Source organism: Draconibacterium sp. IB214405 (assembly GCF_033963885.1).
In the GTDB taxonomy this organism is placed as follows: domain Bacteria; phylum Bacteroidota; class Bacteroidia; order Bacteroidales; family Prolixibacteraceae; genus Draconibacterium.
This window is the reverse complement of the sequence record NZ_JAXBMA010000001.1, coordinates 1-57,671: the sequence shown is the minus strand read 5'-3', so window position 1 is coordinate 57,671 and position 57,671 is coordinate 1. Positions and strand designations below refer to the sequence as shown.

32 protein-coding genes and 1 riboswitch (1 of these 33 running past the window's edge) are annotated in these 57,671 nt (G+C 40.1%); of the genes, 18 read left to right on the top strand and 14 right to left on the bottom strand.

What is annotated here, in order from left to right:
- From metF to SLH46_RS00135, 6 genes are all read right to left on the bottom strand, one after another.
- A protein-coding gene (gene metF / locus SLH46_RS00160) for a methylenetetrahydrofolate reductase [NAD(P)H] (protein ID WP_320279104.1) crosses the window boundary here: on the bottom strand, window positions 1-105 show its beginning. Its footprint begins 849 nt before the window's first position; only the first 105 of its 954 coding nucleotides appear in the window; it begins with the start codon at window positions 103-105; its stop codon lies off the left edge, out of view.
- Between the two features lie 143 nt (window positions 106-248).
- On the bottom strand, window positions 249-3,917 hold the full coding sequence (gene metH / locus SLH46_RS00155; protein WP_320279103.1) for a methionine synthase: 3,669 nt from the start codon (window positions 3,915-3,917) through the stop codon (window positions 249-251).
- A 71-nt stretch (window positions 3,918-3,988) separates the two neighbouring features.
- On the bottom strand, window positions 3,989-4,369 hold the full coding sequence (locus tag SLH46_RS00150; RefSeq protein ID WP_320279102.1) for an endonuclease domain-containing protein: 381 nt from the start codon (window positions 4,367-4,369) through the stop codon (window positions 3,989-3,991).
- A gap of 92 nt (window positions 4,370-4,461) precedes the next feature.
- Complete coding sequence (locus tag SLH46_RS00145; protein ID WP_320279101.1) at window positions 4,462-5,214, bottom strand: UPF0280 family protein; 753 nt, start codon at window positions 5,212-5,214, stop codon at window positions 4,462-4,464.
- Window positions 5,215-5,249: 35 nt separating this feature from the next.
- On the bottom strand, window positions 5,250-5,660 hold the full coding sequence (locus SLH46_RS00140) for an NIL domain-containing protein (RefSeq protein WP_320279100.1): 411 nt from the start codon (window positions 5,658-5,660) through the stop codon (window positions 5,250-5,252).
- The gene (locus SLH46_RS00135; protein ID WP_320279099.1) at window positions 5,653-6,816 is read right to left on the bottom strand and encodes a homocysteine biosynthesis protein; all 1,164 of its coding nucleotides are present in this window, start codon (window positions 6,814-6,816) and stop codon (window positions 5,653-5,655) included. The genes SLH46_RS00140 and SLH46_RS00135 overlap by 8 nt, the downstream gene beginning before the upstream one ends.
- Window positions 6,817-7,020: 204 nt before the next feature.
- A riboswitch (SAM riboswitch) is annotated at window positions 7,021-7,131 on the bottom strand.
- A 125-nt stretch (window positions 7,132-7,256) separates the two neighbouring features.
- Between SLH46_RS00135 and SLH46_RS00130 the strand changes: the two genes are divergently transcribed.
- A complete protein-coding gene (locus SLH46_RS00130; RefSeq protein ID WP_320279098.1) occupies window positions 7,257-7,817 on the top strand; it encodes a Tll0287-like domain-containing protein in 561 nt (186 codons plus the stop codon).
- 96 nt (window positions 7,818-7,913) lie between these two features.
- On the opposite strand, the gene SLH46_RS00125 is transcribed toward SLH46_RS00130, so the two are convergent.
- From SLH46_RS00125 to SLH46_RS00095, 7 genes are all read right to left on the bottom strand, one after another.
- Window positions 7,914-10,154, bottom strand: a complete 2,241-nt coding sequence (locus SLH46_RS00125; RefSeq protein ID WP_320279097.1) for a glycoside hydrolase family 3 N-terminal domain-containing protein — start codon at window positions 10,152-10,154, stop codon at window positions 7,914-7,916.
- A gap of 16 nt (window positions 10,155-10,170) precedes the next feature.
- Window positions 10,171-11,496, bottom strand: coding sequence for a family 16 glycosylhydrolase (locus tag SLH46_RS00120; RefSeq protein ID WP_320279096.1), 1,326 nt, complete (start codon window positions 11,494-11,496; stop codon window positions 10,171-10,173).
- 4 nt (window positions 11,497-11,500) lie between these two features.
- The gene (locus SLH46_RS00115) at window positions 11,501-12,763 is read right to left on the bottom strand and encodes a T9SS type A sorting domain-containing protein (protein WP_320279095.1); all 1,263 of its coding nucleotides are present in this window, start codon (window positions 12,761-12,763) and stop codon (window positions 11,501-11,503) included.
- Window positions 12,764-12,991: 228 nt separating this feature from the next.
- Entirely contained in the window at window positions 12,992-13,810 is an 819-nt protein-coding gene (locus SLH46_RS00110; RefSeq protein ID WP_320279094.1) for a hypothetical protein, read from the bottom strand.
- A gap of 29 nt (window positions 13,811-13,839) precedes the next feature.
- Window positions 13,840-15,609, bottom strand: coding sequence for a RagB/SusD family nutrient uptake outer membrane protein (locus SLH46_RS00105; RefSeq protein ID WP_320279093.1), 1,770 nt, complete (start codon window positions 15,607-15,609; stop codon window positions 13,840-13,842).
- A 56-nt stretch (window positions 15,610-15,665) separates the two neighbouring features.
- Window positions 15,666-18,911 (bottom strand): SusC/RagA family TonB-linked outer membrane protein, encoded by a 3,246-nt coding sequence (locus SLH46_RS00100; RefSeq protein ID WP_320279092.1) that lies wholly within the window; start codon window positions 18,909-18,911, stop codon window positions 15,666-15,668.
- Between the two features lie 395 nt (window positions 18,912-19,306).
- The gene (locus SLH46_RS00095) at window positions 19,307-22,177 is read right to left on the bottom strand and encodes a ligand-binding sensor domain-containing protein (RefSeq protein ID WP_320279091.1); all 2,871 of its coding nucleotides are present in this window, start codon (window positions 22,175-22,177) and stop codon (window positions 19,307-19,309) included.
- 211 nt (window positions 22,178-22,388) lie between these two features.
- Here SLH46_RS00095 and SLH46_RS00090 point away from each other — a divergent pair, with 211 nt between their 5' ends.
- Window positions 22,389-23,828, top strand: coding sequence for a sensor histidine kinase (locus SLH46_RS00090; protein ID WP_320279090.1), 1,440 nt, complete (start codon window positions 22,389-22,391; stop codon window positions 23,826-23,828).
- Between the two features lie 4 nt (window positions 23,829-23,832).
- Window positions 23,833-24,105, top strand: a complete 273-nt coding sequence (locus tag SLH46_RS00085) for a DUF493 family protein (RefSeq protein WP_320279089.1) — start codon at window positions 23,833-23,835, stop codon at window positions 24,103-24,105.
- 542 nt (window positions 24,106-24,647) lie between these two features.
- Here the strand turns inward: SLH46_RS00085 and SLH46_RS00080 are convergent.
- Window positions 24,648-28,691: a hybrid sensor histidine kinase/response regulator transcription factor gene (locus tag SLH46_RS00080; RefSeq protein ID WP_320279088.1), complete on the bottom strand. Its 4,044-nt coding sequence runs from the start codon at window positions 28,689-28,691 to the stop codon at window positions 24,648-24,650.
- A 219-nt stretch (window positions 28,692-28,910) separates the two neighbouring features.
- Between SLH46_RS00080 and SLH46_RS00075 the strand changes: the two genes are divergently transcribed.
- From SLH46_RS00075 to SLH46_RS00005, 15 genes are all read left to right on the top strand, one after another.
- A complete protein-coding gene (locus tag SLH46_RS00075; protein WP_320279087.1) occupies window positions 28,911-29,453 on the top strand; it encodes a sugar-binding domain-containing protein in 543 nt (180 codons plus the stop codon).
- Between the two features lie 292 nt (window positions 29,454-29,745).
- A complete protein-coding gene (locus tag SLH46_RS00070; protein WP_320279086.1) occupies window positions 29,746-32,853 on the top strand; it encodes a SusC/RagA family TonB-linked outer membrane protein in 3,108 nt (1,035 codons plus the stop codon).
- Between the two features lie 12 nt (window positions 32,854-32,865).
- Window positions 32,866-34,605, top strand: coding sequence for a RagB/SusD family nutrient uptake outer membrane protein (locus SLH46_RS00065; protein ID WP_320279085.1), 1,740 nt, complete (start codon window positions 32,866-32,868; stop codon window positions 34,603-34,605).
- A 20-nt stretch (window positions 34,606-34,625) separates the two neighbouring features.
- Entirely contained in the window at window positions 34,626-36,092 is a 1,467-nt protein-coding gene (locus SLH46_RS00060) for a PKD domain-containing protein (protein WP_320279084.1), read from the top strand.
- Window positions 36,093-36,254: 162 nt separating this feature from the next.
- The gene (locus tag SLH46_RS00055; protein ID WP_320279083.1) at window positions 36,255-37,730 is read left to right on the top strand and encodes a glycoside hydrolase family 30 protein; all 1,476 of its coding nucleotides are present in this window, start codon (window positions 36,255-36,257) and stop codon (window positions 37,728-37,730) included.
- Between the two features lie 255 nt (window positions 37,731-37,985).
- A complete protein-coding gene (locus SLH46_RS00050; RefSeq protein ID WP_320279082.1) occupies window positions 37,986-40,757 on the top strand; it encodes a LamG-like jellyroll fold domain-containing protein in 2,772 nt (923 codons plus the stop codon).
- A 97-nt stretch (window positions 40,758-40,854) separates the two neighbouring features.
- Window positions 40,855-42,831, top strand: a complete 1,977-nt coding sequence (locus SLH46_RS00045) for a glycoside hydrolase family 97 protein (RefSeq protein WP_320279081.1) — start codon at window positions 40,855-40,857, stop codon at window positions 42,829-42,831.
- Window positions 42,832-42,986: 155 nt separating this feature from the next.
- Window positions 42,987-44,897 carry an NPCBM/NEW2 domain-containing protein gene (locus SLH46_RS00040; RefSeq protein WP_320279080.1) on the top strand — a complete coding sequence of 637 codons (1,911 nt, stop codon included), beginning with the start codon at window positions 42,987-42,989 and terminating at the stop codon, window positions 44,895-44,897.
- A 179-nt stretch (window positions 44,898-45,076) separates the two neighbouring features.
- Window positions 45,077-47,269, top strand: coding sequence for a family 43 glycosylhydrolase (locus tag SLH46_RS00035; protein ID WP_320279079.1), 2,193 nt, complete (start codon window positions 45,077-45,079; stop codon window positions 47,267-47,269).
- Window positions 47,270-47,276: 7 nt separating this feature from the next.
- Window positions 47,277-48,308 (top strand): nucleoside hydrolase, encoded by a 1,032-nt coding sequence (locus tag SLH46_RS00030; RefSeq protein WP_320279078.1) that lies wholly within the window; start codon window positions 47,277-47,279, stop codon window positions 48,306-48,308.
- Window positions 48,309-48,351: 43 nt separating this feature from the next.
- Window positions 48,352-50,784: a sugar-binding domain-containing protein gene (locus SLH46_RS00025; RefSeq protein WP_320279077.1), complete on the top strand. Its 2,433-nt coding sequence runs from the start codon at window positions 48,352-48,354 to the stop codon at window positions 50,782-50,784.
- Between the two features lie 1,034 nt (window positions 50,785-51,818).
- Window positions 51,819-54,251, top strand: coding sequence for a hypothetical protein (locus SLH46_RS00020; RefSeq protein WP_320279076.1), 2,433 nt, complete (start codon window positions 51,819-51,821; stop codon window positions 54,249-54,251).
- 55 nt (window positions 54,252-54,306) lie between these two features.
- Entirely contained in the window at window positions 54,307-55,386 is a 1,080-nt protein-coding gene (locus tag SLH46_RS00015; protein WP_320279075.1) for a lanthionine synthetase LanC family protein, read from the top strand.
- A 12-nt stretch (window positions 55,387-55,398) separates the two neighbouring features.
- Window positions 55,399-56,580 carry a glycosyltransferase family 4 protein gene (locus SLH46_RS00010; protein ID WP_320279074.1) on the top strand — a complete coding sequence of 394 codons (1,182 nt, stop codon included), beginning with the start codon at window positions 55,399-55,401 and terminating at the stop codon, window positions 56,578-56,580.
- Entirely contained in the window at window positions 56,580-57,644 is a 1,065-nt protein-coding gene (locus SLH46_RS00005) for a vitamin K epoxide reductase family protein (RefSeq protein WP_320279073.1), read from the top strand. The genes SLH46_RS00010 and SLH46_RS00005 overlap by 1 nt, the downstream gene beginning before the upstream one ends.
- The last annotated feature ends 27 nt before the right edge of the window (window positions 57,645-57,671 follow it).

Sequence of the window (57,671 nt, the reverse complement as noted above, 5' to 3'; positions counted from 1 at the left end):
TATCGTTTTATGCAGGCGCGAAACATCGTTGCCTTTTAATGGCGGCAGTAACTCGAAAGAAAATACTGTTTTCTTTGCCTGATTTATGGTGTCTATAACTTTCATGCTATTTTAGTCTGTTTTGCTGGTGCAAATTTAACAATTTCGGACCTCATCGTCTGAATAATCCGAAAATTGAAAAATAAATGACAGTTTATTAAAATGAATTCGACTTTTGTCATTTATTTTCAACTGATCAGTTACCCGTCCTATTTATAATTCAGATTTGTTGGCAAAAACTTCTCAACAAATTCTACCGATTCATTTTTACGTTTCGCATAATCTTCAATCTGGTCTTTGCCAATTTTTTCGAGACTGAAATAACGCGACTCAGGATGCACAAAGTACTGTCCCGAAACAGATGCATTTGGATACATAGCAAAGTGCTCGGTAAGCGAGATGCCGATTTTTTCAGCGTCGATCAGTTTGAACAAATTTTCTTTTTCAGAGTGCTCAGGACAAGCAGGGTAACCCAATGCCGGACGAATTCCCTGGTATTTAATTTTCAGGATATTGTCGAGCGACAGATTTTCTTCAGGTGCGTAACCCCAGTAATTTTTGCGAATTTCAAGGTGCAGCAACTCTGCAAATGCCTCGCTTAAACGGTCGGCCAAAGCTTCCACCATAATGGCTTTATAATCGTTGTGTTCTTCGCGGAACTGCTTGGTCCATTTCTCTATGCCGATTCCTGCAGTGGTGGCAAAACCGCCGCAATAATCAACTTTTCCCGATTCTTTTGGAGCAACAAAATCGGCCAGTCCAAAATTAGCGACACCTGGTTTTTTCTTCTCCTGCTGACGAAGGTGATAGAAACGTCCGATCTCTTTTTCGCATGATTTATCTTCGTAAAGAACTACGTCGTCGCCATCCGATTGCGCCGGCCAGATACCGAATGCAGCATTGGCCTGCAGCATTTTTTTCTCTATAATTTCATCCAGGAATTCATTCCCTTCTTTAAAAAGCTTCTTAGCTTCTTCGCCTTGTTTTTCATCAGCCAGAATTTGCGGATAATGGCCTTTTAGTCCCCAGGTGATGAAGAAGAATGTCCAGTCGATATAATTTCTCAGCTCTTCAAGTGGGAAGTCGATCAGGTGTTTTACGCCCGTAAAATTCGGTTTATAAATTGGCGTATTATTCCAATCGATCGGGAATTTATTCTCGCGTGCCTTTTCGAGACTTAAGTATTCTTTTTCCCTGCGTTTTCCCTGGAATTCGCGAATCTGTGCGTATTCAGCGTTAAGATTCTCAATGAACTTTTCATTCTTCGAAATCAGGTTCGAAACCACATTAACAGCTAACGAAGCATCTTTTACATGAACTACAGGAGCCGAATATTCAGGTGCAATTTTAACTGCCGTATGAATTTTAGAAGTGGTTGCACCGCCGATCATCACCGGGATATTCATTTTGCGGCGTTCCATCTCTTTGGCAATCTCCACCATAATTTCAAGCGAAGGAGTGATCAAGCCACTCAGCCCGATTACATCCACCTCGTTTTTAATGGCTTCATCTAATATTTTCTCAGTTGGAACCATAACACCCAAATCGATGATTTCGTAGTTGTTACATCCCAATACCACACCAACAATGTTTTTACCAATGTCGTGAACGTCGCCTTTTACGGTGGCCATCAGCACTTTTTTCTGCGATGTACTGTTTTTAAATTTCGCTTTATCCGCTTCAATAAACGGCAGCAAATAAGCCACAGCTTTTTTCATCACACGTGCCGATTTGATCACCTGTGGCAGGAACATTTTTCCTGAACCAAATAATTCGCCAACGATGTTCATTCCATCCATTAACGGACCTTCGATGATATTCAATGCCGGAGAATATTTTTCAACGGCTTCGGCCATGTCTTCGTCTACAAATTCCGGCAAACCTTTTACAAGCGAGTGTGCAATTCGTTCCTCAAGCGGTAGTTCGCGCCATTCATCTTTTTTCTCTTCTTTTTTCGAAGTCGACTTCAGGTTTTCAGCAAACTCAAGCAGTTTTTCAGTTGCATCCGGTCTGCGATTTAACACCAGATCTTCAATTTTTTCAAGGAAATCTTTTGGAATTTCATCGTAGATCTGCAACATTCCCGGATTTACAATTCCCATGTCAAGTCCGGCCTTGATGGCATGAAACAGGAACACCGAGTGCATGGCTTCGCGCACCACATTGTTTCCACGGAAAGCAAACGAAACGTTACTTACACCCGCGCTGACTTTTGCCAACGGCAGATTTTCTTTTATCCATTGTACCGATTCGATGAACGAAACGGCGTAATTGTTATGCTCTTCAATTCCGGTACCGATAGTCAGTACGTTTGGATCGAAAATAATATCCTGTGCCGGCAGCCCAACTTTCTCGGTAAGAATTTTATAGGCTCGGCTGCAAATTTCTTTACGCCGTTCGGTGTTGTCGGCCTGTCCTTTTTCATCAAAAGCCATAACGATAACGGCTGCACCGTAACGTTTAATTTTTTGTGCCTGCTCAATAAAAACTTCTTCGCCTTCTTTTAAGCTGATTGAGTTTACAATGGCTTTTCCCTGCAAACATTTTAACCCGGCCTCAATCACATTCCACTTCGATGAGTCGATCATGATTGGCAGTTTGGCAATGTCAGGTTCGGCCATAATCAGGTTCAGGAAAGTCACCATTTCCTTTTCGGCATCCAACATGGCATCGTCCATGTTTACGTCGATTACCTGCGCACCATTTTCAACCTGATGGCGTGCAATCGTAAGCGCTTCCTCATATTTTTCTTCGCTGATCAGTCGTGCAAATTTGCGTGATCCGGCCACGTTACAACGTTCTCCGATATTCAGGAAGTTGGTGTTTTCAGTGATTGTAACCGGCTCCAGTCCACTAAGTTTTGTGTAAGTGTCAGCTTCGGCGCGGTGGTGCGGATTTGCTTTGGCAGCCATATCGGCAAAAGCTTTAATATGTGCGGGTGTTGTTCCACAGCAACCACCGATAATATTTACGTAGTTGTTGTCGAGGTATTTTTTGATATGCCTGGCCATAATTTCCGGCGTTTCGTCGTACTCGCCAAACTGGTTTGGTAATCCCGCATTTGGGTGTGCACTAATGTGAAACGGTGCTTTGCCGGCCAGTTCTTTAATGTAGGGCTGAAGGTCGGTAGCTCCCAACGAACAGTTTAGTCCGATACTTAATAAGTCAACATGCGAAACCGAGTTCAGGAAAGCTTCCAGCGTTTGACCTGAAAGTGTTCGACCACTGGCATCGGTAATTGTTCCCGAAACCATCAGCGGGATATTTACACCTCTGGCATCAAGCACTTCTTCAATGGCAAAAATGGCTGCCTTGCTGTTCAAGGTATCAAAAATTGTTTCGATTAGTAACAGATCAACTCCACCATCGAGTAAAGCTTCTACCTGTTCGCGATAGGCAACTTTCACCTCGTCGAATGAAATAGCACGATAACCGGGATCATTCACATCAGGCGACAGTGATAATGTTTTATTGGTAGGACCCACTGATCCGGCAACGTAACGTGGTTTTTCAGGATTAGCTTCGGTGAATTTGTCCACCAGTTTTTTTGCCACTTCCGCCGAAGCCTTATTCATTTTATAGACATACTCTTCGGCATTATAATCGGCCTGGGAAATGCTGGTTGCATTAAATGTATTGGTACAAATAATATCAGCACCTGCTTCCAAATAAGCCTCATGGATTTCTGAAATTACATCGGGGCGGGTAAGCGACAACATGTCGTTGTTCCCCTTTTGATCACTGGGATGATCTTTTAACAGTTCGCCCCTGTAATCCTCCTCGCTCAGTTTATATTCCTGAATCAGAGAACCCATTGCTCCATCCAATACCAATACTCTCTTTTTGAGTTCTGCTCTTATGTCTCTTTTAATTGTCATTTTTTCTCTCTTTCAATTTCTACGTAACCTTTGTTTGTCTGTTCTCCCCTTGAGGGGATTAAGGGGTGATTTTATGCTTTTTCTAATTCGTCGATATGAAGTTCCAACGATATCTGCACATTGCGAATATTTTTTAAAATTTCCTCATTATGAAATCTTATAATCTTATATCCCATCTTCTTTAAACTGTCTTCCCTATTCCTATCCTTGTTTTTCTGAAAAAGATGAATTGTTCCGTCCAGTTCTATAATCATCTTCAATTCTTTACAGAAAAAATCTACAATATAATTTCCTATTGGTCTTTGTCTTAAAAAAGAATACCCTTTTAGTTGTTTTTGTTTTAAAACTTCGTCCCATAAAATGGCTTCTGCCAAAGTCGAGTTATTGCGAAGTTTTCTGGCATATTCTTTTAGATTTTTGTTGTAATTGTTATTTGAAAAACCTTCAGACATGGATTCAATGTTATATTCTCATCCCCCTAACCCCCTTCGAAGGGGGAATTGAATATGCTGATTATATTTATTTTATCATCGTTTGTTTCTTTCTACTTTAATATCCGTATTTCGTTGTCTCCTTTAATCCCAATCTTATCTTCACAAATAATGAGCAACGATTGTATTTCTTCAAAATTTTCTGCCTGTTTAATCACCTTCTCAACATGATTCGGTGTTTTAACCTTGTTGCCAAGTGCGGTTGCCAATGCATCTGCCATTAGAATATCCTCGCAAACCACCACCACTGCATCAGCTTTACCATAACTTAACGACGGTCCAACTGTTCCGGCCGAAGTACAAATTCCAAAGGTACGACTCCCTGCTGGAATTACCAGCCCAATGCGCTCAGAGAGAATCGATTCACCTGCAAAAACAGATAAAACCAGTTCATCTTGTAAAAGCACATAGATGTCGCCGCCGTTTTCAACTAACAGTTCCTTCACCGAAAAGTTTTTACAAATTTCTTCGCCAATTTCGCGGGCAAATAAACCGGCCACTGCCGACATCGGACCAATTCCGGCTTTCTCGGCAGCCAGCGCCATTTCTTTTGCTTCTTCCGGGGCAAAGTCGGATGGCTGAAATGGTTTCAGGCTTTTTTTGAAAAACGGTTCTTTTTCGATGTAATCATCGAAGGTTTGTCGCAATGTTTTCATCTTTGCCAAAGCCACTTCCTGCATCTCTTCTTTGTAGGAAGCAGGATCAATTCCGATCCAAAGGTCAGTTTCCAGATGTTTTACTTCGAATCCTGTAAAGCGTTCGGTATTAAACTGGCTGCGGTATGTACGTTCTTCAAAAAGTTTCATCGTTTTAAATCGTGATAAAGTGAAAACGTTTCTTTCTATCTAAAATCAATCTCAAACAAATTTAGCGGGCAAGCAGGAATACAAAGTTCGCAAACGACACATTTGCTCTTTTCGAATTCCAGTTTCCACGATTGTTTGTTCATATTTAAAGCTCCGGCAAAACACACGGCGGTGCAGTTTCCGCAATCGATACATTTCTCCTCCTTCCAGCGAATACGTTTGTCCAGTGATTCGCAGGTAATTTTGTGGCTTCTGATGTATTCAACACCGTTCTCAATATTTTCTTTTGTGCCTTGCAGTTCAAGCAAAAGACTCCCGCTTTTTCCGGGATAAACTTCCGCCTTAAGAATATTAATTCGGATATCGTACTCTTTTACCAGGTGATAGGTAAAAGCTTTGTCGCCGCTTTGCGGAGGAAAGTTCAGTATATATCTTCTTTTAATCATTGTCAACCTCCGTTTCTTTTAATCCGTTTAATGATGTATTCGTTGGGAACATCTGCACCGGTTTAGTTACTTCGAATTCCCCGTTCAGCAACCATTTCTTCAATTCGTCAGCAATTTTGCGTGCTTTTTTCAAGCTGGCAACAGGCGCTGTTCTAATCTTTTTGCCTTTCACTTTTATGGTTCCCGATTGCAATTCCTCGTAGGTAACTTGCCCAAGTTTTGGCGTTCCAACCGTTCCGTAATCAAGTACCGAAGTCTCAATCTGACTGTTATTAATAGATACGCGTTTGGCAATGTCAGCATTCAGAACCGGGATAGGAATTCCAATTCCCACAAACATACTCACACCATATTTCTCATACGACGCCGCTTGAATGTACTCGGGTGACATTTCTTTCAGGTTACCCATAACCGCAATTGTCGCGGCATTCGTAACCGGAACTCCCAGCTCGTTTTTAGGTTTTGTGGTGTGAAATTGCGTTCCCGGCCAAACAACAAAACCTTGCGTACCTCCTAAAAATATGCGGGTTCCGAGTCCGATTGTTTTAAACTCAGGATCATTCAACAGCGGGCTTAATTCACCCGAAGTGGAGTAGGTAGCATTGCGTAAATTGGGTAACAAAGTACCCATGTAGGTATGTTTTATCCATGATGTGGTATTAACAGCCACATTGTAATTCTGGTAAGCGTTTCGCGGATTAAAAAGCGTAAACTCGTTTACAGTATTGATGTTGATCTTGGTTTTTATATGCTTCCGTGGATAACAATCGGTTCCTTTTGCCCAGGCTTCCAGAATTACATCTTTTCCTTCCAGTAAATCCTGAATAACATGTGCTCCGCCATACTCCGGATTGTCGGGATCGCAGGCAGTTGCTCCGATGTATGAATCTACAGCAGCCAGTCCTTCGTAACACGGAACACCGTTCAAACGTATTTTCTCCATTCGGATTGGCGGATCGGCATGTCCAAAATTTATAATGGCACCCGATGAGCACATTGCCCCAAAGGTTGCTGTGGTTACAACGTCTACTTTCTCAACTATTTCTTCGGGCGTTAATTCTTTCGCCATCTCCGCAACTTCTTCGGCGGTTAAAACAACTGCTTTTCCAGCCTTCAGTTTTTGATTAATTTCTTCGTACGATTTTGTTTTCGACATATTTTTTAAGTCGGAAGTTGGAAGCTCGAAGTCGGAAGTATATACTTTCGAAATCGGCTACCACTTTCATTTTTAGTTTTTTGATATGGATTTTTCACAATGCTATTTAAGGCGGTTAGAACCGCTGGCGCATACACATATTTGCCCCGTGCAGATAGCTTGTAAAAAATAATTTGTAGTGCAGTTTCTTCATCGATCGTGTTTAAATTATAATTCCGTTTCCGGCCGGGTATTGGCACCTTTTTATCCGTCGGTTGACAGACAAGGTTGCCAGAGTTTCGCAGAGCCCGATCTCTCCACTCTTCTGTATAACCAAACACCCTTATTGAAAGAATATTTGATGCGACAAAGATAGTTGATTTTGTGATTTGACAAATAAACCTCAACTTGTAGTTAAATAATTAAAGATATTTTGAACCATTATTTTAAGTAATTAACTTATGACAAACAAAATCTTACCCATTCTGCTGCTATTTTTTTGCTTCGCATGTTCTCCGAAACTGGATAATGATACCTACAAAAAGTTCAAAAACAGTGGACAGGAAATAACTGCAAATGTGCAAGCTGTACTTCTTAGTAACGTGGGGAAAGCCATTCAAACCGGTGGACCAGAATATGCTGTTGAGTTTTGTAACCTTGAAGCAGCTTCAATTGTAGATAGTTTGAATGGAGTATTCGACTGCAACATTTCAAGAGTTTCTGCTAAAAACCGGAATCCGCAAAATGCGCTGAGTACAGAACAGGAAAAGGAGATGTGGAAACTTTTTACGGAACAACAACTGGCTGACACGCTTTTACAAAGTGGTAGTAACCTGGTATATTATAAACCGATAAAAATTGGGATGCCGGCTTGTTTGAAGTGTCATGGAAATCCGGAAACCGATATTAATCCGGCAACAGGAGCGAAGTTGCAAGAGTTATACCCGGCCGATCTGGCAACGGGTTATCAGTTAAATGATTTTAGAGGACTGTGGAAAGTTGAGTTTACAAAAGCGAAGTAACTGCCATAAAAGACAACAGGCATCTCACAATGGAAATGCCTGTTTCTGAAAGTTAGCGATCGATGTTTTCAGGTCTCTTAATCGCTCTAAGTTTATTTATTTTAAAACAAAAGTGTCTTGTAATCCTTCCTCTGAATTTGGACCAATCCAAATATAAAAATCACCGGGTTCAATCACATATTCTTTACCGTTAAAAAACTGAAGATCTTCAGCTTTTAACTCAAAGTTAACTGTTTTTTCGTTGCCCGGTTTCAAATTGATCTTTTTAAAACCTTTTAATTCTTTAATAGGTCGGGTAATACTTCCAACTTTGTCGCGAATGTAAAGCTGAACAATTTCTTCGGCCTCGTAGTTGCCAACGTTTTTAATATCGGCAGAAACGAATATTGTGCCGTCAGCCGAAATTTCATGAGCCGAAAGTTTCAGGTTGTTGTATTCAAATTCGGTGTAACTTAAACCAAAGCCAAAAGGCAGAAGTGGTGTAATACCGTAATCAATATGCATCGATTTAAACCCAAGCGACAATTGTTTTGAGTTACGCGGAATATCATCGATATAAGTAACATCGTTCTCGGTAGCTGGGCGGCCGGTGTTTTTACGATAGTAGTAAAACGGAATCTGCCCGGCACCTTTTACAAAAGTTACAGGTAATTTCCCAGAAGGTGAGTAGTCGCCAAAAACAAGATCGGTAATTGCCGGTCCTGCCATTGTTCCCGGATGCCATGCATAAAGTACCGCATCGGCCATATCCATTTCGGCTCCAATTCCCAATGGTCTTCCGGCCATAACTACCAAGATAAGAGGTTTGCCTGTCTTTTTCAGTTCCGTAATCAGTTCGGTTTGAACACCGGGAAGATCAATAATTCCACGGGCATTTGCTTCACCCGAAAGAATGGATTCTTCTCCGGCAAAGAATATAATGGCATCCGAACGCTTTGCAGCGGCAATGGCTTTTGCAAATCCTTTTGTTGATTTATCGCGACTGTATTCCAATCCTTCGGCATAGTTCATTCTGCTTCCAAGAATCTTTTCAAAAGCTTCTTTCGGAGTTGTTGAGTCTTCGCCTTGTCCATCGAAAATCCATGTTCCCAGTTGATCGCGACCTGCATCAGAAAGTGGTCCGATTACCGCAAGCGAACGAATACTTTTTGAAATGGGCAATGTATTTCCTTTGTTTTTCAGCAGTACCATACTTTTACGTGCCACTTCGCGCGACACTTCCAGATGTGTTGGTGCCAAAATTGTATCGGTTGAAACATGGTTGTCGTAGGGTTTTTCAAACAATCCCATATCCTGTTTAACACGCAGAATATTGCCAACATAATTGTCGATTTGCGTTTCAGTGATTACGCCTTCCTCAACCAGAGTTTTTAGATTTTCTGCGTAACAGGTTGTTGCCATTTCCATATCGACACCTGCTTTTGCTGCAATTTCAGCGGCTTGTTTTGTGTCGGCGGCAAATCCGTGGTTGATCATTTCCGGTATCGATCCCCAGTCGCTGACTACCATTCCTTTGTAGTCCCACTCATCGCGCAAAATTTGTTTAAGCGTGAATTCGTTGCCGGAAGTTGGCACTCCGTTTAAGTCGTTAAAAGCCGACATAAATGTTAGCACTCCTGCATCGGCAGCGGCTTTAAACGGGCGAAGGTGAACGTTTCGTAATAAGGGCTCAGGAATGTACGTGGTATTATAATCGCGACCGGCTTCTGACATACCGTAACCCACAAAATGTTTGGCACAGGCTGCCACTGCTGTCGGATCGCTTAAATCGCCCTGAAATCCTTTCACCATTGCCGCTGCGAACTCAGCAGCCAACAGTGGGTCTTCACCACAACTTTCGGCAATTCGTCCCCAGCGCGGATCCCAGGTTACATCCATCATCGGGGCAAATGTCCAGTTAATTCCCATCGATGAGGCTTCAACAGCCGCAATTCGCATTGCTTTTTCAGCCAAGTCCGGTTCCCACGACGAAGCCATTCCCAAAGGGATAGGGAAGATGGTACGAAATCCGTGAATAACATCGCGTCCGAAAAGCAAAGGAATACCATGTTTACTTTCTTCAAGTGCAACGCGTTGGAACTCTGCCACCCTTTTGGCATCAACCATATTCAGAAATGAGCCTACTTTGCCTTCTCTGATGGCCTGTTTTGTCGCTTCATCGTCGCCGAAAAAGCCGTCGTTAACCTGTTGCATCTGGCCGATCTTTTCCTCAAGCGTCATCCCGCTCAACATGCTATTGATCTTTTCTTCAACAGGGTCGGCATTATGCGTTGAATTTGCAGAACAACCGGCTAACAATCCAATTCCTGCAATTAATGATAAAATTCTAATCTTCATTTTACTATATTTTGATTTACATTTCCTGGTATACCCGAACATAATCTACTTCCATCGATTGAGGGAAGATAGCGTTGTCGATTCCCTGGGCACCACCCCAGTTGCCACCAACAGCTACGTTCAGAATAAAAAATTGTGGTTTGTTGAAAGGCCAGTTATCATTAGTTTTGTTTGCAGGGGCATAACGATGTGTTACGTTTTCGGGCGAATCGGTATAGAATACCAGTTCCTTCTCCGTCCAAAACAGACCGTAAACATGGAATTCTTCTTCTGCGGTTTCAAGCGTTTTATTGTTGCCACTTCCATTTCCTCCGTATCCGGCTGAAGTGTGGACTGTTGCATGAATGGTGTTGGGTTCGTAGCCTACATATTCCATAATATCAATTTCGCCGCAAGCCGGCCAACCCACGCTACCGATATCGGCGCCCAGCATCCAGATTGCCGGCCAGATTCCACGACCAGAAGGAAGTTTGGCGCGAATTTCCATTCGCCCGTAGGTAAACTCTTTTTTGCCGCTGGTAATTATTCGTGTGGAAGTATATGAACCGGCTACTGTATCGTCGTTTAATTTTTTAGCGGTTATGGTTAAAATGCCATCCTGAACACTGGCATTACTGCCATTGGTATAATTTTGTAGTTCGTTGTTTCCCCAACCACCCGAGCCGGTTTCAAAAGACCAGTTGTCGGTATTTACTTCGTTTCCATCAAAATTGTCTACCCAAACCAACTCCAATTTCGAGAAGTAGTCGGGGTCGTTGGCAGCAATTGAAATATTTTGTGTTGAGGAGAACGTCTCCCCGTCTTTTGTAACCACTAATTCCACCGAATAAGTTCCCGCATACGGGAAATAGGCCTGCGTTGTGCTCTCGTTTTCGATGATTTTGTTTCTGAAAGTCCACTGAAACGAATCATAATCGCCAATGGTTGTATTTTCAAGATGTACGATGTTGGGATTTTCTCCATCGATGTTAGCTGAAAAATCGACAGCAAAATCGGTGTGCGTAACCGTAACCGTTTTGGAAACCGATTTAATTTCGTCGTCCTTATTTGTCACCTGCAGCGTAACCTGGTAGTCGCCTGCTTTAGGATAGTAAGTGGTAAATTCTTCTGTTTTCGAAATGGTGGTTTCGGTACTTCCGTTACCAAAATTCCATTCCATTCGCCAGTATTCTCCTTCGGTTTCGTTGGTGTACCGAACGTTGTTTTCATCAATAAATGAATACGAAAAATCGGGTGAGAAGCTTGCACTTGCTCCATCTTCGCTGCAGCCGTTTAGTGGAGTAACAAGGATAAGAAACGCCAGGAGGAATAGCCAGTTTTGTTTGTTGAATGATTTAAGCATAGTTTTAGTTAATTAGTATTTTTTCAGAATAAGATTGTCGACCATTTTCGATTTTAACCAGGTACAAACCCTTCGTGTATCCCGAGGTATTTATTTCAGTTGTGTTACTGAAAGTGCCCTGCATAACTGGTTTTCCGGCGATGTCGAGTAGTTTAACGTTGTATTCGCCTGTAGTTTTGCAGCTGACAGTAAGGTTTTCTTTTGCCGGATTGGGATAGATTTGAAACTCACGGGATGCTGTTTGACTGATTCCCACGTTAATATCTAGTTTGTAAACCCGCAGCCAATCAATAAAAACGGAGCATGGAAATTCTGCTTCAGCATTTACAGGGCCACCGTAAGAATAGTCGCTTCCGGTAACGCCGGCACTTAAAATCGGGTACATTTTGTGCTCGAAAGGATGCCATTCGTAAAAATGGTTGGAGTATTCGGAAATACCAACCCGTTTCCCTTCGCGTGTTAAAACCGCCGACTGATCTTCGCCGTCAATCGAGAAAGCGCCACCGTCGTTCAGGTAGTGGATGTGGTAAACATTGTCGTCGATAAAAAACTCAATCCGGTCGGAATACCAGTCAATTCCATATTCATGAAATCCATAACTTCCGGCATTCGGATCGTTTTCATCCGGCGGATAATTTCCGTAGCTAGGCTCGGCAGGATTTGGTACTTGTTGCGTTTCGTAACTGTAATAAAAACCTTTGTGTCCGTGGTTCCAGTCGGCCCATTCGTTGTTCTGCCAAAACCAGGCATAGTGCACGCTGCCGAGATTATGAAAGGGAATAGATCCAACGTATTCCATAATATCGATTTCGCCACCTTGCGGCCACATCAGGCTGTTCCAGCCTGCAGGAATTTCATCGGGCATCATCCAAAATGCAAAACCTTGTCCCATTTGTTTTACGTTGCGCGGATGTATTCGGGCAACAATACGATGTCCCGGTCCCCACGATTTTTTTCCTGCTGTATTTAAACGGGCACTCGTATAATTCCTGTCGATGTAAAATTCTTTTCGTGTTGTAATTACCAGGCATCCATCTTCTGCGCCCGGCTCATCGTTACTAAAACTGATGTTTTCTTCGCGGTTGGTGGCACGATCCACCTGCCCGGTGCCAAAATCGCCGTTTACCCCGGTGCCGGTTTCAATATTCCAGTTCTCCAGGTTAAGTTGACCGGTGTTGAAATTGTCTTCCCATAACAATTCGCCAACCTGAGCAATAGCTTTCAGGGTGGAGAAAAGAATAAATACTATGAAAAGACTATATCTCATTTGTTCTGTGAAATTATAATTTATTGAATTTCAGAGCTGTTTTTATGGTTGGCGATTTTTAAAATCGAACCTGTTTTACAGCAATTAAAAGGTTATATACCGCCTTTTGGGTAGTACGAAATTTTATTGATGATAAAAAAGGGGAGAGAAACTCTCCCCAATCTATCTAAACTATCAAATAATTTACTGGCTCATCAGCCATTAAATATCTAAACTGTATGGTTTGCGTTATTCAGCAGGTACAAATACCCAGGTCCAGCCGGTCGCCCATGCTGCATCCGGAACAAAAAGTACCATTTTGTCGGCAGTCAATTCAACGATATTGAAAACGCCAGCATTACCACCTCCATCCATCGATCCTAATAAATTAGCAGGACCATCAATGGTTAACTTTGTGTAATCGCTGTTGAATTTGAATGAACTTCCTGTAATTGGATCACCCGCGGCATCAGCATAGTATGTGTAGTTTGCTCCGCCAGCTAAGTCGAATACCATTTTACCGGCAGCATCGGCAGGAGGGCAGCAATCGCCGGCTGCATTCCACCAAATTGCCCAGGCATTTGCTGGGTCAGACATAAACCACCAGGTGCCACCATCAGCTGCAGGACCTCCGTCAAAAACCCAGGTTTTACCTTCGAGATCGTCGCCTACCAGTAAATAATAGGCCTCAGGAAGCGCTTCATCCAACTGAGTAATTTCAACCGAAATCTCTTTTTCGATGTACTCCGTTGTTGCCGGTTCGTTGTCAGGCATGTACGGAGTGGTTACGTGATAGGTGAAAGTGTGTGTTCCGGTAAATGGGAACACAACCTCAACGCGGTCGGTGTATTTTTTATCGATGATGTAATCCCAGTATCCGGTAACACCTTCGGTATTCATTTGTAACGATAATTTGTTACCTCCATCGGTAGCTTGAACAACCTGCAGCTCAATATTTTCAGGATCAAAACTATTGGCCAGCATATCCCTGTCTTCGATGGGATCGCAGGAAGAAAACATCAAAACAATGGCCATCAGCGAAATGGCAGCTATATTCTTTAATTTCATCTCTTTCATTTTTTTAGTTTTCAATTTTATTACCATCCCGGGTTTTGTTCGTAAACACCGTTCGACAAGCGCAATTCAGATTCAGGAATTGGCACCAGACCTTTTGTTTCGGTGCGGTAAGAAACCTGGTAAGGAGCTTCAACTCCCGAGTTGTTTACAGTAATCTGATCGTTGTAGAAGTTGTTTCCTGTTTCAACATCTCCCCATCTTACCAAGTCGAACCAGCGTAGTCCTTCAAAAGCGAATTCGTGTAAACGTTCAGCTTTAATTGCCTCCAGCGAGTAGGTTTCGGCTTCCAGTCCGGCACGTGCACGAACCTGGTTCATTCCATCAGCGGTTCCGGTTAATTCAGAGTGCATCAATAATACATCGGCGAATCGCAGGTAGTAGAAATCCTGTGCTGCCCATAACTGCATCGGATCACCGTTTGACATGTCGTACAGGTAGTAGAACATACCTCTTACTCCGTCAGGACCGTCGTGCTGCAATGTGGTGTATTTTTTATTTACCAAACCGGTATTCTGGTCACCTTTACCAATGTTCCAGTCGGCCAATCCCATGTTCGAATCTTTTGAGTTCAGGTTCAAAACCGAACCTTCTTTTCGTGGATCGTCGTCAGACCACTGTGCATAGAAATCTGAGTGTACGGTTCCCCATCCCCATCCTTGTCCGAACGGAACCATCGAGTGGTCGCGGATTCCGAAGAAAAGAGGCACACGGTTGTTGAATTTCTGTCCTGTTCCGTTGTCGTAGTTCCAGTTACCCAGCCCATAACGCAGTGCGAACATCACTTCGTAGTTTCCTGTTCCCAAAGTTGCATTTGGACCATCTTGTCCAACCCATGCTAATGGAACTGCAGGATCGGCATTGTCAGGATTTTCAGCCCAAGGTAAAACCGGGTTGTTACCATCAGCGTTGTATGTTCTGGCACTCTCGTTAACATACGAGTAAGGCCACAAATTACGGAAATCACTTGCCAGTTGGTAACCACTGTTGTTTATCACATCTTCAAGCAGAGAAATTACTTCGGATTTTGATATGCTTCCACCATCTGTCAATGGCAATACATCTGTTGCTTGTCCTTCAATGTTTGTCATATAACCGGTGTAGTACAGGTACGCACGGGCAATGTAGCTTTTTGCCACCCAAACATTGGCATGTCCGTAATCAGATAAAGCATAAGCGTCGGCACTCATTTCAGGCAGTGTCTCAGCTGCGTTTTTAAAATCTGAAGCGATAAAAGCCCAGGTTTCAGCCAACGATGCACGAGGTGCACTACGATCTGATTCGGAAGTTGCGATTATTGGCATACCTCCAAAGAATCGGGCTGCTCTGTACATCAGGAAACCACGCATAAAATATGCTTCGCCCAAAGTATTGTTTTTGAAAACTTCTGCTTCTTCGGCAGTATCGAAATAGGCCGAAAAATCGCCATCGGTTGTTGCCTCAATAATTGCATTCGCTCTACTTACGCCGTTATAAGTTTCAACCCACAAATCGCGGTAAGTATCTTCTGAAGGATCCTGGAATTGATCCACGTTTTTTGCCGAAACATCATCAGGACCACCGCCACCAAGCATTACATCGCTTAATAAGTTTGCTGCCAGGTGCTCGTTGCTATGTACGCCGCTAACAAACAGTGCATTGTAAACACCATTCATAGCTTCATTGATATCGGTTGGAGTACGATAAAAACTGTCGAGGTTTTTATTATACAAGTTGTCGGTATCGAGGAGATCGGAACACGAAGTGACCATGATCATTACCCCAACTGCCATTATATATAATAACTTCTTCATAATTTGTTCTTTATTTTTATTCACTATCTCTGTTATTTTGGAATAGTTGATCACAATTAAAATGTTACGTTAACACCAAACATTACTGTGCGTGGTAACGGATATAATCCCAAATCAACGCCGGATGCCCATGAGTCAGGTGCATAACCTACTTCAGGATCCATTCCGTCGTATTTTGTGAATGTATGTAAGTTGTTTACAGATACGTATACTGCTGCTGCTCTCATCCATTCAACGTTAGCCAACATTTTGTCGAATCGGTATCCGATAGTCAGGTTGTTGATACGAATGTAATCAGCATCGTGCATGTAAATATCAGATATCAGCTGTGTGTTAGCAGTTGTTGCGTATGTTAATCGTGGAATTCGGTTTGAAGTTCCTTCTCCGTGCCAGCGATCAAAGATCTGAGTGGTGTAGTTTTGTGTCAACTGGTCGGCAAACGAACGATACGATTGCATTACCTGAAGACCAAATTTTCCTGATAAAGCAGTGTTTACGTAGAATCCTTTGTACTCGGCATTTAACTGAATACCCATCTCGAAATCAGGAGTTGGTTTACCCAGCATTACTTTATCGTTGTCGTTAATAATACCGTCTCCGTTTTGGTCAACAAAACGAACATCACCCGGTTTGCGAGGAGTATCAGGTTCGGCTTCAATTACAATCGGAGCACCATCGGCAGTAACGTAAGCATCAACATCGTTCTGGTTTTGGAACAAACCATCAGTTTTGAAACCGTAGAAGAATCCAATTGGTTGTCCTACTTCCACTCTTGAAATGTACGATGTTCCCTGAGAAAGAACATGTCCGGAACCGGTAATGATTCCTTCGGCGTTAGCCAGTTTTGTTACTTCGTTTTTATTGTAAGAACCGGTTAAGGTTGCGCCGTATTTAAAATCTGAAATGTTGTCGTTCCAAGAGAATACAAATTCGAAACCGGTATTTTGAATGTCACCACCGTTAATGTATGGTGCACCGGCTCCAAAGGTTCCTAAAATAGGAGCAACTACTAACCAGTCTTTTGTAGTCTTTTTATACCAGTCGAGAGTTACGCCAAATCTTGAATCGAGGAAACGTGTATCAACACCAAAGTTTAACTGCTCCGAAGTTTCCCAGGTTACATCAGGGTTTGGTACGTTGGCAGGAATTGCTGCCTGCTGTGGTACATCTTTGTTTGGTCCGAAATAATATCCCTGATCCTTGTAGGCGATGTTCGAACTGTAAATAAAGTTATCGATGTTTTGGTTACCGTTCTGTCCCCAGCTGGCACGTAATTTACCATAGTTGATAAAGTCAAGATCGCTCATAAAATCTTCTTCGCTGAAGTTCCAACCTGCAGAAACTGATGGGAAATAACCCCAACGATTTCCTTTGGCAAAGTTCGATGAACCGTCAGCACGCATGGTAAAGGTGGCCATGTATTTTTCTTTGTAGTTGTACGAAAGACGACCCATGTACGACATTAAACCACCACCCTGAGCGGCATAGTCGGCACCCCAGGTGCTAATGTCACTTACCACTTCCGGGTTGTTGGTGTTATTTAGGTAGGCGTGTTCAGCATCGCCAAAAAGCGTGTTGTTTTTGCTACCACCAACATTCATGTTCAGTGTATTTTTCAACATCTCGGTTCCAACTAAGGCTGAAAATTTATGTTCTGAAATGCTAAAATCGTAAGAAGCTGTATTTGTCCAGGTGTAATTTACTCCGCTGTACATATCCATTTGAGTACCGTCGGAAGTGTTTTGATACTGGGTTGCAAACTGGTAGGTTTGTCCATACGAACGGCTGTGACCAAACCATGCATCCATACCGAAAGAAGATCTGAGTACCAAACCTGTAATTGGTTCCAATTCGGCGTAAACGTTACCTACAACTGTATTTCCTTTGCTCCAGCTGTTATTGTGGCGGTAATACATTTGCGCAACGGGATTGTGGCCTCCCATCGAAACGCCTTCCAAAGTTGGCGAATAACCGTTGGTCCAGTGGTTGATATTTTCGTTATCCCAGTACAAAGGCATCAATGGATTTGTTACCAGCGCGTTGTGCAGGTCGTTCCAATAGATGTTTCCTGTTGCGACCGAACGGTTTTCAGTATTTGTATAAGTAAAGTTCTCTCCAACATTCAATAATTTCGAACCGTCGGCTTTTCTTTTCAAAACAAAGTTGGTGTTCAAACGGGCAGTCATACGCTTATAACCGGCGTCGGTTATTTCTCCACCAATCAAACCTGTCTGGTCGAAATACGAGAAACCTGCAGAATAAGTAATGTCGGTTGAAGCACCTGTAATGTTTATAGAGTGGCTTTGAACAGGCGCATTATCCTGCGTCATTTCGTCAATCCAGTTGGTACCTTCCCAGCCGCTTTGCAACTTGTCCCAAACATACTGACCGTATTCAGTTCCCAGACTTCCGGGGAAATTTGTGCTTAAGAATGTATTTCCGTTAACAATAAGGTTTTCCCAATCGAACAATGCAGAACCATCGTTCGAACGTGCTTCGTCCATAATGTACATGTATTCCTGAGCATTTAAAACGGGTAGTTTTTTGTAGATGTTCTGAACACCGTAATATCCGTCGTAAGTAATTTCAGGAGAAGATCCTTTTGTTCCTTTTTTTGTTGTTACCAGGATTACACCGTTGGCAGCACGCGATCCGTAAATAGCAGCTGATGCCGCATCTTTAAGCACGTCGATCGACTCAATGTCCGAAGGGCTTAAGTAGTCGATATTACCAACTGATACTCCGTCAACAATATAAAGTGGCGAAGCATCACCTATTGTACCGGCTCCCCTAATGGTTACTTTAGTACCTGCTCCTGGAGCACCGTTGTTCCGGGTAATGTTAACACCCGATGCCATACCTTGCAGTGCTTCCATTGCATTCGAGGTATTCAACTCTGCCAGTTGTTCTCCTTTAACATTAGCGTTTGCTCCGGTTACCAGTGCTTTCTTCTGAACACCATAACCTACAACCACTACTTCGTCAACATTAAACAATTCCGCCTCAAGCTGAACGTTAATTTCCGTTCTTCCGTCAACATTAACCGTTTGCGGTTTCATACCAATGTATGAAAAAATAAGTACAGCATCAGCCGGTGCTGAAAACTGATAATTACCATCAAAATCGGTTACTGTTCCATTTGTTGTTCCTTCAATTGTAATCGTTACCCCGGGTAGAGGCTGTTTATCATCTGCAGAAGTCACAACACCTTTTATCGCAATTTCCTGAGCATAGGCACCCACGGAAAAAAATGCGACTAAAAGCAACATGAGAATTTTTCTCATCATTAGTTTTTCTTTCATAGATCTGAATTTGATTATTATAAAATGTAAAGTCTTACGCACATTCAAGTTGTGCGAATTGGATTAATAGTTTCTTGAATAAAAGTTGTGGTCACTATTCGGGGGAATGAAGTGTCAAGTTTTAAGTTCATCTTATTTTACAGTTCAGTTATTTGCCAAATTATCATTGCCCTTTTAAGAGCATATTAAACTTGTCTGGAAAGCAAATATGTGGTAAAAGTGAACTTTGATAAAAAAAATGACCATCACAATAATACATCATTCGTATTTTATGATTACGTCAAAAATACATCACAAAAAATATAAATAGCTATTAAACAGTCGTTAGAAAAATGGAATATTGTGAATGTAGTACCTCAAAATAATTTTTGAAATACAACAATGCCGAGTCTTGGTTATAAATTAAGGAGGTAGGTTGATAGATTAACATCTCGTGAAATATCCAGCTTTTTTCTTAACCTGTAGCGACTGATTTCCACTCCCCGGGTTGAGATATTTAAAAGCGTTGCAATTTCTTTTGTCGACATATTCATCCGAATGTAAGCGCAAAGCCTTAAATCTTTTGGAGATAAATGGGGGTATTTATCTTTTAGTTGTTTGAAAAAATCGTTGTGGACTTCTTCAAAATAACTTTCGAATATTTTGTTCTGATGCTCGTTATCAATCTCTTTGTTGATACGTTTTTTCAGAATCGCCATTTTCGATTTTACAGCTCCATCCGTAGTATCATCCGAAACATGTTTCAGCTCCTGGTTTATTTTCATCAGGAACTTATTTTTGTTTACAATACTTAGTGTTTGGTTGGCCAACTCTTTATCGAGTGATATTTTTTGTTCTTCAAGCTTTTCATTTTTTAAACGAATAATTTCCTTTTCGGCCAATAATGCCTGTTGCGCGTATTCTTTTTCTCTTTCGCGTAATTCTTGCTCGTGTTTTTCGCGTTCTTTTCGTTTCGATCGCTCAAATCGTTTATTAATAATAAAGGCAATTATTACCACGAACACAAAAACAAAAAATATGTAGATGTAAACTGCCTGTTTCGATCGGTACCATGGGGGAGTAATTACGAAGGAAAAGCTGGCTTCTTCGCTTACAACGTCGAAACTGTTTCGGGCTTTTACCCTAAAAGTGTATTCGTTTTCGGGGAGGTTGGTTATGTCGCGGTAATTATCGCTCGACCACGGCGACCAGCTATCGGAATAATTATCGATAAAATAGCTGAACATTAACTGTTCCGGATTCTGATAAAAGGGAGCGGAAAAGTGAAAACGAAAAGCATTTTTTTGAAACGGGAATTCCAGTAGCTCATCATCATTTCGGGGAAAGATAACCGTGTCTGAATTTGGTACATCAACCTTTGAAATAAAACTTTTGAATGGTTGATTATAGGAAGCAACAACACGCGACGAATAATGCGCAAAGCCGTCTTCTGTCGCAAAAATCACATAGTCGAGGTCGTAAACGTATAAAAACTCCCATTCGCGCACCAGCTTGTTTATGAGTTGTTTAAATGGTGTTGTTATGCGGGTGTATGTTCCGTCGTCGTTTAAAAGCAACACTCCGGTATTGTTTTCGGCAATAAACCAGTAATTTCCATGCACATCCTTGTCGAGGTATTTCACGCGTCCGCAGTTCTGAAAAAGCAGGTTCATTTTTTCGTCTTCGATAAAACGATCTGATGATTCGTTGTAGCTGTAAATACCGTTAACCGAAGAAATGTACCACGATTCATCTGCTTTAATCAGTATATTATTCAAATCGTTTGGCAGACCATCTTTGGCGCCGTAAAGTTTAACTTCTGCAACCGAATCCTTCTGTCCGTTTAGTGTAACCCGAAAAACGCCCCGGGCTCCGTGACTGATCCAGATTTTTCCGTTTTTATCTTCTGTAAGGAAACGGCTCGACTCGTAAAAATTATTGATTTTCTGCTCAAATTTCCATCTGTTGTTTTCGAAGTGGTATAACGATAATCCGGAAAAATTACCACCAATTGCATATTCCGGATCTTCTTTTAACTGAATAAAAGTCCAGGCTCCGGGTTCTTCGCTGATCAGTTGTGGTGTTCTGTCGTTAATTAAGAAAGTTCCAACATTATGGCCGCAGAATAATTGTCCGTTTAGTACTTTCAAACTCCAAACCTGACCTTCTGTTCCTGGAATTATTTTGAAGGATTCAGTGTTGTTTTCTCCGTTTGGAGAGAAAGGTTTGGTAAATAATCCCTGGTTTGTACCCATGTAAAGCAGGTTGTCGTGGATGACGGAACAATATCCGGTGCCAATGTCTTCGGAACCGGAAGTATAACTTATCGGAGAGTTTAATTCGATGTAATCAATACCGTTATCGAGACCGAGCCATAAATTTCCTGAACGATCTTTACAGAGACTTAATATGGTATTGTTTTGCAAACCGTTTTTTCGGTTTAAATGCTGAATGATCTCACCGTCGGAATTGGCGATGATAAGTCCGTTCAGGATTGTACCAATCGCCAGGTTATTGCCATCGAGCTTAACAGCATAATACAAAACGTCTTTTTCTGTTTGGACGTTGGCCGGAACATTCCATTTTTTTAGGGAGCCGTTTCTGTATTCGAACCATCCGGATTGTGCGGTTCCGATCAGCAAATGATTATCGAAGAAACTGACCATCGATTGAATTTCGTGGTCTTTTAACTCATCGGCCCATGGAACTTTATTTACAAATCCATTTATATATTCGAACAGACCAACTCCTGGTTCGTGAAAGAACAGCCGTTTATTGATATAAAATGAATAATAAAATGCCCGTTCCGGTTTAATCACGTTTATCTTGCCGTTGTTGTAAATAAAAAGGTACTGATACGATTGAAACACCATCCCGTACTGGGTGCTGTAAATTTTCCAGATAACATCTGTTTCGGTAACTTCTTCGGGTAATTTATCAATCAGGCTTGTAAAAACAGGTCCATTGTCGGATGTTGGATTAAAAATACCGAAATCGTTATCCATCCCGATATAGATTACACCATCGTCATCAATACACACCGATCGTACATTTGATGTGGAAGAGACATTAAAAAGATCCCAGTTTTTTCCGTCGAAACGCAGCAATCCGTCGTTGTTTGCAAAATACATAAAACCGTCGGGATCCTGCGCTACTCCCCAATTTTGGGTTCCGGCTTTGTATTCCGATTTTGGGTAATTCAGAATGTTCGGAATCCCAATTCTTTTCACCTGTGAAAAACCAAACAGCGGAACGATAAAAAGTAATATGAATAAAGCTTGTTTCACGTTTTAGCCTGAACGTTTATTAAATTGTTTCAACCGGATTCTAAAATACAATATTAATATTAAGATGTAAAATCAGCGAAAAATGCCCGGTTTTAAGTAAAGGATTTCCAATATTAACGGTGATTTGCTGAATTTCAAAGTAATCTTTGGATGAAGATATATACATTTGTTTGAACCTAATTTAAAGAAGACGATTTTATAATAACAGCTTATGGTTTTTAGTTTAAATCAGGTTGGTGCAGATGGTTTTAGGTTATTAAATCTAAATTTTTCGGAGGCAAAACTGGAGGACAGGTTTCGTACCAGTTATTATAAGCGGTCGATTGGGACATCGCGTCTTGCATTGTTTACAACGGCCATATTGTTTGCTTTTTTTGCGTTGTTCGATAAATTCGCCGTTTCGGGTTACGTCTCCGAATTCATGGTGGTACGCTTTTATATCGTAATTCCCTGGCTCCTGTTAATGGTCGCTTTAAGTTATCTCCCCAACTATCAAAAGTATTGGGAGGTACTTATGTTTTTGTCGATGCAGGTAACCGGAAGCGGGATGATTTATATGTTACGCCGTGATCCGGTTTCGTATTACGAAGGGGGATTGTACACCATAATTGCCGGAGGATATTTGTTTATAAAACTCCGCTTTATTAAGGCTTCTATTGGTGGTTGGTTGTTGATTGGGGTGTACAACTTTCTTATATTTTTTCTTGCCGATAAAGGTACCTTCCTGGTATCGGATGTTATAATTTCGAATTCGCTGCTGGTTTCGCTTAATATTATTTGCATGATCGGACTTTACAGTTCGGAGCGGCTTGAGCGTTTGAGTTTTTTGCGGCAGGAAAAACTGGTTGAAAAGCAGAATGAAATTGAGCAGATAAATATAAACCTGGAAAACAAAGTTGCTGAACGAACCAAAGATCTTCTTCATGCAAAGGAAAAAGCCGAGCACAGCGAGCGGTTAAAATCTGCTTTTTTGGCGAATGTTAGCCACGAAATTCGCACGCCGATGAATGGAATATTGGGTTTTACCGAGCTGTTGAAAGATCCGAATGTTTCGGGTGAAGATTTTCAGCATTTTATTTCTATTATCGAACAAAGCGGACACCGGCTCGTTGATACAGTGAATGATATTGTGGAAATATCGAAAATTGAAGCCGGCAGTGTTGACGTTTCGCTGAGTAAATTCGATATTCAGGATTTGGTGAATGAGTTGCTTAACTTTTTTATGTTGGAAGCCGACACTAAAAATTTGGAGCTGACTAAATCGATTCAATTATCGCCCGAAAACAAGTTGATCTACAGTGACAGAAATAAATTGGTTTCTGTATTTACGAACTTAATTAAAAATGCTATAAAGTTCACCGACTCGGGGAAAATTGAGGTAAAGTGTAAGGTAGAGGATTCGTCGTTTGTGTTTTCCATCAGCGATACGGGAATTGGTATTGCACCAGGAAGAATTGAAGCCATTTTTAACCGGTTCGAGCAGGGAGATATATCAGACCGACAAGCCAGACAAGGTTCGGGTTTGGGTTTAGCCATCGCCAAATCGTATGTCGATATGCTTGACGGAGAAATCAATGTGGAATCGTGTCAGGAAGCTGATAATTGTGGTTCAACTTTTACGGTTGAACTGCCGATTCGGAAAAAACTTTAAAAGTATGGTAAGGGACAAATATAAAAATCTGCGCTACCGTTTAATGGAAACAGAAAGGTGGCCGTTGAAATACATGTTTAAATTTATTACCCCCAATGAAGAAGGCAAGGTTGATCAGATAAAGTCGATACTACCTGAACACGGGGAAACCACATTCAGACATACTGCGAACTTAAAACATGTGTCGGTGACTTGTGTGGCGCTTATGGATTCGGCCGACCAGATTGTAGAAATAACCGAGAAAGTGGATAAAATTGAAGGGGTGATTGTACTCTAGCTAAATGGGAAAGTTTTAGCTGTTTTGCTTTATATGATCGATATAGGTCAGCTGTTTTGGACGTCTTAACAGGTACAACTAACAAAGCACCCCTGTTCAGCAGGGATGCTTGCACACCTAATCTAACCAACTAGGATCTTCTATGAAAAAAATTATCTACAGAACCTTTGTCCTTGTAGTTGCTTCTTTTACGACAATTGTGTAGAATGGTTCTAAATAAGAGTGATTTTTTTCGTCGACGTGAAAAAATAAAGTGGAAGATCAAGTTCTCGCCACGATGTATCCTCAAATTCTTGTTTTGAAGCGTCTGTATTGTCACATTAAAGGAATTTCCAGTTGTTATCGAAATTTTGTTTGTGCCCGGGATTTTGGTTGGAATGATTGGTGCATGAAAAAATCAAACGAGCTAAAGTAAAGCTGAATAATGATTTCATCTTGTTTTATCGGTTTATTATTTTTCTAGCAAGATGTAATATTTTACAAATAATGAAGGACTAATTTTTAGCAAAGGATGTCATAATTCAGTCAAAAAATATCAATACCTATGATTCTTTAAGTTTCTGAAGGTATTCGCTCGGATTCATACCAAATTCATCTTTAAAACACTGGCGGAAATAGCTGCTACTGTTAATACCAACCTGGTACATAATTTCCGAAATGTTGTATTGGTTGGTGAGCATAAGTTGTTCGGCAAAGTTTATTCTGACTTTGCGGATGAATTCATTGGCAGTTAAACTGGTAAGTGCTTTAATTTTACGATACAAAGTAGAGTGGCTCATATTTAATTGAGCTGCAACGTATGAGATATTCAATTCTTCGTCCTCCAGGTTTTCTTCAATAACCGAAGTGAGTTTTTTCAAAAATTCCCGATCCAGTTCTCCAATTGATTCATTTAAAATTTCTTGTTTTTGCTTGAATTTTGAAGATGTTGACAATGAATATTTGCTTCTGGCGTCGATAATATTCTTGAGTCGGCTTTTAAGTAAGTTACTGCTGAATGGCTTGGTTAAATACGAATCTGCACCGGCATCGTATCCCAGTTTCTGATCGTGTAATGATCCTTTGGCTGTTAACAGAACAACCGGAATGTGACTGGTACGAACATCTGTTTTCATGAGCTTGCACATTTCTATCCCGTCCATAATTGGCATCATAATATCGCTTATAACAATGTCGGGAATTTCTTCGCACGCTGTATCAAAACCAACCTTTCCATTTACAGCAGAAATAATGGTATAGGTATCACTTAACGAGTCTTTTATGTATTCAATGATTTCCGCATCATCATCAACTACCAGAATTACATTTTTCGTATTTTCTTCTGTTTGTTCCTCCTCCGGTTCTTCCGGGAAATAATGGATGGCATCAGGGTAGCTGTTATTGGTTAAAAATTTAACCGAAAAGGTCGTTCCCTCGTTCAGTGTACTACTCACATCAATTTCTGCTTCATGTAATTCCACCATATTTTTTACCAGTGCCAAACCAATACCGGTTCCTTTAATATGATGTGCTGCGTTTTTTGCCTGATAGTACCGGTCGAAAATATTAGGTAAATCCTCATCGGAAATTCCGTATCCGGTATCGCTTACACTAATTTCAGTGTAATCCAGTTGACCCTCCTGTACTTGTTTTAATACCAATTCCACCCTTCCTTCACTGGTGTATTTTAAGGCATTTGTTAACAGGTTATCCATGATTATGGTGATAATATCGGGGTCGAAAAACATCTCTATCTTTTGGTCGGGTACTTCTATTTTTACTTCGATCGCCTTGTTCTGGTTCAGGTCTTTGTATTTCTCACCAATCTCGTAAATGTATTTGGCCAGGTCGTCTTTTATCACACTTAATTTCCGGCTTTTGTTTTCCGACTTTCTGAACTCCAGAATCTGGTTGACTGCTTGTAACAGGCGGGTAGAAACCCGTTGTATGATCTGTAGTTTTTTTGCCTGTCCAGGTGTAATTGAATCGTCGGACAGCAAATCTTCCAGCGGCCCAAGAATCAGGGTCATCGGACTACGTAGCTCGTGAGTGATGTTGGTGAAGAACCGGAGTTTTTCTTCATTCAGATCTTTTTCCTGTTGGCGACTGTTCTTTTCAAACAGCAGGTCGTTTTCAATTTTTATTTTGTTCGTATAGAATCTAAGCGCGTATACAATAGCAGTGGTTATTAACGCAAAATAGATCAGTTTCATCCACCAGGTTAACCAGATTGGCGGTTTTATTCTGATCGATAAAGAAGTTACCTCTTCGGGCCACTCATTGTTTTGTATTCTTGTTTTAAGATTGAATGTGTAATAACCGGGTTTTAGATTTCGGAACGTAACCTCCTTTTCAGTATTCACGAGAAACCAGCCGTCGCCCAAACCTTTCATTTGATAAATAAATTCCACTTTATCTGAAAGTGAATAATCCAGCACGTTAAACTCGATTTGAAATGAACTTTGATTGTGTTTTAACTCAATCTCATTTCCAAAAGGAATTTCCGTAAACTGATTTAAATAATTTCGGTTATTTGTGATTGAAAAGGACGAGAGAGTTGCTGATGGATTGGCAGGCGTTGACTGCTCTATGTACTGACTGAACCAAGTACTTCCGTTTTGTGATCCAAAATATATTTTACCGTCCTTGGTTTTTGTAACTGAACCCGGGAGGTAATCACCCGAAACAATACCATCGTTAGCATCGAAATTACTTACATGCATGGTATTCATATCAATTTGACTGATTCCGTTGATGGTACTCACCCAGATTTCGTTTTCCGACTTTCCTTCAACAATGCTTTTAATATCGGCTTCTGCGAGTCCGGATATTTTTCCCAACCGCATTATGGAATCAGCAGGAGTGTTATTAATAAGGAAGAGATCATTTTGGCTGGCAATCCACATTCGGTCTCTCGAGTCTTTGTAGATGTGATTCACTGCATAAAAATCGTAGGATTGGCCATAATTCCGAATCAGCTTAAAATCTTCATCAAAAACACAAAGTCCGCCAATTAAAGTACCTACCCATATATTTTGATCACCGTCTTCGGCAATTGCCCGGATTACATTGTCGGATAAGCCTGAATTCTCTTTCGTGTAAACTATACTTTTTTGAGATATTGGATTATACATGTATAATCCAATATCGGTGGCAAACCATAAATTGTGTTTTGAATCTTCGAAAAAGGAATAAATGGGAATGTTTTTTAAGTCGTTAAAAGCGTTAATTGCTGTAAACTTATCTTGGTTGTAATTATAAAAATAGAGATCGCCGGTTGAGGAGCCGATATATATATCATTATCGTGCGTTTTATATAAACTCATGATGTTTTGAGAAGCACTTGTATTATTAATACTGTTTATTTGTCGGAGTTTTTTGCTGTCCTTATAAATACCAATACCTCCAGATCCACTTGCCAACCAGACCTGATCTTCAGGATCAGTACATATACTGTTTACCGATTTGTTGTTAAGACTATTTGTGTTTCCAATATAGGGTAGGTAAATAATTTTATGGAAGTCATTTTCTCGTGCAGGAAGAAAGCTTAAGCCGGTTCCATATCCACCGATCCATATATTTCCAAAAGAATCCTGAAAAACACTCTGTACCGATAAACCTGATAAACCATCAGGTGTTTCTGAGGCCAAAATACGTTCAAAGCGAACATCTGAAAGGTCTCCGAAAAAAGCCAGATCTTTCAGATCTAAGATATTCATTCCACCTCCTTCAGTACCTACATATAATTTATGGTCGGGTGTTTCAACCATTTTTTGTATAAAATTATTGGATAATGAATGTTCGTTTTCCGGATCGTTTTTAAAGTTGATCATCCGGTTATTATCGGGATTAAATAAGTTAAGACCATTTCGCGTACCAATCCATATACGGCCTTTTGAATCTTTCAGAAAACTGGTAACGGTATTGTCAGTCAGCGACGAAGGATCGTTTGGATCGTGTCGGTAATTAACTGCCGACATGGTTCTTGTATTGATTATACTAAAACCGTCATTAACATGTCCTACATAAATTCTTTCATCTGAATCGTATAATACTGTCCAGTTATAATTGGAGCCAAGTCCACTAACATTTGCTTGATTATAGTTGGTGAAACGTTTTGTGTTTTTATCTAAACGATCGATACCGGCATCATAAGTAGCGAACCAAAGGTTTCCTTCTTCGTCTCCATCAATGAAAGTAATACCATTTGCACTAAGGTCATTTTTCGACGGATTCTCATAGTCATGGTCGTAATGCGTAAATACATGTGTTTTGTAATTATATGCATCTACACCATTTTTTTCGGAAGCTATCCAAACTACGTCATCAAACTTGTCGGCATAAACTACATTAAGTGCATTGCTGCAAATGGAATTGGAATCAGAATCAGATGTTCTGAATACTTTAAAAGTATTTGCATCGAAACGGTTTAATCCATCTTTGGTGCCAATCCACATAAAACCGTCCCGGTCCTGGGTAATGCTTATTACATTAATATTCGACAGTCCGCTTTTAACACCGATCTTTTTTATTTCGATGCCATAAGTATTTGCTAATGTTATTAAAACACAGCATAATGTAAGCATTATCGGTCTGATTAATTTCATAGTTACAGCAGTTAATCCATTTGAATCACTCGTAAATTTAATGAAATCTTGTTAAGCCATTTCTTACAAAAGACAACAAATAACAGTTTGACTGTTTTCTGACGGTTGATTGACGAAATTCTGGTGGCGGCTATTTTTTATGGTAAGTAATTTTATCAACGCTAAAGTCTGCAATCTAAATACCAGATTTTAACATGAATAACCTATAGAACTATCAACATGTTAAAACGAACTAAAATATGGTCTTTTGCCCTGTTGCTCTTTACTGCAATTTTCATGAATTGCAATGTGCATGATAATAAGATCATTAGCAAACAACTTTTCGATTTAAACTGGAAGTTTATTAGTGAAGATAGTACATCTACTTCTACTTCTGCTTTTGAAATTGACTATGACGATAGTAACTGGCAAAATATTGATTTGCCTCATAAATGGAACAACGATCTAGAATCAGTTGATTCAGTTTGGTACAGGAAACATTTTATAGTGCCCGAAAACTGGATTAATAAGCATATAGTGCTCTATTTCGAGGGAATATCAGAACAAAATGAAATAAGAATAAATGGAAATCCTGTTGAAAATTCCCTAAAAGCAAACAACTCTTTTCAAGCTCCAATCAATTCTTATTTAAACGGCACAGGAGCAAATGTAATTGCTGTTAGAATAGAAAAATCTAATCAGCAAAATGATCTCATATACGCTGAATCAGGAATATTCAAACATGCATGGCTTGTAATCAGTAATCGATCAAACTCAAAATAGGCTGCATAAATGAAATGTGTAATCGGCAGAAAATCAACAAGTAAGAGGGTGTTGCGAAAATGAGACCTTATTTGACGGATTACAGATTATATATCAAATTCCACAAAACTACTTTCGTTCTGTGAAATGATTAAACCAGATTAAAACGAATATAAATTTAAAATACTAGCTTATGAACAAGACATCCTTTTTAGCCGGTTCCAGGCAGATGAGAAGCAGGTATTTCTACCTCAAGCTTCTATTGATTGAAAAAATAACACGATTCACTTATTAAATTAAACTATTCAAAATTATGAGTAAGAAACTATGTACTAACGGACTTAGTCCTTGTATGCAGAAAATGCTGAGAGTAATAAATCTGGCAGTTTTTGTATTGCTATTCTCTCTTGGTGGAGTATTGGCAGCTGAGCAACAAGATGTTGTTTCAGGAAAGGTTATTGATGATTCGGGAGCTCCGTTACCAGGAGTTACCGTAGTTGTTAAAGGAACAACAAATGGAACTGTAACTGATATTGACGGGATATATAGAATCTCAGATGTTCAGGAGGATGCAGTATTACAATTCTCTTTTGTTGGTATGAAAATGCAGGAAATAGAAGTTGGTGGTCAAAGTACCATTAATATGACATTATTACCTGATGCTATTGGATTGGAAGAAGTTGTTGCGATTGGATATGGTACGCAAAAGAGAGCTACTGTAACAGGTTCTGTTGTTTCAAGTGATGGTGAAGAAATCTTAAAAACACCCGAACCAAACATTGCTAACTCACTTATCGGACGGCTTCCGGGTTTGATTACAAACAACCGCACAGGTGAGCCAGGTTACGAAAATACCGAGATTCTGATACGTGGTAGAAGTACTTTTGGCGATAACAGCCCTTTGATTGTTGTTGACGGAGTTGCTGACCGCGCCGGTGGTTTTAGCCATATTGATGCCAATGATATTGAAAGTATCACAGTGTTGAAAGATGCTTCAGCAGCTATTTATGGATCGCGAGCTGCAAATGGTGTAATCCTGATTACGACAAAACGTGGTCAAAGCGGTAAACCAGTCGTTAAGCTTAACTCAAGTTATGGATTAAGACAACCAACTGTTTTACCCGACATGCTTAATTCTGCAGATTACGCTGTGGCATTAAACGAAATTGAGACCGACATTTATGGTCGTAATCCACTTTATAACGATGAGCAAATTCAGAAATTCCGTGATGGTTCAGATCCAACAAACTATCCAAATGTTGACTGGATGGATGAAACACTTCGTACTTTCGCTCCTCAAACACAACACAACTTATCAATAAGTGGTGGAGCAGAACGGGTTAAGTATTTTATTTCAACCGGTTATCAGTTTCAGGACAATTACTATGAAAATAGTGCCAGTAACTACAAACAATATAACCTAAGATCAAATATTGATATTAAGGCTACAGATTTTCTTGATCTATTTGCAAATATTTCGCTTCGTCAGGAAAACCGAAATTCTCCACACTATGGCTCTGAAGCTATTTGGCGTTACCTTGTAAAAGGAGATCCACGTGTTAATATTCGCTGGCCAGAGAACGGTCTGCCGGTATTGGCACCACAGGATGATTTTAACCCGGTAACCTGTGCTGATGGAACAATGGGATACCAGGAGAATAAACAATCATACGTAAATGTTGACCTGGGATTTAAACTTGACTTAGCATTTTTAACAGAAGGTCTTGCCTTGGATGGTGGATTGTATATTGATCGTTCCGATTCATTTTACAAACATTTCCAGAAAGCATTCTTTTTGTATGGTTATGATGTAAATACCGATGAGTATTTTGCAAGACAATATGGCCCGAATAACGCGGCGCTTGATGAGAACATGAACCAGAATCTGGGAATAACGCTAAACGGAAAGTTATCCTATAACAGAACCTTTAACGAAGCCCACAATTTATCGGCATTCGTTGCTTATGAGCAGTATGAAAGCCGCTATGATTATTTATGGGGAAGACGACAAGATTTTGTATCTACAACAATTGAAGAACTGTTTGCCGGTGATAAAGAAACCGCTCAAAACGATGGTAGTGCCGGAGAAACAGGTCGTATGAACTATTTTGGTCGTGTAGATTATAGCTACAAGGAAAAATACTTGTTACAATTCAACTGGCGTTACGATGGTTCTGAGAACTTTCCGAAAGGAAGCCGCTTTGGATTTTTCCCGGGCGCTTCAATCGGATGGCGAATTTCTGAAGAAAATTTCTGGCAGGAAAACTTAGGTTTTATCGATTATTTCAAGCTTAGAGGTTCGTGGGGACAAATGGGTAACGACAGAATCGCAAGATATCAGTTCTTAACCACTTATACTTTTGGCGATAATGCTACTTTAGGTGGTGATGATCCGGCTTCACAGACAGGTATCGTACAAGTTCGTAATGCCAATCCAAATGTAAGATGGGAAGTTTCAACCACAACTAATATCGGATTTGATAGTAAGTTTTTAGAAAACTTTAGCCTGGATTTGGATTTATTCAAAACCAAGCGTGAGGATATTCTGGCTAACGGAGCGTCATATGTTCCTGATTATACCGGACTATCATTACCTGCTGAGAATATTGGTGAAGCAGAAACCAAAGGTTTGGAAGCAGTGCTGGGATACAACAAAAGTTTTGGCGAATTCCGTCTTCTGGCAAGTGGTAACTTTTCTTATGCCAAGAGTAAGATCGTTTATTTTGATGAACCTGAAACTACTTTAGAATGGCAAAAACAAACCGGTAAATCAATTGGTGCTTACTGGTTGCTTTACGATGCAATTGGTATTTTCAGAACTCAGGAAGATCTGGATAACTATCCGCACTTAAGCAATGCCAAACCCGGCGATCTGATTTTCCGCGATGTAAACGAAGACGGAGCAATTGACGGTAATGACAAGATCAGACCTGACAAAACATCAACTCCTGAAATTGTTTTTGGATTGAACCTGGGATTTACCTATAAGAACTTTGGATTAAGTACATTGTGGCAAGGAGCTACTAATGTTTGGCAGTATGTATTCTTCGAATCAGGAAGTATTGGAAACTTTACTCAGGACTATTTCGATAATCGCTGGACTCCGATTAATACAAATGCCGACTATCCTCGCATTTACGACAGGGAAGTTACATCATCAGCTCAGAAGAATACCTTCTTCCTGAAAGATGCTACTTATGTTCGTCTCAAAAATATTGAGCTCTCTTATATGTTGCCGGAAAGTGTAATGCAACGTTTGCCATTTAGTGAGTTACGTCTGTATACCAGTGCCTCAAACTTACTAACCTTTACTGGTCTTGAAAATGTCGATCCGGAAACAACCGAAGGAGGACAAGGATTTGCAGCCTGGAGTACTCCTCAGTCAAGAGTGTTTAATTTCGGTTTGAACTTAACCTTTTAATCAGTCATTAATATGAAAACTATAAATAAATATACATACTTAATAATTCTGATTTTCTTCTTGTCCTATGGATGTTCGGAGGAAGAAATATTAGATAAAAATCCGTTAACTGAGATTTCTGAAGCGGATGTTTGGAGCGATCCCGGATTAGTTGAATCATTTGTGAATTCACGTTACAATAAAGTCGGACACGGTTGGGCTGAATCATGGCAAAGTTCTGTTGTTGATGAAACCTATCTTACCTGGTCTCGTGGCTGTGAGCCTTATACGCAAGGATATGTAAACCCTTCTGATTTAGGTCGTATGAACGGAGCCTGGTGGGGTTGGGATAACCGTGGCTGGGGCCTCATTTGGGGAAATATTAGTAACTGTAACTTGTTTTTCGAACGCATTGATGAAGTAGAATTTACCGATGAGGATCTAAAAAACAGATTGGTTGGCGAGGTAACATTTATTCGCGCATTAATGTATTTCGACCTGGTTGCTCGTTGGGGAGGAATGCCAATCATTACAAAAGCATTTACCTTAAACGACCGTGAAGAGTATTTGAGTGTCACTCGTAATTCATACAAAGAAAATGTTGATTTTATTGTTTCAGAGTGCGATAAAGCTGCTGCTCTTTTACCAGCTACCTACTCAGGTTCTGATAAAGGACGAGCTACAAAAGTGGCTGCTCTTGCTTTAAAATCGCGTGCATTGCTTTACGCTGCCAGCCCGCTTATGAACAAATCCGGAGTTAATGAACTGGTTGGTTACACTTCTCCTGAATCGGATCGTTGGAGTAAAGCCGCTAATGCCGCTAAAGCTTGTATAGATGCAGCATTGGATAATGGCTATGCCCTATACGATGTTTACGAAGATGTGAAAGAGAATTATACTCAACTGTTTTTGGAATGTGGAAACAGCGAAGTAATTTTCGACAAAGAAGGTGGTGCTAGTGCCGATGGATTGAACTTGTCGTATATGGATCAATCAAACGGTCCTAATGGATATGGTCAGTGGGGAGGTAATACGCCTATTTCGGAGTTGGTTGATGATTTTGAAATGGCCGACGGTAGCAAATTTGATTGGGATAATCCTTCTCATAAAGCAAATCCTTATGCAAATCGCGATGCTCGTCTTTATGCCTCTGTCTTGGCGGATGGCGATCCTTGGATGGAAAGGGACGTACAAACCTATCTAATTGCAGATGCAACAGGAACGATAACCGGAGGAGGAAAAGATACCAAGTACGGACAGGATAACTGGAATACCAGTAAATCGGCTTACAATGCGCGTAAGTTTATGGACGAAACGTACAAACCAAATAGCTGGAACTTTCCGAATCCTAAAAACTGGATATGGTTCCGTTTGGGAGAGCAGTATTTGAACTATGCCGAAGCTCTTTACCAGCAAGGTAAAGAAGGTGAAGCCCGCGAGGCATTGAATGTGATCCGCGCGCGCGCCAAAATGCCTGATGTAACAGCCTCGGGAGACGATTTGTGGAATGCCATTGTTAATGAACGACGCGTAGAACTTTGTTTCGAAGAGCACCGCTATTTCGATGTACGACGTTGGTTAATTGCTGAAGATGTACTTAATCGCAATGCAACTGGTGTAGAAGTGGTTTTACATCCAAACGGAACAAAAACTTACGAACCGGGTGTTCTTGTTGAACAACGTTCATTTAATGCTCCTGCAATGTATTGGATGCCGATCCCAAAAAGTGAGATCGATAAAAACCCGAACATTTTACAAAATCCAGGTTATTAATGATTCATAAAAGATTAGAGATGAAAAATCTAAAAAAATATAATATAAAATTGATAGCGATTGCAGTGATCTTCTCATTGTTTTATGTCGCTTGTCAGGAAGATTTTCTTGATCCTACAGGAGATTTCTCATACGAAGCTGGTTCTCCGAACACGCTTGAGGTATCTTTTTCTCCAACTGGAACCAGTGGCGTATCTGCGTTATGGGATTTTGGTGATGGCGAAACTACTACTCTTATAAGTCCAACACATACTTATGCCGCCGGCGGAAATTATACGGTACGGTTAACAATAAATGGAGAAGAAGGAACCAGTCCTGCCATTATTGAAAAAATGGTTACGGTTATGTGGCCTGATCCAACAGGTAAAATTACCTCAGTGGTAAGTGACTTAACAGTAACATTCACTGGTACTACAACAAATTCGGTATCTGTAGAATGGGACTTTGGTGATGGAAGCACTTCAACGGAAGCAAATCCTACACATACCTATGCCGATTTTGGCACGTATACCGTTACCCTTACAGTAACTGGTGAAGAAGGTACAACTCCTGCTGTTGTAACCAAAACGATAAGCATGGAACAAGTTGCAGGAGTTACTAAATTAGAAGGTACAATTATCGGGCACGAAAGTTCGTGGGATGATAATCCTGCAACATATGTAGCTGCTGCTTTTGATGGTGACTTCAGCACTTTTGTTGATGCTCCTGGTCCGGAAGGATGGGTTGGCTATGATTTAGGTGAAGGAAATAAAGCAAAAGTAACGCTCGTTAAATATGCCCGAAGAGATACAGAGGAAGCATGGGGAGTTGATCGTTTGGTAGGTGCACAAATTCGTGGGTCAAACGATCCAAATTACCTGGATACTTACGACGTACTATACACCATCTCCGAAAGACCAACAAAGTACGAGTTTACAGAAGCTGTAATAGAGATTACTAAGACTTATCGTTACATATATCTGTACACAGGTAACGGTTATGGTAATGTTGCTGAACTGGAGTTCTACGGAGAAATGAATCCGGATGAGACACCTGTACAAGGAGTAAAAGTAGAAGGTGAAATCTTTGGTCACGACGGATCATGGGATGGAGTAAACGGCTTGATCGGCGATGCTTTCGATGGTGATCTATTTACTTTTGTAGATGCACCTGGTGAATATGCATCAACCGGATTTGTTGGCTATGATTTTGGAGCTGGTAATAAAGTACAGCTTACAATGGTTAAATATGCTCCACGTGATGAACAATGGGCATCGCGCGTAAATGGTGCAGAAATTCGCGGAACGAATGATGAAACAATTTTAACAGACCCGGCTAATGCTACCTACGACGTGTTACATACGATTATTACTACACCGCCGGTTGGAGTATTATCGGAAGATCAGGTATCGGCACCGGGAAGTTACCGGTTTATCTACTATTACACTGCTCCTGATGGGTATTGTAATGTTGCCGAACTGGAATTTTACGGAATAATGAACCCATAATAATGCTAGTAATAAATAATTGTGAGCTTTCCTAATTGATTTAAAAAAGCGTAGGTGGTTTCTGCCTGCGCCTTTTTTTTCAATTGACAACCATTTACCTGATAAAACCACAATTACAAGGAAACTACTTCTTGTTACAGAACGATTCCAAAAAATTATACGATGAGAACACGAACAGTTATATTGCTATTTATTATTACATTTTTCAGTACAAAATTAAGTGCGCAACAGCTTACTTGGACCGTAAGTACTGAAGGAAAGGCCTGGGAACAATCAAAAACCAAACTAGAGAAAAGTGCAGGAGTAACTCCTATTCTGAAAATTGAAGGAGATGAAAGTATTGTAACTTTTAAAGCCTGGGGAACCTGTTTTAACGAACGTGGATGGGATGCTTTGAATATGCTCCCGCGTAATCAACAGGAAAGTATTTTGAGCGATCTGTTTTCTCCTGAAGGAGATCTGCGGTTTACCATGGGGCGTTTTTCAATGAATGCCAACGACTATGCCCGCGACTGGTATAGTTGCGATGAGGTAAGCGGCGATTTCGAACTTAAATATTTTAATATCGACCGCGACAAAACAACCTTAATCCCATTCATAAAGGCAGCGCAGCAGTATAATCCGGAGCTGACATTCTGGATTTCGCCCTGGTCGCCACCTTCGTGGATGAAAATCAACCACTACTACTCGGTAGTAAGTAATGCCGATTTTAATGAGCTGAATCCCAAGCTGGATTATTTACTTTTCGAAGACAATGAAAAAACTTACGACGGTTTATTTCCGGGGAAACTGGCGGTAAACGATTATTTTATCCAGGATCCACGTTATCTTCAAACCTATGCAAACTATTTCTGCAAGTTTATTGATGCCTATGCAGAAGAAGGAATACCGGTAACACAGGTGATGTTTCAAAACGAAGCCTGGAGTTATACCCCGTATCCGGGTTGTGCCTGGACACCAGAAGGAATTATCCGTTTTAATGCCGAATATCTGGCACCAACCCTGAAAGAGCAACACCCGGAAGTTGATCTGTATTTGGGAACGATTAATACCAATCATTTTGAAGTTATTGATAAGGTGCTTTCCGATCGAAGAATGCCTGAAACGATTAAAGGTCTTGGTTTCCAGTGGGAAGGCGGACAGATACTTCCTCGTCTTCGTGAGAAATACCCAAATTACAAATATGTACAAACTGAGAGTGAATGCGGTTGGGGCTCCTTCGACTGGGGAGCCGCCGAACATACTTTCAACCTAATTAATCACTACCTGGGAAATGGTTGCGATGAGTATACTTTTTGGAACGCTATTCTTGCCGATGACGGCGTGAGCGGTTGGGGATGGAAACAGAATGCTTTGATTCGTGTGGATTCGAAAGAAAAGATAGCATCTCTTACTCCGGAGTATTTTGCGGTAAAACACTATACGCAATTCCTTACTCCGGGCAGCAAGGTGCTGGCTTTCAAAAACGGAAAAGAAGATAAACTTCCGGTAATGGTGGTGAAAAATACGGAAGGAAAGTATGTTGTATTTGCAGGAAATTACACTGAGGAAAATAAAGAAGTAACCGTGCAGCTCGGCGAGCAGTATTTAAATGTCTCACTTCTTCCGCATTCCTTAAATACATTTGAGCTAAGATAATTTTTGATTTCTATACTACCTATTGTTTTTAGTTTAGTTTGAAAATAGCTTCGAATGTGGATTCTCACTATTCGGGGCTGTTTTTGTTTAAAGAGAATCCCTCAAAACTCATGTAAAAAGAGCTTGACGAGTTTGTGTCGCATCTCTGCTGAATTTATTACAACCTTTCTGGTCGCTTTAAAATAAGTTTGTTCCGGTTATTTGAAGTATGAACTAAAATTGACAATGAAAGAATTTAAACTAAAACAATGGACTATGAAGACAGCTATACTTTTATCACTCATACTGCTTGTTTTGGGAGTCTCAACTTCCCAAATGAAAGCACAAACTGCCAGCATAAGCGACAATTTGATTGTTCAGCCTGTTGCCGATCGAAATGTAACATTTAGTTTGTCGGAATCTGGCGTAGTAAGGCCCGTTAGTTGGGGATTGGATCTGGCATGGTTAAGTGAAGCAAATATCAGACGGGGAGTTCGCTTTATGGGAAGCGATGTCGTGGATATTGTACGTTCTTCATTTATGCCAACGGATACAATCGCAAACGGCGAGCTAACGGGAACTGCCTTGACAAATACCAATTTACGTCTCGATATCATTGATAAATGGTTAAGTCCCGATGTGAAAGTAGCCCTTAACAGCGATCATCCAAGTGTCCTTTCCTGGTATTATAAGAATGCACCACACTGGTCAGAAATGATCGATGTAACTGCAAAATACCACGAAGATCGTGGATATACCGTAATTACGGCATCTCCGTTTAACGAGCCCGACTATTCAGCGACCGGTCAGGGAACTATGGAGGACTTTTATAATATTGTTGCTGAAATGAGAAATAATCCCCGATTCGACAATATTCGCATTTCCGGTGGAAATACCCTGAATAATGACTTTGCATTAGAGTGGTATAACTATCTCGATCCTGCAGGTCTGGATGAAGGAAATACCCACCAGCTTGCAGGAATTTTCGATACATATGCCGCATTTTTTGAGGCAGTAAGAGCCAATGGAGATCATGCAACTGCAGATGAAATGCACAATGTAATGGATGCCATGGTTGGACTGGAGTACGGGCTTCAAACAGGTATTTGGTGGGGAACTGCCGAATATGCTCGCGGAGAATTTTGCAAAGCCAGTCATGGAGAACGTTTAGGCTATGCTGAACATCGATCTAACTGGACAGCAGCGTCAGTTTATCGGGCGCCCGATGGGAAAGTGCAGGCTTTTGGCGGAGTTTCAGAGCGACAGTCTGTTTCAACTACCTATCGTTTTGTTTCAGAGGACAAGGCTGTTTTTTACGATGGTTACGGTCCTCAACGCGTTTTCACCATGGAATTACCGGCCGGTAATCCCGGAACTTATCAAACAACCTTACATACCAATGCTGAAAAAGTAGTGAATATTACCTGGGGCGAAGATGTTCAGCCTGCAATAAACGGAACTTATAAACTTGTTAACCGTCAAAGCGGTCAGGTGATGGAAGCCGTCGGGACTTCGAACGGAGATAACATTCAGCAAGGTGTCGATTCTGGTTCCGAGAATCAGCAATGGCAGGTTATTCCGGTTAGTTCACGCATCGGAGGAGATTTTAGTTATTTTCACATTAGGCCTGTTGCCGGTAAATCGATGGATCTATATAACTTCTCATTGGAAAACGGAGAGAATATTAACATTTGGGCTATCGGGAATGCCAGTAATCAACAGTGGTATCTTGAATATGCCGAAGAAGGATGGTTTTATATCAGAAGTAAAGAAAGTGCGCTTTGCGTTCAGGTGAATGATACAGGAAATGTGGAACAGTGGGAAAAAACAGCACTGGAAAATCAACAATGGCGTTTTTTACCCGTTGATGCTCAAATTGATTTTGATGCGCCTGCTGCCCCTTCTGGTTTGGTAGCTACCGGTAACGCAGTATCCATCAAATTACAATGGACAGCCAATTCTGAGAACGATGTGGCAGGTTACGATGTTTTACGCGCCGAATCTGCAGGTGGCGAATACAACACTATTGGAAGAGAAGTTAATGCGACTTCTTTTGTTGATAATATGGTAGTGCCAGGCCTCCAATATTACTATAAAATACGGGCAGTTGACCAAACTTTGAACAGGTCTTCTTATTCCGGCGAAGTATCGGCCAGTGCTACTAATGATGATGATTTGGTAATGCATTTGACTTTTGATAATGAAGATACAAAAGACAATACTATTAACTTAAACCATGGAGTTGCAGAAGGAGGTACATTTGTTGAAGGAAAAATCGGTTCGGGTGCCCTATCTCTGGATGGTTCTGGTGATTTTGTGCAACTCCCTGAAAATATTGCTAATCACAATGAAATTTCAATAGCTGCGTGGATTCAAAGAACTGCCTATACTGTCGGGCGACAGATATTCAACTTTAGTTTCAGCGAAGATGAATACATGTATTTATCTCCGGCGGAAGGTGGCCAGTTGAAATTTGCCATCAAACATAATGGTGTTGAACAAACATTAACTTCACCGCAGTTACCTGTTTTGGAATGGGCATATGTAGTAGTAACACTTGGCGACGATGGAGCCGCTATTTATGTCGATGGTCAATTGCTTGCTGAATCGGCAGAAATAACCATCAGGCCATCAGACATCAATCCATTAGTAAACTATATTGGACTTAATCCATCCACAAAAAAATTGTTTGATGGAATCATTGATGATGTCAGAGTATACAATTACCAATTGACTGGTACCGAAGTTACTGAGCTGTATAATGACCTAACAACGGCCGTATTTGATTACCGTATGGAAGAAAGTGATTTAAAAGTTTGGCCGATACCCGCAAGCGATATTTTGCACATCAATTATTCAGAATACACCATGCAAGACTATTCATCTTTCCAGTTGTTCAACATGAATGGTGTTGTAATTAAGGATATCGACATGAAATCAACCAATGTTAAAGAGCTGGATGTATCAGATGTTCCAACCGGTATCTATATGCTTAGAATGGTTACAAGTGAAGGAGCACTGGCGAAAAAAATAGTGATAAAGCATTAATGGTTAGTTAGTTTTTTTAGACAGAAAAGATGATGGGTTCGTTAATCCGGCGAACTCATCATCAATTTGTATTTTTCATCATTAAATAGGAATAAAAATGTATAAGAATTTATTAATAAATCTGGCAATTTCATTACTTATTGTTCTTCTTGTATCACTTACAGGCTTTGTAAGCAGAGCTTCGGATTCTCTTTTTCTAAACAGCCCGGATACTCACGTTGAGCTTAGCCTGGAACTGAAGAATGGGCGGATATTTTATTCGGTTCAGCTCAATGGAACAACATTTCTGGAGGAATCCCCTCTTGGACTGATGACTTCAATTGGAAACTTTACGGATAGTTTAAGCTACGTTTCTGAAACCACAAAAACGGTGAACGAATCGTACGAGCTGGATCGTGCGAAAGTCAGTCATGTCAATTACCAGGCGAACGAGGGTATTTTTTGTTTCGTTAATCCAAAGCAAGACAGCTTACAGGTAATTTTTCGTGTGAGCAATAACGACGTTGCTTTTTGTTACAAGCTTATAGCCAAAGGTAGAAACACGATGGTGATCGTGAATAAAGAAGCAACCGGATTTAATTTACCTGATTATTCAACAACATTTATTACCCCGCAGTCCACACCAATGATCGGTTGGGAGCAAACCAAACCAAGTTACGAAGAGGTTTATACTTATGATGAACCTGTTGGAACTCCTTCTCAGTATGGTGTTGGGTACACTTTTCCTGCTCTCTTTAAAGTTGGAGAGGATGGTTGGGTTCTGATTTCCGAAACAGGTGTAGATAGCCGCTATGTTGGATCAAGGTTGGGAGAGGGAACCAAAGATGGTTTATATCCTCTTGAATTTCCACAAGATGGTGAGAATAATGGTATGGGAGGAACGTATGCAGCAATGGCTATGCCTGCACAAACACCTTGGAGAACAATAACACTAGGAAAGACGCTTAAACCTATTGTGGAATCTACTGTAAGTTTTGATTTAGTGAAGCCGGTATATGAACCTACTATTGATTATAAGATGGGAAGGGCAACCTGGAGTTGGATTGTGTGGCAAGATCAAAGTATCAACTACGATGACCAAGTGAAATTTATTGACATGGCCGCCGATTTGAACTTCGAATATGTATTGATCGATAACTGGTGGGATAAAAATATTGGTCGTAAGCGAATGGCTGAGTTGGTTCAATATGCCAAATCAAAGAATGTCGAAATCATTCTTTGGTACAATTCGAATGGCTATTGGAATAATGCGCCTCAAACTCCGCAGGATTGTATGAATACTGCACCGGCCCGATTAAAGGAAATGAGATGGATGCAGGAAATTGGTGTAAAGGGAATTAAGGTTGATTTTTTTGGGGGAGATAAGCAGGAAACGATGAAGTTATACGAAGATATACTTACTGATGCTAATGAGTTTGGAATTGCGGTGACTTTTCATGGCTGCACTTTACCTCGGGGGTGGCAGCGAATGTATCCCAACTTCGTAACTTCTGAAGCTGTGTTAGCATCTGAAAACTTAGTATTCAGACAAGAAGCATGCGATACACATGCCTATTATGCAACAATTCTCCCATTTACGCGCAATGCCGTTGCAGCAATGGATTACGCTCCGGTTTTCTTTAATAAGCGATTGTCGCGTAATCAGGATAGAGGGACAATTCGTCGCACTACTGATGCATTTGAGTTAGCAACCGGGATACTTTATTTCTCGTCCGTTCAACACTTCGGTCTAACACCAAATAACCTGGATGAACAGCCGGAATATATGCTCGACTTTATTAGACAAATGCCAACAGTTTGGGATGAAACTGTTTTTATTGATGGATATCCCGGTAAATTCGTTGTATTAGCAAGAAGAAAAGGCGAGAGCTGGTACATTTCTGCTGTTAACGGAGAGAAGGAAATTAAAGAATTGACTATGGATTTATCAATGCTAAGTGGTCGAGAACTAAATATGATCTATGATAATATGGATCGCACCGCTGAAATGAAGGGGGTAACAATTAATAAAGAAGGGAAATTAAAAATTGATTTGTTACCGGAAGGAGGAGCTGTACTTTATACACCAAACTAGCATATAAAGCATTTAATTGTTGGTTTTGTCGGTTGGAGATGTTTTGTTAGAAGTTTCCAAATCCTTTTTAACGGGCATGGACAATCCCTTTACCTTTAGGAATATTTTGGGAACATATTATAAAAATACGAATAAACTATATTAAGCAGAAAAAGATGAAAAGAGAATCAATAATAAACTTTGCGGTCATTATACTTTTCTTTGTTTCAGTTCAAGCATGTAGAGGGCAGAATGAACTAGACTTTACACCTGTTAGTAAGGAATCAACTGAAGAATTGTCAGAAGATCAAAATTCGAGTGAAGATTCGTTTCATAATTGGGCACTAACTCCGCCAATGGGATGGAATAGTTGGGATTGTTTCGGCCCGTCGGTAGTAGAAACTGAGGTAAAAGCAAATGCCGATTATATGGCCGCCAACCTGAAAGAATCGGGGTGGGAGTACATTGTGGTTGATATTCGCTGGTATGTGGATAATCAAACAACAGGACACTACAATGCCTACAACAATTCTACCTTTATTTTGGATGAATACGGTCGTTATATGCCCTCGCCAACACGTTTTCCTTCTGCGGCAAATGGTGCAGGTTTTAAACCACTTGCCGATTATGTACATAGCATGGGGCTGAAGTTCGGAATCCATATTATGCGTGGAGTTCCCAAAGAAGCTGTTTATAATAAACTGCCGATTAAAGGAACAACAAAAACGGCAGCTGATATTTATTCAACCGCTTATGAATGCACCTGGCTGCAGGACAATTATACTGTGGTTGCCAATAGGGAAGGTGCGCAGGAATATTATAATTCAATTTTTGATTTGTATGCCTCGTGGGGTGTCGATTTTGTAAAAGTAGATGATCTGTCTAGACCTTATCATACCGATGAAATTGAAATGATCCGTAAAGCGATCGATCAAACCGGAAGACCGATTGTATTAAGTATGTCTCCCGGAGCTACACCGGTTGAAGAACATGAACATGCAACGTCGCACGCTAATATGTGGCGCACGATCGATGATTTTTGGGATAACTGGGCACAGTTGAATTATTCGTTTGAAAAATGTGCCGAGTGGGCACCTTATATCCAGCCCGGCGCATGGCCCGATGCTGATATGCTTCCGTTAGGAAAATTTATTCGCGGAGAACGTGCTACAAACCGATATACAAAGTTCACAAAAGACGAACAGTATACGTTAATGACCCTCTGGACGATGTTCAAATCACCATTGATGTTCGGAGGAAATTTGCCCGACAATGATGCGTTTACCAATTCACTGTTAACCAATGACGAAGTGCTTAATGTTCACGCCCATTCAACGAATAATAAACAGTGGTTTAATGAAAATGGTGTGATAGGCTGGACAGCAAATGATCCTGAGTCGAGCGATAAATACGTGGCCTTGTTTAATAGTGGGGGCGACGGATTTGTGAATACGAACAGCCTTTTATATCGAAGTGGTACGGTATCTCGCTTAACCGATGGTTATGGAGAACACATTGATATAAAATTGCCGGAAGGCAGCAAAGAACTGTACCTAATCGTAAACGATGGTGGCGATGATTTTGCTTGCGACCATGCAGATTGGATCAATCCAACGGTTTATCTTTCAAATGGAGATTCGATAAAACTAACCGACCTGACCTGGAAAAATGCATTTGCCGGCTGGGGAAATGTTTCGGTTAATAAAAGTGTTTCAGGCGGTAGCTTGAACATAAAAGGAACGGTTTACGAAAATGGAATCGGAACGCATTCAAAGTCTATCATTCATTATGAAATACCTGAAAACAGCGTTCGTTTTAAAGCTTTTGCCGGGCTGGATATTGGCGGAACAAGCCAACAGGGAGGTGCAACAGTAGAATTTATGGTGTCAGTTACCGATCCAACGTCTATGGATGAAGATGCAGTTGCAATTCCGGTCAATCTGAAAGAATTAGGATTCAGTGGAGATTGTGCAATTCGCGACCTTTGGGAGAAGAAGGATCTGGGGACTTTTTCAGGTGTTGAGTTTGCTCCAACAATCAATTATCACGGAGCAGGATTGTATCGAATTTCACCTTCTGCACAATAACCGGGATGCAATAAAACAGAATCAAGATATGCATCGTAATATAGCTTGTTCACATCATCAGGCACATTTAACGCAAGTTGTCGAATTTGTTTCTACTATTTGACGATTCTGTAATAGTAAGAAAACAATCTGTTGAATAAATTTGAAGCAGTAAATTCTGAAAGTAAAAATTGAATACAATGAATAAATCAAAACCTAAATTAATTGCAGCAATTATTAAAAGTACGCTGTTTTTTGCCGGGTTATTTTCGATGGTGGCATGTAATAGCGAAGCACCACAAACCGATGCTTACCTGTTTGCTTATTTCACCGGCAACGGACCGGGCGAAGAAGCCATTCGATATGCGGTAAGCACCGATGGTTATAACTACCGGGCACTGAACAACAATCAGCCAATTTTGGATTCCAAAAAGATAAGTACATCAGGCGGTGTGCGCGATCCGCATATTTTGCGTGGTGCCGACGGCAAAACCTTTTACATGGTAGCCACTGATTTGTTTGTGCCCGAACAAGGGTGGAATAATTTTGCCATGATTCTGATGAAATCAACCGACCTGATCAACTGGAAAACATCGGTAATTAATATTCCGGAGACTTACCCGGATGAGTTTGGTGATGTGGATCGTGTTTGGGCACCACAATCGATTTATGATGCGGAGACAGGTAAATACATGGTTTACTTTTCGATGAAGCAGGGAAATAATCCTGACATTATTTATTATGCTTATGCGAATAAAGATTTTAGCGCTTTAGAGGCCGCACCAAAACAGTTGTTGTACAATCCAACCAACAATGCCTGTATCGATGCTGACATCATTGAAAAGGACAATAAATTCTACATGTTCCACAAATCGGAGAGTGGTGCACCGGGAATAAAACTCGCCATTTCAGATAAATTGACGGAAGGATATACTTATCCAAATTTTGATCGTGTGGATAGCGAAACAGAACGTGTGGAAGGTTCCGGCGTTTTCAAATTGAATAATTCGGAAGATTGGATTCTGATGTACGACGTTTATACGAATGGTCGCTACCAGTTTACAAAAAGCTCTGATCTACAGCATTTTGAAATTATTGATGAGGCGGTTTCGATGAATTTTCATCCACGCCACGGAACTGTATTGCCAATTACTACAGAAGAATACAATCGTTTGATGACAAGGTATGCAAAAACTGACGATTTGTTTATCGATGCCACTTCCGATCAATTGAAAAAGAACAATGTGGTTATTAACGGGACGCAGAAGAAGATTTATCTTCCTGTAAAAGTAGGAACCGATTTAACTTCTTTCGATCCTCAGATTACGGCATGGAAAGGTATTACTGTTGCCCCGGAAGGTCCGCAGGATTTTTCGAAAAGTGCGGTTGAATATACCTTTACAATTGTAGGGCAGGAGCCCGTTGTATACAGCGTTACAGCTTCGGCAGATCATAACCCGGCACTGGTTGGTTTTTATGCCGATCCGCAGGTGTTGTATTCCAATAAAACAGGCAAATATTATATCTATCCAACTTCCGACGGATACACAGGCTGGTCGGGCTACTACTTCAAAGTTTTTTCATCGGATGATTTGGTTGATTGGAAAGATGAAGGTACGATTTTGGATATGAAAGCCGGCGATGTGCCATGGGCTGACGGTAGCTCGTGGGCTCCAACCATTGTGGAGAAGAAAGTAGGTGACGATTATAAATACTATTACTATTTCAGCGGAAACTATGTTGCCGGAGGCGGTAAGCAGATTGGAGTTGCCGTAGCTGATGATCCAATCGGCCCTTTTGTAGCGGAAAAAGAACCGATGATCAAGGAGTCGCCTGTAGGACGTGGACAGCAAATCGATCCATGTGCTTTTATCGATCCGGTTTCCGGTAAATCTTACATTTATTGGGGAAATGGTTATTTGGCAGCTGCAGAGTTGAATGAAAATATGGTTTCGATAAAAAAGAATACGATTAAAGTTTTAACGCCAAAAGGTGGAACACTTGCCGACTATGCTTTTCGCGAAGGAGTTTATGTGATTTACAGAAACGGAACCTATTATTTTATGTGGTCGGTTGATGACACCGGATCGCCCAACTATCATGTGGCTTACGGAACTTCAAAATCGCCAATGGGACCTATTAAAGTGGCCGAAAATCCGGTTGTAACTACTCAGGATGCCGCTAATGGAATTTATGGTCCCGCTCACCACTCGGTAGTTCAGGTTCCGGGAAAAGATGAATGGTACATGGTGTATCATCGTATTAATGCCAAACATTTACACGATGGCCCCGGTTACCACCGCGAGGTTTGTATCGACAAAATGGAATTCAACGAAGACGGTACGATTAAACCGGTAGTGGCTACAGTTAAAGGAATTAATCCGGTTAACTAAAATAATAATGAAAAACCTAAACCTAATAACTACACTTTTTCTTTACCTGGTATTTAACAGTGCTTTGCTGGCGCAAACGAAATCTCCCGATTACGCGGGAGTTATAAATGCCAGGGTTCGTGTTATTGTTGATAACGATTTTGGAGGGGATCCGGATGGGCTGTTTCAACTGGCTCATCATTTATTGTCTCCAAGTGTAGAAGTCAAAGGAATTGTTGGTTCGAAACATTACGATGGCGGCTTTTATGATGCTCCGGGTGATGCCAAATATTCCTGTAAAATGGTCAATGAGTTGTTGGCAGCAATGCACATGACAGAAAGCTATTCCGCGTTGGAAGGAGCAAGTTACGAATTGCCGGAAACGCTAACACCAATCGTAACGGAAGGGGCAGAAGCAATTGTTCGCGAAGCCATGCGAACCGACACCGACAAGCCTTTGTATGTAGTTTGTGGAGCCGGCTTAACAAATATTGCCAGTGCCTTTTTAATGGAACCTAAAATTGCAGAAAGACTGACTTTAATTTGGATCGGTGGAACAGAATATGAGGGAATTGCAGATCCTCCACCGGGTGCAAGTAAACGCTGGGAGTACAATACCGGTATTGATGTTAAAGCCTGCCAGGTTGTTTTTAATCAATCGTCTATTCCAATCTGGCAGATTCCTCGTGATGCCTACAGACAGGCACTTACCTCATACAGCGAGCTTATTTATAAAGTGAAAGGAAAAGGGGAGGCTGGCAATTATCTGGTCGGTCGCCTGGAACACCTCATGAAACAGTCGAATAAATCGCTGGGAGAAGCCTATGTTTTGGGCGATAGTCCATTGGTGCTTCTAACAGCATTGCAGTCATCATGGGAATCAGATCCTGCTTCAAGCAAATACAAAATTAAACCGGCACCAACAGTCACTGATTCAGGAATGTTTGAGGAAAATTCTGTCGGCCGGGAAATCAGGGTATATTACGATTTGGATATTCGTCTGATGTTCGAAGATTTCTTCGCAAAGCTGAGTTTATTTAACGATGCAAATCAGAAATAACGATACCAAACATTAAAATAATCATGAAATAAAATTTAAGCTAATGAAATCAAAAGTTATACTATCCTTGCTTATTAGTCTTTTCTGTGTTAACGTAATTGTTGCTCAGGTAGGATTTGGCAAGGCCGAACAAATCAACAACAGTTGGAATTTTACTTTAAACGACGTTGAAAACGGACAATCTGTTCAGTTAGACGACAGCCGTTGGGAAAGCGTTGATCTGCCTCACGACTGGAGTGTAAAAGGACAGTTAAGCCCAACTTTGGCCAGTGCAACCGGATATTTGCCGGGCGGAATTGGATGGTACCGAAAACACCTGACAATTCCGGCAGATAAAAAGGATGAGAAAGTGTACCTGTACTTTGAAGGCGTGTACAACCGCAGCGAAGTTTTTGTTAATGGTGTATCGCTTGGCAAACGCCCGAATGGCTACATTTCGTTTATGTACGATGCTACACCCTACATCAAATACGGCGAGGAAAATGTGATTGCTGTTCGGGTTGATCATAGCCAGTCGGCCGATTCGCGTTGGTATACCGGATCGGGTATCTACCGCGATGTTTGGGTGGTTTATGCCAATCCGGTTCATATTGAGCAGTGGGGTGTTTATGCTTATCCCGAGCAATTGAAAAAAGGCTACCAACTTCAGGTTGAAGTGAATATTGAAAACGGTTCGTCAGAATCATCTGTCCTAACCATTAAAAACGAATTGTTGGATGAAAATAACGAAGCTATAGCTAAATCATCCGGTAAATTAACGGTCGCAGCCAACCAGTCAGGAAAAATTCAAACGGCCCTTAAAGTGACAAAACCAGAGCTTTGGTCGCTTGATAATCCCAATTTATACACGTTAAAAACCTCGGTTTATAGTGGAGATGAATTAATTGATGAAGCCACAACAAAAACCGGTTTCCGTCATTTTACATTCGATCCGAATAAGGGATTTGCCTTAAATGGCGAATCGATGAAAGTGAAAGGCGTTTGTTTGCATCACGACGGTGGAGTGTTGGGATCTGCAGTTCCCCGTGAAGTTTGGAAGAGAAGACTCTTAACCTTAAAAGAAATTGGCGTGAATGCCATTCGTACCAGTCATAATCCGCAGGCTACCGATTTATACGATTTGTGCGATGAGCTGGGACTGCTGGTATTAAATGAAGCTTTTGACGAGTGGGAATTCCCCAAACGTAAATGGTTACAAGGCTGGAATGTTGGAACTCCCGGTTTCGAGGGATCGTATGATTTCTTTGAAGAATGGGGCGAAAAAGATTTGGCCGACATGGTTAAACGCGATCGTAACCATCCTTCCATTTTTGCCTGGAGTATTGGTAACGAAGTGGATTATCCGAATGATCCGTACTCACATCCGGTGTTGGACGGTGGAACCGAAACAGGTTTCACACAGCCTATTTTTGGTGGATATAAAAAGGATGCGCCTGATGCCGAACGCTTGGGAGCTATAGCCGAACGTTTGGTTAAAGTGGTGAAGCAGTACGATCAGTCGCGCCCAACAACAGCAGGTTTGGCCGGTGTGGCAATGTCGAACCAAACAGGTTATCCTTTTGCGTTGGATATTGCCGGTTATAATTATACCGAAAGTCTGTACGATCACGACCATGAAAAATATCCAAACCGGGTTCTTTACGGTAGCGAAAACCGTCACGATATTGCGGCTTGGAAAGTAGTAACATCACGCGAATTTGTTTTTGGTCAGTTTCTTTGGACTGGGATCGATTATTTGGGCGAATCGGGTCGTTGGCCGTCACGCGGGTTTTATTCCGGTTTGCTCGATTTCGGCGGATTTATAAAACCGCGCGGGTATTTCCGCCAGTCGTTGTGGTCGGATAAACCAATGGCTTACCTGGGAACTTATCCCATATCAGAAAGAAGCAAAGACAGAGGACCTTCGATGGATGCATGGCCAATCTGGAACTACGAGGATGGTCAATCTATTCGTGTGGTATGTTACACCAATGCAGCACAAGCAGAACTGAGCCTGAACGGCAAAGTAGTTGGAGAGAAAAAGGCATATAATGATGAGACGGGTATTATTTACTGGGATATTCCATATCAGGCTGGAAAACTTGAGGTAATTGGAATAGACGAAAACGGCAATAAGGTTAGCCAGAATGCTATACAATCCTCAAGTCGGTCGAATGAAATAAAAGTGATTTCAAATGAAACAACTATCGAAAAGGGCAAAGTAGCTCAAATTATAATTCAAGTTGTGGACGAAGATGGAATCCCGGTGATGTTATCGGATGATGAGGTGACCTGTCAGATCGATGGCGATGCCAAATTACTTGGTCTGGAGGCAAGCAATAATTCAGATATGTCGGATTATACCGATAACAAACAACGTGTATTTCACGGACGAATGATTGCTTATATCCGTGCCGGTGAAAACGAGGGAAAAGTTGTGGTGAAATTTTCAGCTAATTGGGTAAAGTCGGCTGAAACAAGTATTGAAATCCGTTAAAGAAATGAGATCGTGAAAACAGTCTCTTTAAGAAGCATAAAATAATAATGGAATAGATATTACCTAATTGGTGCTCAGCGGTTATGACATTGCAATTCGTCGCAAATAGAAAAGAGTTACACTTGTTTTAGTGTAACTCTTTTTTTTGTGGGCCCACCTGGGCAAGTATCGAACTTTTTCCATGAAGATTATGAGGGCATTTTGAGTTATATGAAAAGAGAAAAACAGAAAGGAATTCTGAAATTATAGTAGGTACTATGTGCGGGATATTGTCAAATTACATGATCTGACTCCATCCCAAAATATAAAACTGTTTTTACTCTACTGTAATTTGACCGTCGTTTTAATTCCTTTATCAAATCAGATAGAACTAAGAGGTGAATCCATGACAAGAAAATTTAAAAAGGGAGAATGATTATTTTATTAAGTATGATTCAAAATAACTCTGAAAATGTTCTGTCCATTTTGGAAAAATCAGAGGTGGTTAATGTACTTTTTGACCGGTGGGCAACTTAAATCGTAAAGGGTAGTCAACTTAAATCGTAGAGGGTGGTCACTTTAAGCGGATTTTCCAATTCTGCCTACATATTCTTGTTAATACCATTCGCATTAATTCGCACCTTAAAATCAGTTCAATTAAAGAAAACAGAAGTAATATGTTTAGTAACATGTAAGGCCGTGCATGTTGTTATATTGTTGATATTCAAGGCATGATATGTTGTGTAGCATGTTCTGATATACGTAATTATTCATAATTTTATTATCAGTTAATCAATTGATTGTAAATATTTATATGAAAAATCCTATACGCATACTAGATTCACTTTATATTTTTTAATTATAGCATATTAGATACCGGGCGTCAATGTTCTTTCTATGAAGATGTCCTCTTTTCATGATATAAAAAAGGCATTTATTTTATAAAAGATTATTATTGAATTATAACTTCTTATTCTTCAATAAACTTTGAATCGGTTGTATGATTTTTCGAATTAGGATCTATTCTTATAACAGAAATTTAAACTAAACTGATAATGCGTAATCCTATAAAATGGTCATTTCTATTTTTACTTTTTACTCAGAGCCTTAATGCCCAAAGTGAGCTGGATTTTGTAGATGCCGATAAATGCCCCATTTTTCAGAAGTTGTATGTACAAACCGACCGTGAGATCTATTTCCTTGGCGATACCATTTGGTTGAGTGCTTACCTGCTCGACGCGAAAACACATATTCCGGTTAAAAATGATCAGAACTTGTATGTTGATTTAATTGACTCAACCGGGGCAATAGTTAAATCGGAAATTTTTCCTGTGTGCAACGGATTCGGGGAAGGGAATATTCCAATTGTTGATTCGGTGCTCACCGGTGATCTTGTATTCCGGGCTTACACCAACTACCTCCGAAACTTTGGCGACGATAGTTATTTTTACAAGTCGCTGACCATTGAGCGAACCAAAAACTCGTTTGAGATCGATGGTGATTTACAGGAAGTAGATAACAGTTCGGAAGTGGAACCTATTGTTCGTTTTTTCCCAGAAGGTGGTATTTTGCTCGAACACACTCCAAATGTTATTGGCGTAAAAATTACGGGGGAGAATGGTGAAAGTATAAACACCAATGGACTGGTGCTGAATGAAGACAAAAAAACTGTAGCCCTTTTCGAGACCAACTACAAAGGGCTGGGCAAGTTTGATTTTTACCCAAACAGCGGCGAAAAATACACTGTGGTTTTAAATGCTTTTCCAAGGTTAAAAGTTGGGTTTTGGGAACCGGAGAAAGAGGGCATAAAACTTCAGTTATATAACAATTCCGAAGATCTTTTGCATGTTGGTATTTTAAGTAACTCTAAAAATTATTTGCGCGAGAAATACACGCTGGCCTGCATAAATCGAGGAGAAGTAATCTTTTACAAAAAAGTAAAACCAACCCAAAACGATTATAGTGTAAAAATAGAGAAGACTAAATTTGGTGCGGGGATCAATCGTCTAGTGTTATTAAACGAAGATTTAAATCCGGTTTCAGAGCGTTTGTATTTTAACAACAATATCGAAACAAATACCATACGGTTGCCATTGCAGGATAAGGTTTGTTCAAATCGAAGTTTGATAAATTTTCAGTTGTTTGCCGATGAACAATTCCTATCTGATAGCGCGAGGCTTTCCGTTGCTGTTGTTAACGAAAATAGTTTGAATGCTTTCGGTGAATCACAAACCCTATTGTCACGGTTGTATCTTGATGCTGAACTTATTGGCCGCATTGAATCGCCGGCCGATTACTTTAACGACGATGGGGAAATTTCTGCCGAACAGAAACTCGATCTGCTGATGTTAACACACGGCTGGAGCAACTACATCTGGAATAAAATTGCAGACCTGGATGAGGAAGAATTTGTTTATCCGGTAACGGCAGGTTTTAATATTGGCGGCTACGTAACTAACCTGTGGAACAAGAAGCGGATGCCCGAAAGCGAAGTTATACTAATGGTGCAAAACGATAGTTTATTCAGCTCGTGGGAAACCACAGATGCGGAAGGCCGGTTTGTTTTTCAGCACATTAATCTGGCTGATTCGGCAGCTGTTACTTTGCAGGCCCGAAAAAGTAGCGAAAGTGAAAACACCAGAGTAACGCTTGAACCATTGACTACTATTTCTGCGGCTTTTAATCCGAATAAATTCAAACAATATTCCGAACGAAATAAAATTCCGCTTGAACTTTACCGGCAGAACTATTATGCGAGCCTTGCCGAAAAGGAATTCGAGCCGGAAAAAAATGTGATAATGATTGATGAGGTAGAAGTCTCTGCAAATGCTCCAGTACAAGAGGAAATTAAATTTACACAGATTTATTCTAAACCTGATTATTCGATAACACCAGTCGAGGGGGATTTTATGGCGAATAATTTACAGGCTTTGTTGTTTGAAAAAGCACCAATTTTTTTTGGTAATAGTATGCCTTTGTCAATGTCTGCTGGAACAAAACCCTTGATCTATGTTGATGGGTCTCTTTATGAAGATCCAACTTTTCCATTCCCTCCATTGCCTGTAGCTAGTATTGACAGAGTAGATATCATTGATCGAAAGAATCCAACAGGAATGGCGTTACTAGGAGCAAGAGGTTCTAATGGTGCGATATTTATTTATACAAAGAAAGGAGGTCAGGATGAGGTACGGGAAAAATTCTTGAAAGGAGTGATCAAACAAAAGATAAAAGGCTTTTCGAAGTACCGTGAGTTTTATTCGCCAACCTATACTGCAGAAAACAGAAATTCAGAAAAACCGGATAACCGAACTACGCTGTACTGGAATCCTTCGGTGAAACTTACAAATGGAGCTGCGAATATTTCATTTTTCACATCGGATGATATTGCCCGCTACATCGTTTTGGTGGAAGGTATAACAATAAATGGTGTGGTTTGTATAGGTAGGACGGACTTTGAAGTTTTACCAAAGCAAAGTAAAAAGGAGTAAGATTATAAGGTTAGATAAAGGACGAAATTATAGATTTTTTAACTCAGATATACTTATGGATTCAATAATATCGACTAATCAAGTGATTATTAACTCGCTAATGTTAAATGCGAGTTTTATTGATAATATAGGATTATTGAACGGGAAAATGGGAATTGCTATCTGCTTTTTTCAATTGGCACGAACAACAAATGAATCCGTTTATTATGACTATGCAGGAGAGTTAATTGATGAAATTTATGATGAACTCTCTATCGAAACTACTCTTGATTTTGAGAATGGTCTTGCAGGTATTGGTTGGGGAATTGAATATCTGGTACAGAATGGATTTCTGGAAGCAGATACAAATGAGGTGCTGGAAGAGTTCGATAATAGATTATATAATGAATTGAATCTAAATCCTTCTCAGGAAATCGGATTGCTTAAAGGAATTATAGGCTTGGGAATATATTTCTTAACACGAATTCCAACAAAAATATCATTAAGCGAAAAAAAAGTTTCGATTGCTTCTGAAGCACTGATTCAGATAATTGAAATGCTGGATTATCGTGTAAAGGATATTTCAAATATGATATATGAAGAATCAACATATTCAATGGCTCAAAATAAAAGTAAATTTTTTGATATTACTTGGGATTATTCTTCTCTATTATGGTTTTGTTCAGAGCTATTGCAAAAAGATATTGCCAGTATTGACGTCGAAAACATTATAGAAAGACTGATTGAGCCGTTGGACGAAAATAGAAGCAAGTTAACCAATCCAAAACGATTATTAATTTCAATAACATTATTAAAACTTAAGGAGGCCCTCAAAAACCGAGAGAGGAATCAAAGTAGATCTGGTTGTAAAATATTGAATATCGAGAAACTTAATAAGATAGTGCAAGAATTTCTTGCGGAGGAGGCTTCTGAAAATGTAAAATCCCCTTATCCAATTAACAATGCCTCATTTCGCTATGGAACATCAGGGATTGCTTTTATACATAGACAGATTCAATTGATTAAGGGGGACTATCATTTTAAGAATGATCAACATTTTTTAGAACAGGGCATCAATAATTTTGATTTTGAGAATCCGAATGCTTTCGGATTGATGGAGGGATTAGCTGGAATTATATTGATCCATCAATTATGAAGAGAAATAATTATGAAGAAATATAACTGGATAATTTTGGTTAGTAAAGACCGGGGTACAAATTATGGAGTTGGAACTTTCATTAAACAACTCTCAATAGAATTGTCTCGAAGGAATGATCTAAATGTTTTTATTCTTGAGATCGGAATTTCGATTAACAAATTTTTTTCATTGAAAAAAGATGATAAAATAACAATTCTAGAAATTCCAGTTAGGGAGAATATATCAGGAATTGATACCAAAAAAAATCAAGAGAAACTGTCTAAAAGCATCGCTCGGATAGCGTTAAAGTACATTCCGTCAGAATGCCAAAATGTGATTCATATGAATTTTCTCTTTCAGTATTTTATAGCGATGGAGCTAAAGAATAATTTGAATGGAAAAATTCTTTTTACTCAACATGTATTTTATACGGAACATAGATCAAGTCAGTTTTTTAATATTGAGTCACATGTTTATAATGATGTAGATAAAATAATTACTGTAACAAAACACGGAAAGGATCATTTATTAGAAAAAGGATTAGATACAAATAGTATAGAGGTCGTTTACAATGGAATTGATCCTAATCAAATGAATCCTAGTCAGAATTTCCATAATCGAATACTTGAAAAGTATGGATTGAATAAAAATGAAAAACTGATATTGTATAGCGGAAGAATCGACCCGATAAAAGGATTAGACTTTTTGTGTAAGGCAATTGAAGGCTTGGTATATAAAATGAACGATTTTAGGCTGGTATTTGCTGGTGACGGTAATTATAATCAACTTTTTAAGTCAGCCCGAAAAATTTCTGTGCATGTTAGCTATTTGGGATTTATTCCGTATGAAGATGTTGTCGCACTGTATCATATTGCAGATATAGGAGTAATTCCTTCATTAGAAGAACATTGCAGTTATGTTGCACTAGAAATGCTTCACGCTGGGCTTCCAGTTGTTGCTTCTTCTATTGGAGGATTAAAAGAGATTTTTAACCATGAACAAAATGCCTTTCTTGTTAAAACAATAAATGATTCAAATGTATATGGGAGGATTCCAGTTGTTGAAGAATTGGAAAAATATATGTACATGTTGTTAAATGATGACCAACTTAAAACAGATTTCTCAAAAGACGGAAAAGAAAGGGCAGGTCGATTGTTTACTTCAGGAATAATGGTGGACAATTATATTAAAATAGTAAATGAATTGTTGTAATGGGGGATATTAACGAGAATACCGTTTTTGTGTTACAAAAAGCCATCGAGTATCTGAGCGTAAAAGTAACAAAGACCTCAATAAAGGATTTCTTATACAATCATCCTGATTACCCAACATTAAAAAGTATATGTCATGCTCTGGACAAATGGAATATCAGTTATTGCGCATTGAAAGTTGAACCTGATGAAATAGAAGAACTGGAGAGGACATTTATTGCCCACTTGAATATTTCCTCAGGGATTTTGGCATTTGTTGAAAAAATAGAAAATGAGGAAGTAACTTATTTTGTTCATGAAGATAAGCCGATTAAGGAAGCTTATAGCACTTTTGCAGATCGACTTTCAGGTGCAATTGTTGTGATGGAAAAAAATCAGAATTCCGGAGAAAAGGAATATAAAAGGATTAGACAAAACGAAATTCTATATAAAATTCTGTTCCCTTTCGTAATCTTGTCCTTCATAATTTTTATCATCTATAATATTAATTCAGGATTAGATTCAGACAAGATTAATTTTTATAAAGACTTTGATTTTTTTGCAATTGCAATTGTTAAGATGATTGGATTAACGGCGTCTATATTTTTAACTTTACAAGAGTTTAAAATTCAAACACTTCTAGCTAAAAAAATTTGTAACTTGGGTTCAATCACCGATTGTGAATCGATACTGACTTCAAACGAATCCCGATTTTTTGGTTTCATTAATTGGAGTGATGTTGGTTTGGTTTATTACAGTGGCACTTTAATTTACCTTCTTAGTTCCTCCGGTAATTATGATTTAAGTGTATTGGCTATACTTGGTGTTTTGATACTGCCGTACCCAGCTTTTTCCATATACATTCAAGTATTTAAAATTAAAAAGTTGTGTCCCTTTTGTATCGTTGTTCAGGCAATGTTGATATCGGAGTTTATTTTGTTGATCCCTTTTTTGACACCATTGAATATCAGTGTTGTAAATATATTGGGACTACTCGTTGCTTTTTTTATTCCGGCAACTTTTTGGTTTCTCTACAAGATTAACCAACTTTGTAAACTTCCCCTTTTTAGGACTACTCAAAAATAGATTATTTTCTTTTTTATAACCAAATTC

Excerpts from the sequence above, each read along its gene's own strand:
- SLH46_RS00085 (WP_320279089.1), top strand. The coding sequence starts at position 23,833 with ATGGTAAGGGACAAATATAAAAATCTGCGCTACCGTTTAATGGAAACA.
- SLH46_RS00040 (WP_320279080.1), top strand. The coding sequence starts at position 42,987 with ATGAAAAGAGAATCAATAATAAACTTTGCGGTCATTATACTTTTCTTT.
- SLH46_RS00060 (WP_320279084.1), top strand. The coding sequence starts at position 34,626 with ATGAAAAATCTAAAAAAATATAATATAAAATTGATAGCGATTGCAGTG.
- SLH46_RS00135 (WP_320279099.1), bottom strand. The coding sequence starts at position 6,816 with ATGTCGAAAACAAAATCGTACGAAGAAATTAATCAAAAACTGAAGGCT.
- SLH46_RS00120 (WP_320279096.1), bottom strand. The coding sequence starts at position 11,496 with ATGCTTAAATCATTCAACAAACAAAACTGGCTATTCCTCCTGGCGTTT.
- SLH46_RS00070 (WP_320279086.1), top strand. The coding sequence starts at position 29,746 with ATGAGTAAGAAACTATGTACTAACGGACTTAGTCCTTGTATGCAGAAA.
- SLH46_RS00080 (WP_320279088.1), bottom strand. The coding sequence starts at position 28,691 with ATGAAATTAATCAGACCGATAATGCTTACATTATGCTGTGTTTTAATA.
- SLH46_RS00015 (WP_320279075.1), top strand. The coding sequence starts at position 54,307 with ATGGATTCAATAATATCGACTAATCAAGTGATTATTAACTCGCTAATG.
- SLH46_RS00130 (WP_320279098.1), top strand. The coding sequence starts at position 7,257 with ATGACAAACAAAATCTTACCCATTCTGCTGCTATTTTTTTGCTTCGCA.
- SLH46_RS00025 (WP_320279077.1), top strand. The coding sequence starts at position 48,352 with ATGAAATCAAAAGTTATACTATCCTTGCTTATTAGTCTTTTCTGTGTT.
- SLH46_RS00115 (WP_320279095.1), bottom strand. The coding sequence starts at position 12,763 with ATGAGATATAGTCTTTTCATAGTATTTATTCTTTTCTCCACCCTGAAA.
- SLH46_RS00010 (WP_320279074.1), top strand. The coding sequence starts at position 55,399 with ATGAAGAAATATAACTGGATAATTTTGGTTAGTAAAGACCGGGGTACA.
- SLH46_RS00110 (WP_320279094.1), bottom strand. The coding sequence starts at position 13,810 with ATGAAATTAAAGAATATAGCTGCCATTTCGCTGATGGCCATTGTTTTG.
- SLH46_RS00045 (WP_320279081.1), top strand. The coding sequence starts at position 40,855 with ATGTATAAGAATTTATTAATAAATCTGGCAATTTCATTACTTATTGTT.
- SLH46_RS00075 (WP_320279087.1), top strand. The coding sequence starts at position 28,911 with ATGTTAAAACGAACTAAAATATGGTCTTTTGCCCTGTTGCTCTTTACT.
- SLH46_RS00030 (WP_320279078.1), top strand. The coding sequence starts at position 47,277 with ATGAAAAACCTAAACCTAATAACTACACTTTTTCTTTACCTGGTATTT.
- SLH46_RS00090 (WP_320279090.1), top strand. The coding sequence starts at position 22,389 with ATGGTTTTTAGTTTAAATCAGGTTGGTGCAGATGGTTTTAGGTTATTA.
- SLH46_RS00035 (WP_320279079.1), top strand. The coding sequence starts at position 45,077 with ATGAATAAATCAAAACCTAAATTAATTGCAGCAATTATTAAAAGTACG.
- metH (WP_320279103.1), bottom strand. The coding sequence starts at position 3,917 with ATGACAATTAAAAGAGACATAAGAGCAGAACTCAAAAAGAGAGTATTG.
- SLH46_RS00050 (WP_320279082.1), top strand. The coding sequence starts at position 37,986 with ATGAAGACAGCTATACTTTTATCACTCATACTGCTTGTTTTGGGAGTC.
- SLH46_RS00105 (WP_320279093.1), bottom strand. The coding sequence starts at position 15,609 with ATGAAGAAGTTATTATATATAATGGCAGTTGGGGTAATGATCATGGTC.
- SLH46_RS00065 (WP_320279085.1), top strand. The coding sequence starts at position 32,866 with ATGAAAACTATAAATAAATATACATACTTAATAATTCTGATTTTCTTC.
- SLH46_RS00020 (WP_320279076.1), top strand. The coding sequence starts at position 51,819 with ATGCGTAATCCTATAAAATGGTCATTTCTATTTTTACTTTTTACTCAG.
- SLH46_RS00055 (WP_320279083.1), top strand. The coding sequence starts at position 36,255 with ATGAGAACACGAACAGTTATATTGCTATTTATTATTACATTTTTCAGT.
- SLH46_RS00005 (WP_320279073.1), top strand. The coding sequence starts at position 56,580 with ATGGGGGATATTAACGAGAATACCGTTTTTGTGTTACAAAAAGCCATC.
- SLH46_RS00100 (WP_320279092.1), bottom strand. The coding sequence starts at position 18,911 with ATGAAAGAAAAACTAATGATGAGAAAAATTCTCATGTTGCTTTTAGTC.
- SLH46_RS00150 (WP_320279102.1), bottom strand. The coding sequence starts at position 4,369 with ATGTCTGAAGGTTTTTCAAATAACAATTACAACAAAAATCTAAAAGAA.
- SLH46_RS00145 (WP_320279101.1), bottom strand. The coding sequence starts at position 5,214 with ATGAAACTTTTTGAAGAACGTACATACCGCAGCCAGTTTAATACCGAA.
- SLH46_RS00125 (WP_320279097.1), bottom strand. The coding sequence starts at position 10,154 with ATGAAGATTAGAATTTTATCATTAATTGCAGGAATTGGATTGTTAGCC.
- SLH46_RS00140 (WP_320279100.1), bottom strand. The coding sequence starts at position 5,660 with ATGATTAAAAGAAGATATATACTGAACTTTCCTCCGCAAAGCGGCGAC.